Source organism: Streptomyces sp. AV19, assembly GCF_015999245.1.
GTDB lineage: Bacteria > Actinomycetota > Actinomycetes > Streptomycetales > Streptomycetaceae > Streptomyces.
Genome location: NZ_JAEAMR010000010.1, coordinates 656,836 through 697,812 on the forward strand (window position 1 = coordinate 656,836; position 40,977 = coordinate 697,812).

The following is a 40,977-nucleotide window of genomic DNA, read 5'->3' on the forward strand; positions in this document are numbered from 1 at the left end:
AGTGACCTCTTCCGTGTCAGGGAAGCGCTCTCCCGCTGAGCTAATCGCGCGGGCAAGATCCGTGTGGATCCCGAGTGGACGATACTGGGATTGAACCAGTGACCTCTTCCGTGTCAGGGAAGCGCTCTCCCGCTGAGCTAATCGTCCTTGGAGGTGGAGACGGGATTTGAACCCGTGTAGACGGCTTTGCAGGCCGTTGCCTCGCCTCTCGGCCACTCCACCAGGAGTGCGGGGGTCGGGAAGATCCCCCACTCGAGCGGACAACGAGACTCGAACTCGCGACATCCACCTTGGCAAGGTGGTGCTCTACCAACTGAGCTATGTCCGCATGCGCCCTCCGGACCGTGATCCGGAAGTTGCCCCGCCGTTTCGCTTCCGCGTCCCGGCGACGTGTTGAACTCTAGCGGATTCCGGCGCCAGCTCAAATTCCGTTTCCGCAGCGTGCTGCCCTGTTCCTCCCGGCTTCCTCCCCGCGGCCCGACTCCGGAGCACCCGCGACGACCTCGCCATAGACTCGTTGACGTGCATCACCTCCCCCCGATGGCCCGCTTCGGCGGCCTCCTCGCCACTGATCTTCGCGACGTCACCGGCGACCCCGCGGCGCTGGACTCCAAGGGCTGGTGGGCGGTGGTCGCGGACTTCGAGGGAGGCATCCGCTGCGCCCGCTTCGGCGACGTCCGGCCCGCCCCCGCCCCGGCACCCGCGCACTGGCACGGTCCCGCCCCCGGCGACTGGACGACATCCCTGGACCGGGCCGCCTACCTCGCGGGCGTCGCCCGCGTGCGCGAACACATCGCGGCCGGCACGGTCTACCAGGTCAACCTCTGCCGCGTGCTGGGCGCCCGGCTGCCCGACCCGGACGCCGCCGACGTCGACGCCCTCACCGCCCGCCTCGCCGAGGGCAACCCCGCGCCGTACGCCGGCACCGTCCGGCTGCCCGCCCACGGTGTCGAGGTGGCCACCGCCTCCCCCGAGCTCTTCCTGCGCCGCCGCGGCCGCACCGTGGAGTCCGGACCCATCAAGGGCACCGGCCGCACCACCGCCGACCTCACGGAGAAGGACCACGCCGAGAACGTGATGATCGTCGACCTGGTCCGCAACGACCTGGGACGCGTCTGCGCCACCGGCTCCGTGACCGTCCCCGGCCTCTGCGTCACCGAGGAGCACCCCGGCCTCGTCCACCTCGTCTCCACCGTCCGCGGCGAGCTCGCGCCCGACGCCGGCTGGCCCGAGCTGCTCGCCGCCACCTTCCCGCCCGGCTCCGTCACCGGCGCGCCCAAGGGCAGCGCCCTGGACATCATCGACGAGCTGGAACGGGCGCCGCGCGGACCGTACTGCGGCGGCATCGGCTGGGTGGACGCCGACCGCGGCACCGGAGAACTCGCCGTCGGCATCCGCACCTTCTGGATCGACCGGACGGCCCCCGGCGGCCCCGCCCTGAAGTTCGGCACCGGCGCCGGCATCACCTGGGGCTCCGACGCCGAGGACGAATGGGCCGAGACCGAACTCAAGGCCGCCCGCCTGCTCGCGATAGCGTCGGGAGACCGTTCGGGAACCCCACCGCCCGTCGGGAGGCAACGGTGACCATCTGGATCGACGGATCCCTGCGCGCGGGCCCGGACGCCCGCGTCTCGGCGCTCGACCACGGACTCACGGTCGGCGACGGCGTCTTCGAGACCCTCAAGGCGGTGGACGGCCGCCCCTTCGCCCTCACCCGCCACCTCGACCGGCTCGCCGCCTCCGCCCGCGGCCTGGGGCTGCCCGAGCCGGACCGCGACGAGGTCCGCCGCGCCTGCGCCGCCGTCCTCGCCGCCGCTCCCGCCCCGCTCGCCCTGCTGCGGATCACCTGTACCGGCGGCATCTCCCCGCTCGGCTCCGCACGCGGGGACGGCCGGCCCACCCTCGTCGTCGCCCTGGCCGAAACCCGGCGCCGGCCCGACACCACCGCCGCCGTCACCGTCCCCTGGACCCGCAACGAGCGCGGCGCCCTCACCGGCCTCAAGACCACCTCGTACGCCGAGAACGTCGTCGCCCTGGCCCGCGCCCGCCAACAGGGCGCCACCGAGGCCCTGTTCGCCAATACCGTCGGCGCGCTCTGCGAGGGCACCGGCTCCAACGTCTTCGTCGTCCTCGACGGCGAGACGCACACCCCACCCCTCGCCTCCGGCTGCCTCGCCGGCATCACACGCGCCCTCGTCCTGGAATGGACCGGCGCCCAGGAGACCGAGCTGCCCCTGGACGTCCTCGACCGGGCCGAGGAGATCTTCCTGACCTCCACCCTCCGCGACGTCCAGGCCCTCCACGCCCTCGACGGCCGGCCGCTCCCCGGCACCCCGGGCCCGGTCACCGCCAAGGCCATGCGGATCTTCGACGAGCGCTCGGCCGCGGACAACGACCCCTGAAGCGCGGGGCATGCCGGGGGAGGGGTGGGTAGAACACCACCGTGACCACCACCCTGCGGCCCACCGCGCCCGAGCGGCGCACCGGCGACGGCGCCCGGTCCCGGACCTACGACATCTGCGTCAACGGCCGGCCCGTCGGCGCGGTCCTCCTCACCACGGACCCGCACGTCAACGGCCTCGCCGGGCGCATAGACCGGCTGGAGGTCAACCCGCCGGACCGGTACCGCGGGCGCGGTACCGTCGCCGCGCTCGCCGCCGAGGAGGTGCTCCGCGGCTGGGGGTGCCGCTGGGTGGAGACCGCGATTCCGGCCGAGGCCCGCACCGCGCTCGGCCTGGCCGGTGCCCTCGGCTACACCGAGCACGCCCGCGTCCTGACCAAGCGCCTCACCCTCCCGCCCGCACTGCCGGCGGGCAGCACCGTACGGGCACTGGAGGAGACCGCCTTCCCCGCCTGGCTGGCGGCCGAGGAAGCCGCGTACGCCGAGACCTGGACCGCCCGCGGCCTCACCCCCGGCGAGGCCGCCGCCCTCAGCACCCGCGTCCACGCCACGGCCTTCCCCCAGGGCCACGCGACCCCCGGCCCCCTCGTGCGCGTCCTCGCCCACGAGGGCACCGACGTCGGCACCCTCTGGCTCGAACAGCGCGGCGAGTCGGGCTACGTCGTCGTCGTACGGGTCGCGCCCGAACACCGCGGCCACGGGCACGGCCGCACCCTGATGCGCACCGCCGAGCGCGAAACCCTGGCCATGGGCCTGAGCCGGCTCCGCCTCTCCGTGGCCGCGGGCAACACCCCGGCCCGGCGGCTGTACGCCTCGCTCGGCTACCGGCCCTTCGTCCTGAACCTCTCCAAACCGCTGCTCTAGACCCCCAGCAGCCGGTCGGCGATCTCCTCGATCCGCTCCCGCAGCCCCTCCTGGGACTCCCCGCCGTCCAGCCGCTCCCCGCCGATCACATACGTGGGCGTGCCCGTCACCCCGATCGCCTTGCCCTCGGCCTGGTCGGCGTCCACGACCAGCATGTGCCGCCCGTCGATCAGCGCGGTGTCCACCTCCTCGGCGTCCACCCCCAGCTCCTTCGCCACCGCGGTCAGCACCTCCTCGCCCCGCGCGCCCAGCTCCTCGGCCCTGGCCAGCACGGCCTCCGCGAAGGGCCAGCCCAGGCTCTGGACGGCGGCCTCCTCGGCGGCCTGCGCCGCCGCGTAGGCGTGCTGGTGCTTGGCCAGCGGGAAGTGCCGCAGCCGGATCTCCATCCGGTCGCCGTAGCGGGCGCGCAGCGCGCGCAGGTCCTCCAGGGCGGTGCGGCAGTCGGTGCACGCCAGGTCGCACCAGACGTCGAGGACCGCGGACGACGGGGTGGCAGGGCTGTTGGTCTCGCTCATGGGACCAGTCTCCCAGCCCCGCCCCGCGGAGGGGATCTCGGTCCTGGGGAGGAGGGGACACCCCGAGACGACCCGGAGTTCTCCCGGATCCGCCACCCGGTCGTGGCACCCGCGCACACGACCGGTGCAGGATGGACGCAGAACCCCCATCGTCAGGAGGACCGGATGCTGACCTCGACCGTATGCGCCGCGGTGTCCGCGGGCGGCCTGGGGATCGCCCTGCTGACGGCCTACCGCAAGCGCTTCCTCGCCGCCACCCGGATCGCCGCGTTCGCCCTGATCCCCGTCGGCCTGGTCATGACCGGGATCATCGACTGGGTCGAAGACCTGGTCTTCAAGCCCAGCGTCTGGGCGGGCTTCGGCGTCCTCGCGCTCTCCACCCTGCTCTTCCTGGCCGGCCGGGCCGCCGAGCGCCGCGGCGCGGGTCGCAGCCGCAAGGCCGCCACCGGCCCCGACGCCGTCGCCCCCGCGGCCTCCGCCCCATCCCTGGGCCCGGCCCGCACCCCGAAGCCCGCCGCACCGAAGGGGCGGAAGGATAGCGGCGAGGACTTCTCCGACATCGAGGCAATCCTCAAAAAGCACGGGATCTGACGAACACCTCCACACGAAAGGCCCGTTGAGCGAGCGCGCTGCGCCATGATCTGCCGGAGATGAACGACGAACAACCGGCCGACCTGACCGCAGACCTGTCCGACGAGCCGAGGGGCTGCCTCTTCGCGCTCTCCCAGCCGCCCCTGATGCTCTTCCTCGCCTTCGTGGCGACCCTGATACTCGGGACCGCGGTCCACGACCTCTACCGGTGGTGAACCGCGGTGCCCCGGCCCGCTACTCCCCGGCCCCGCGCCGACGCGCCCGGTACGCGGCCACATGCAGCCGGTTTCCGCACGTGCGGCCGTCGCAGTAACGCCGCGACCGGTTCCGGGACAGATCGACGAACGCCCGCCCGCAGTCCGGCGCGCCGCACCGCCGCAGCCGCTCCAGCTCACCCGCCACCAGCAGGAACGCCAGCGCCATGCCCCCGTCCGCCGCCAGGTGCTCGGCGAGCGAGGCCCCCGGCGCGAAGTAGTGCACATGCCAGTCGTACCCGTCGTGGTCCGTCAGCCGCGGCGTCGTGCCCGCCTCCGCCACCAGCGCGTTGAGCAGCTCCGCCGCCTCCGACGCGGCCTCCGCGTCGAAGACCCGGGCGAACCGCTCCCGCAGCGCCCGCACGGCCACCAGATCGCCCTGGCCCAGCTCGCCGACCCCGCTGATGGCGTGCCGCTCGACGAACGCCCCGAGCGCCGCCACGTCCATGAGGGCGTCACCGGCCGGCGCGGGGCCGCCGGAGGCGGTGTTGAGCAGATCGACGACGGAGCCGAGCGCGCACCGGGTGTCGTGGTTGATCAGCACGGTTCGTTCGCTCCCTGGCCCGGCCGGAAGGCGGCAATTGTTCGACTGCGGGCCCGACCTTACTGGCTCTGCGGGGCGCACGTACGACAGCGCCGCCACCGCGGTGGAATCCGCGAGGACGGCGCTGCCGGAACGCTCCGTGCGAGTTGTGCGAGAAGTGTGTCAGCGGGACGGGGTGCGCGCCGCCTCCCCGAGTGGGCGGCGCGCCGGGCCGGAACCTCGTGGCCTCAGCTCTCGGCCAGGATGTGGGAGAGCTCGGTATCCAGATCGAAGTGCCGGTGCTCGGTGCCGGGCGGAACGGCGGCGTCGGTCCGCTTGAGGAACGACTCCAGGGCTCGCGCCGGAGCCTCCAGGAGGGCCTCGCCCTCCGGGGAGCTGAGCGCGATGCACACGACGCCCTGACCGTGACTGCGGGACGGCCAGACGCGGACGTCGCCGGTGCCGGTGGGCCGGTGCAGGCCCTCGGCGAGCAGATCCCGGGCGAAGACCCACTCGACCGTCTCTTCGGCTCCGGTGTGGAAGGTGGCGTGTACGGCATACGGATCGGAAGTGTCGTACCGCAGACCTGCGGGTACAGGCAGTGACGATTCGCTCGACACAACGAGGCGCAGGTGCAGCTCACAGCTGACCGTGGTGTTCATAAGCGCCAGGGCCTTTCGCTCAGTGTGCGCTCGGGGATTCGCACGTCGGCGAAATCGACATGCCACCTACGGTGCCGTTGTAAACCCCTCTGACCGTTTTGAGGCTCTTCGGATACCTCGTACGGCCGACCCTTTCCCGCGTGAATACGGCCGTACCGGTGAGTTCCGTCAATTTGCCGACGCGCCGGCCCGTCACCACGGAGGGTGACGGACGGTCGCGGTGCGCACCCCGCCGCGATCTTGCCCGGCCACCTCGCGCGAGGCGGCCGGAAACGTGGTTCGGCGCACCCTCTGACATGCGGTAATGTTTGCGGTGCGCCCGGGCGATTAGCTCAGCGGGAGAGCGCTTCGTTCACACCGAAGAGGTCACTGGTTCGATCCCAGTATCGCCCACAACGGACCCGGGGTCCGCGAGGTAAAACCTTGCGGGCCCTGGGTCTTTTGCTGTCCGCTGGCCGCATGGCAGGCCGCTACCGTTACCGCTTCCACGAGCACTGGGACCTCGACGCGGCGCCCGACGCCGTCTACGCCGTCCTCGAAGCCGTGGACGACTATCCGTCCTGGTGGCCCCGGCTGTCCTTCACCCGCATCGACCCGCACAGCGGCACCGTGGGCGTCCGCTCGTTGCTGCCGTACGAGCTCCGCCTCACCGTTCGTGAGCGCCGCCGCGACCCCCGTGCCCGCGTTCTGGAGGCCGCCCTCGACGGCGACCTGGCCGGCCGGATCCGCTGGACCGTCCAGCCGCGCGGCGCCGGCACCCGCGCCCGCTTCGAACAGGACGTGGAGCTGCGCAATCCCCGGATGCGCCGCTGGGGCCCCGTCGCCCGGCCCGTCTTCCTCGCCTCTCACGGCTGGGTCATGCGCCGCGGCCGCCGCGGCCTGCGCCGGCGGCTGGAGCGCCCGCGGGCCGGAATTTGATGGGGGGCCGCCGCGGCCTGTATTGTTCAGTGCGTCGCCGGGGGAAATCCCGGGGAAATCCCGGGCGATTAGCTCAGCGGGAGAGCGCTTCGTTCACACCGAAGAGGTCACTGGTTCGATCCCAGTATCGCCCACATCGACAAGGCCGGTCCGTCAACAGACGGACCGGCCTTGTGTGTTGCCCCGGGACGCTCAGGCCGCCGACGTCAGTTCCGTGCGCAACGGCCACGCCGGGTCGCACACCTCCTCCGAACCGTTGCGCGCGAACCATGCCTGCAGGCCGCGGGCCTGCGCCGCGTGCCACACCGCCTGCCGCGCGTGCAGCTCCGCCGCGCTCAACCGCTCCAGACGCACCGCGAACCGCTGGCCTATCGCCCGCACCACCGCCATCGACGCCTCCGCGTCCGCCGCGGCGTCATGGGCGCCCGCCAGCTCCACCCCGTAGTGCGCGCACAGATCCGCCAGCGTCCGCCGGCCCTTGCGGTACCGGTCCAGGTGCTTGTCCAGCACCCACGGGTCCAGCACGCACAGCGACGACGTGCCCAGGTACGACGCGAGCGACGACGCCCGGTGCCGGCGCAACTCCCGGTCCAGCAGAGTCAGGTCGAACGGCGCGTTCATCACCACCAGCGGGACGCCCGCCGCGGACTGCTCCGCCAGCGCCCGGCCCACCTCCTCCAGCACGGGCGCGGGCCAGCGCCCGTACCGTTGGAGGTGAGTATCGGTCAGGCCGTGTATCGCCGTCGCCCCCTCAGGCACCGGCACCCCCGGATTGACCAGCCAACGGGTGGTCACCGGCGAGGCCCCCGCCTGTGACTGCACCACGAGGGCCGCGGATACGATCCGGTCGCGCTCGACATCGACCCCCGTGGTCTCCGTGTCGAACGCCGCGAGCGGCCCCTCGAACCAGCACGGCATGTCACAACTCCTCGCGCTTGCGCGGAAAATGGCGTGATTCCCCTCCCTCCGTCGAGTGATACCCCCTCCTCACACGGCCCGAACCGCCCTTGTTTGCGAAGGAGTTCAGGCGGAGACAACACCGATGTAGGGACCAACCGACGCGCCCCCGGAAGGTGTTTCGGACATGCCGTCGCTCGCGCAGCCCGAACCGGCCGCCCCGGTCGGCGAGCTGCCCGCAGGACCCCCGTCCCGACGCGGTGCCCTCGCCGTCACCGCCTGCATGGAGACCCTCCAGATCGGCTACCTCCACGCCGTCGCCGCGGCCGCCGGCTGCTCGCTGGCCCAGCCCTTCCCCGACCACGGCATCGACTGGCACGTCAGCCACAGCGCCCCCGGCCACACCGCCGACGACGAGGTCACCATCAAGGTGCAGCTCAAATGCACCTATCAACTCGGGCCCCGCCCCACCGGAACGACCTTCCCCTTCACCCTCGACAACGACCACCTGGCCAAACTCGCCCGCACCCCCGTCTCGGTGCACAAGATCCTCGTCGTGATGCTCGCTCCCCGGACCCGGGCCGACTGGCTGCGCGCCGGCCACGACCGGCTGGAGGTGCGGCACTGCTGCTACTGGGCCAACCTCGCCGGACACCCCGTGACCGGCCGGCGCAGAACCACCGTACGGATCCCCACCTCGCACGTCTTCGACGACCACGCCCTCTGCGAGATCATGACCCGCGTCGGGGCGGGAGGGAGACCCTGATGCGACCGCAGGCCGACACCCCCGACCCCGCGGTCCTCGGTGCGCTGCTCACCCGCCACGGCTGGCGGCGGCGCGGCGGGGCGACCGGCCGCTACGGCCGCTGGACACCCCCGGACGCCGCCGGCACCAGCCTCCTCGTACCCGAGAGCGCCGCCTTCCCCGACAGCGCCGACCTCCTCGCCGAGGCCCTCACCGCCCTCGAACGCAGCGCCGCCCCCTCCGCCCGCCACGTCCTCATCGCCCTGCGCACCCCCAGCGACGAGATCCACTGGCACCGGCGCATCCCCGAACCCGGCCCGCCCGCCGCCGTCTGGGCCGCCCAGGAACGGCTGCGCTCCGGCGCCCGCGCCCTGCTGCTCACCGGCGCCCTCGCCGCCCGCGCGACCGCCGGCTATCACGGCGCCCGGCACCGCCGCCCCGCCGAGGCCGCCCTCGCCGGACTCCTGGTCGGCCCCCAGCCCGGCGCCCGCGACCTGACCGTCTTCGCCCCCGTGGGCCCCGACGACCCGTACGGCCGCCCGGCCGTCGGCGCGCTGCTCAGGGCACTGCACGCGGCCCGGGACGCCACCGACCACGAACGCGCCACCGGCCGGCCCGAGGCGTTCGCCGCGGCCGTGGAGGCGGGCGTGTGCCGCGAGCTCACCGAGGCCCTCGTCGCCCTCGTCGGCGGCTCCGAGGGGATCCGCGTCCACGTGGAGTGGGCCCCGGCCGCCGGTCCGCCGCCCGGGTTCGGGGCACGGCCGGAACCCGTCGAGTTCTCCCCGGGCGACCTCCCCGTCCTGCGCGAGGCGGGCGCCCGCTACCTGCGCGACGAGCCGCCACTGCCCGTACGCCTCACCGGAACCGTTGTCCACCTGTGGCGCGACGCCCCCGGCGGCTCCGGAACGGTGCAGCTCAAGGTCGTCGACGGGGCGGACGTGACGGAAGTGCGCGCCGAGGTCGACGAGGACGACTACCGGATCGCCTGCCATGCCCACCTCATGGGCCTGCCCGTGCGGATCGGCGGACGGCTGGAGAGCAGGGGCGGCTTCCGCAGGCTCACCGGGGCTGGGGGCGTCCTGCCCGTGCGCGTGGACGAGTCCGAGCGCGAGCGGCTGCTCAAGTCCCTCGACGTCTTCGGCGACCGGGACGATCACGGATAACTGTTTCGCGACCAGGGTGCGCGGCTCGGTACGATTCAGACGCGCAGCGTCCGCTGCAGCGTCCCCTGAGTCAGGAGAGTCCGGTGTCAGACGTCCGTGTGATCATCCAACGCGATTCCGAGCGGGAAGAGCGCGTGGTGACGACGGGCACTACGGCGGCGGACCTCTTCGTCGGCGAGCGCACCATCGTCGCCGCGCGCGTCGCCGGCCAGCTGAAGGACCTCGCCTACGAGCTCGCCGACGGCGACGAGGTCGAGCCCGTCGAGGTCGCTTCCAAGGACGGCCTCGACATCCTGCGCCACTCCACCGCGCACGTCATGGCCCAGGCCGTGCAGGAGCTCTTCCCCGAGGCCAAGCTGGGCATCGGCCCGCCGGTCAAGGACGGCTTCTACTACGACTTCGACGTCGAGAAGCCGTTCACGCCCGAGGATCTCAAGCTCATCGAGAAGCGGATGCAGGAGATCATCAAGCGGGGTCAGCGCTTCTCCCGCCGCGCGGTCACCGACGAGGCGGCCCGCGAGGAGCTCGCCGACGAGCCGTACAAGCTGGAGCTGATCGGCCTCAAGGGCTCGGCGGCCCAGGAAGAGGGCGCGAGCGTCGAGGTGGGCGCCGGCGAGCTCACCATCTACGACAACATCGACGCCAAGACCGGCGAGCTGTGCTGGAAGGATCTCTGCCGGGGGCCGCACCTGCCGACGACCCGGGTGATCCCGGCGTTCAAGCTCATGCGCAACGCGGGCGCGTACTGGCGCGGCAGCGAGAAGAACCCGATGCTCCAGCGCATCTACGGCACCGCCTGGCCCACCAAGGACGAGCTCAAGGCGTACCTCGAGTTCCTGGCCGAGGCCGAGCGCCGCGACCACCGCAAGCTCGGCGCCGAGCTGGACCTCTTCTCCTTCCCGGACGAGCTGGGCCCGGGCCTCGCGGTCTTCCACCCCCGGGGCGGTGTGATCCGCAAGGAGATGGAGACCTACTCGCGTCGCAAGCACGAGCAGAGCGGCTATGAGTTCGTCAACACCCCGCACATCACGAAGGAACACCTCTTCGAGACGTCCGGGCACCTCCCGCACTACGGCGAGGCGATGTTCCCGCCCATCGAGTTCGACGGGCAGAACTACCGCCTGAAGGCCATGAACTGCCCGATGCACAACTTGATCTTCAAGTCGCGCGGGCGGTCGTACCGTGAACTGCCGCTGCGTTTGTTCGAGTTCGGCACGGTCTACCGCTACGAGAAGTCCGGCGTCGTCCACGGCCTGACCCGCTCCCGTGGCTTCACCCAGGACGACTCGCACATCTACTGCACCAAGGAGCAGATGCCGGAGGAGCTCGACACGCTCCTCACCTTCGTGCTCGACCTGCTGCGCGACTACGGCCTGACCGAGTTCGAGCTGGAGCTCTCGACCCGCGACCCCGAGTCCGACAAGTTCATCGGTTCGGACGAGGCGTGGGAGGAAGCCACCGAGGCGCTGCGCCAGGCGGCCGAGAAGCAGGGCCTTCCGCTGGTACCGGACCCGGGCGGCGCCGCGTTCTACGGCCCGAAGATCTCGGTGCAGGCGCGCGACGCGATCGGCCGGTCCTGGCAGATGTCGACCTTGCAGGTCGATTTCAACCAGCCCGCGCGTTTCGGTCTGGAGTACACGGCGGCGGACGGCTCGCGCCAGCAGCCGGTCATGATCCACCGGGCGCTGTTCGGCTCGATCGAGCGGTTCTTCGGCGTGCTGCTGGAGCACTACGCGGGTGCGTTCCCGGCGTGGCTGGCCCCGGTGCAGGCGGTCGGCATCCCGATCGGTGACGGGCATGTCGAGTACCTGGAGGAGTTCGCGGCCGAGGCTCGCGAGAAGGGCCTGCGCGTCGAGGTGGACTCGTCCTCGGACCGTATGCAGAAGAAAATCCGCAACCATCAGAAGGCCAAGGTCCCGTTCATGATCATCGTCGGTGACGACGACATGAACGCGGGCACGGTGTCGTTCCGCTACCGCGACGGTTCGCAGAAGAACGGAATCCCGCGTGACGAGGCCATTGCCGAGCTCGTTGACGCGGTAGAGCGTCGCATTCAGGTGTGACGTGGTCCCCGTAAGCGGGGGTGCGCCGAAGATGCTCCAACGCACCTACGGCACCGCATAATGGTCCCCGCACTGGCGGGGTCGAGGGGCGGCCCACCAGGGCCGCCCCTCGTCGCGTCCCCGCCACGGAATATGCTGCTCACCATGACGAGTGAGCCGGAGCAGCAGATCGGAGTAGGGTCCCCGGACGCCTTCCAGCGACTGTGGACGCCCCACCGGATGGCCTACATCCAGGGGGAGAACAAGCCCAGCGGCCCGGGTGTCGGTGACGGCTGCCCGTTCTGCTCCATTCCGGAGAAGTCGGACGAGGACGGGTTGATCATCGCCCGGGGCGAGAGCGTCTACGCCGTACTCAATCTGTACCCGTACAACGGTGGACACTGCATGATCGTCCCGTTCCGCCACGTCGCCGACTACACCCAGCTCGACGTCGCCGAGACCGCCGAGCTGGCCGACTTCACCAAGCGGGCCATGACCGCCCTCCGTGTCGCCTCCGGGGCGCACGGATTCAACGTGGGCATGAACCAAGGCGCGGAGGCCGGAGCGGGTATTGCCGCCCACCTGCACCAGCATGTCGTGCCCCGCTGGGGTGGCGACACGAACTTCATGCCCGTCATCGGCCACACCAAGGTTCTGCCCCAACTCCTCGCCGACACCCGGAAGATGCTCGCCGACGTCTGGCCCGAGGGCGCGTGACACGCGCACTGCGAAATTAGGGAAATCACCTCTAAATCGGATAAATCGGGTCTAATGGTGCGGTGACCTTCGTTCACCGCCGTACCGTGCTGCGCGCAGCCGCGAGCGGTGTCCTCGCCACAGTGGCGGGGGCACCGCTCGTCGGCTGTGATGACGAGCGGCCGTCCGCCTCGGCCGCGCCGTCCTCGGGGAAGCCGTCGGCGAGGGCGTCGGTCCGGCCCGTGCCCGTCGGGCGCGTTCCCGCACTGCCCCCGCTGCCCGCCGGGCTGCCGGCGCAGATCGAGTACGGGCCGCGGGTCCGCAAGGCGGTGGCGCTCACCTTCCACGGGCGCGGGGACGCCCGGACGGCGACCGGGTGTCTGGCGGAGGCGGAGCGGGCGGGGGCGCGGGTGACCGTGCTGGCGGTGGGGGACTGGCTGGACGCCCAGCCGCAGCTGGCGCGCCGGGTGCTGGACGGCGGGCACGAGCTGGGCAACCACACCATGCGGCACCTCAACATCTGCGCGATGGACGCGAAGGCCGCGTACGCGGAGATTACCCAGTGCGCGGACCGGCTGCGCAGGCTGACCGGCGGGGTGGGGCGCTGGTTCCGTCCGTCGAAGGCGCGGCTGGCCACGGAGCAGGTGGTGCGGCTGGCGCGCAGGGCGGGGTATCCGCATGTCCTGTCGTACGACGTGGACTCCCTCGACTTCACCGATCCGGGCGCGGCGGTGGTGCGGCGCACCGTGTTGAACGGGGTGCGGCCGGGTTCGGTGGTGAGTCTGCACTTCGGGCACGCGGGCACGGTGGCCGCGCTGCCCGCGATCCTCGACGGCCTGCACCGCCGCGGTCTGCGTGCGGTGACGACTTCGGAGCTGCTGACCTGATGACTCGGTTCCCGTACAGACGATTCCGCCGCATCGCGTTGCTGGCCGCCGGTTGTGTGCTGCTGGCGGTGTCCGGCTGCGGTGGCGGCGATGGTGACGAGGCGGCTGGGCCGCAGGCGCAGAAGCAGCGGCAGGGCGCGGCCCGCGGTGTGCCGCGGGGGCTGCCGGGGATGCCGCCGCTGCTGGATCCGAACGACGTGTACGCGGCCGACCGGCCGAACGTGCTGTCGCCGGTGGTGAAGGACTTTCCGTCGCGGGTGTACGTGCCGAACACGGAGTCCGACACGGTGAGCGTGATCGATCCGAAGACGTACAAGGTCATCGAGACGATCCCGGTGGGGTCGCAGCCGCAGCACGTGGTGCCGTCGTGGGACCTGAAGACGCTGTGGGTGAACAACGACCGGGGGCACACGCTGACGCCGATCGATCCGGCCACGGGGAAGGCGGGGAAGACGGTGCCGGTGCACGATCCGTACAACCTCTACTTCACCCCGGACGGCAAGTACGCGGTGGTGATGGCGTCGATGGACCGGGAGTTGGTCTTCCGGGACGCGCACACGATGGCGCGGAAGAAGACGGTGCCGGTGAGTTGTCTGGGGGTCAATCACGCGGACTTCTCGCCGGACGGGCGGTACTTCATCGTCTCCTGTGAGTTCTCGGGGGAGTTGCTCAAGGTGGACACGGCGCGGATGAAGGTGATCGGTCAGCAGAAGCTGCCGTTCGACGGGGCGATGCCGCAGGACGTGAAGATCGCGTCGGATGGGAAGACGTGGTACGTCGCGGACATGATGGCCGACGGGCTGTGGGTGCTGAACGGGGACAAGTTCACCGAGCCGTGGCTGATGCCGACGGGCAAGGGGGCGCACGGGCTGTACGTGAGCCGGGATTCGAAGTCGATGTACATCTCGAATCGGGGCGAGGGATCGATTTCGGTGCTGGATCTGGCGAGCCGGAAGCTGGTGCACAAGTGGGAGCTGCCGGAGGGCGGCAGTCCGGACATGGGGGGTGTGTCGGCGGACGGCAAGGTGCTGTGGCTGTCGGGGCGTTACAACAGCGAGGTGTACGCGATCGACACGACGGACGGGCATCAGATCGCGAAGATCCCCGTGGGTGCGGGGCCGCACGGGCTGGCCGTGTATCCGCAGCCGGGGCGGTACTCGCTCGGCCACACGGGGATCTTCCGGTAGGCGGGCCGGTCAGGCGTTGTAGACGTCGGCCTGGCGGGGGGCTGGGTCCTGGACGGCGCCGCTGAGGTTGCCGGCGCGGCTGGTGAAGCGCTCGGTGTTGACGTTCTTCTCGGCGAGGAAGCGCAGGGCGGCCTCGTGGACCACGCGGAGGACGGGGGTGGCGGCGCGCAGGGCGTCGTCGGCCATGAAGCGGTGGCGCCAGGGCTTGTCGGCCCAGGCGTGGCGGAGGCCGAAGGGCTCGGGGAGATTGAGCTTGCCGCCCCAGTACTCCAGGAGGGGCGGGTAGTAGGTCAGGGGGGCGCGGGCGGCGAGGCGGACGACCTCGCGGGCCTCGACGACGGGGAGTTGGCGCTCCCAGGTCTCCCAGAACTTGAGGCCCTTGCGGAAGGTCTTGGTGCGGTTCTTCGGCTTGCCGTTGAAGACCGGGTGGATGGGGCCCAGGGCGTGGCCGGTGATCTCGATGCGCAGGGTCTTGTGGAGGACGGTGACGTTGACCAGGAGGGTGATGACCAACTGGCCGTCCCACAGGACGAACTGGACGCCGAGGTAGTGGCGGTTGCCGCTGCCGAAGTGCTGTTCGTCGCAGATCTTCTGGAGGGCGGAGCCCCTTATCTGGAAGGTCTCCTCGCTGCCGGAGGGGCGGGAGACGGCGCCGGCGCCCTCGCCGACGGGGGAGACGACCCAGTGCTCGACGAAGGGGGCGGGCAGGCCGCCGGTGTTGATGGGGGTGCGTTCGAGCTGGAGCAGCTGGTCGTGGACGGCGCGCATGATGTCCCAGCTGCGGAAGGGGTCGATGTCCTTGTCGGGGTCGGCGGGGACGAGGTCCTCGGCGAGCTGCCAGCTGCCCCAGCGGGTGCCCATGCCGAGTATGCCCTTGGGGCCGGCGTAGAAGACGATGTTGCTCTTCTGCTCGGCGGAGAGGCGTTCCAGGTTCTGCCGGAGCTGTTCGGCGGCGCTCTCGCCGGGGTTCTTGGGGACGGCTTCGGGGATCTTGGCGCCGATGCCGCCGCCGTCGAGGAGGCCGGTCCAGCGGTTGCGGAGGTCCTTGGCGGTGCGTTCGCAGATGGTCTTGGCCCAGGCCCAGCCGATGACGGGGGCGACCAGCATGGCGCGCAGGTAGATGCCGAGGAGGCCGTTGAACGGCAGCTTGATCATGAAGATGACGGCGAAGACGCCGAGGGCCAGCAGGAGGGCGGTGCCGAGGGCTCCGGCGCGTTTGTTCTGGGCGCCGGCGATGGTGCGGCGGAGCTGGAAGACGCCGAGCCAGAGCAGGACGCCGGGGAGGAAGAGCAGGCCGAAGACGGCCATGATGACGGTGAGCCGGGCGTCGCGCTGTTTGCGGATGCGGCTGGCGGCGAGGCAGTGCTCGACGATGACCTGGGGCTCCATGCCGAAGGCCTGGATGAGGGGTTTGCGGCCGCCGCCGAGCATGCGCTGCTGGACGGCGCGGGAGAAGGCCTCGCCGAGGTTGGGCTCGAAGAGGGAGATGCGGGGTGGTTTGACGGAGGATGTGGCCCAGTCGGAGTTGGCCTTGAGGAGTTCGTCCACGGGGCCGTCGCGGTAGGCGGCGGAGGCGAGGGCCTGGGTCGCCGCGGTCTGGCCGGCGCCGCCCGAGATGGGGATCTGGGCGCCCGGGCTGAAGTCGAACCCGTCTGTCACTGCTGCCCCCCAGGCCGCGCGCTGCTGCGGCGGCCCGACTCCGGTGGACTGCCGGGGCAGTTGCCGGGGGCCGCACGCCCAGCGTATCGGTGTGGGCCGCAGTGTGGGGTGCGAGATCCGAAAGCCGCCCGTCCCAAGCGAGTTGGGACGGGCGGATTGTGAACTATGCCCCGTTCTCCGCCTGTTCGCGGAGGCGGTCGGCGAGCTGCTGGGGCATGGGCTCGTGCCGCGCGTACGAGCGGCTGAACCGCCCGGTGCCGTGCGACAGGGAGCGCAGGTCCACCGCGTACCGGCCGATCTCCAGCTCGGGCACCTCGGCGCGGACCAGCGTGCGTCCGCCCGGGGACTGCTCGGTGCCCACCACCCGGCCGCGGCGCCCGGACAGGTCGCTCATGACCGGGCCCACGTATTCGTCGGCCACCAGCACCCGGACCTCGGCGACCGGTTCGAGGAGGTGGATCCGGGCCTCCGCGGCGGCCTCGCGCAGAGCGAGGGCGCCGGCGGTCTGGAAGGCCGCGTCCGAGGAATCCACCGAGTGCGCCTTGCCGTCGAGGAGGGTCACCCGCACGTCGACCAGCGGGTGGCCGGCGGCGACGCCCTTGGCGGCCTGGGCGCGCACGCCCTTCTCCACGGAGGGGATGAACTGGCGCGGCACGGCGCCGCCGACGACCTTGTCCACGAACTCGATGCCGGAGCCCTCCGGGAGCGGCTCGACCTCGATCTCGCAGATGGCGAACTGGCCGTGCCCGCCGGACTGTTTGACGTGCCGTCCGCGCCCGGCCGCCCGGCCGCCGAACGTCTCGCGCAGGGAGACCTTGTGCGGGACGACGTCGACCTGGACGCCGTAGCGGGTGCGCAGCCGCTCCAGGGCCACGTCGCGGTGCGCCTCGCCGAGACACCAGAGGACGACCTGGTGGGTGTGCCGGCTGTGCTCCAGGCGCATGGTGGGGTCCTCGGCGACCAGCCGGGCGAGGCCCTGGGAGAGCTTGTCCTCGTCGGCCTTGCTGTGGGCCGCGATGGCGACCGGCAGCAGGGGGTCGGGCATGGACCAGGGGTCCATGCGCAGCGGATCGGCGGGGGAGGAGAGGGTGTCGCCGGTCTCGGCGCGGGAGAGCTTGGCGACGCTGACGATGTCCCCGGCGACGGCCTGGGGGACCTGGCGCTGCTGCTTGCCGAAGGGGGAGGAGAGGGCGCCGACCCGCTCGTCCGCCTCGTGGTCCTCGTGTCCGCGGTCGGCCAGGCCGTGGCCGGAGACGTGGACGGTCTCGTCCGGACGCAGGGTGCCGGAGAAGACGCGGACGAGGGAGATCCTGCCGACGTAGGGGTCGGAGGAGGTCTTGACGACCTCGGCCGCGAGCGGACCGGCCGGGTCGCAGGCCGGCGCGGGGCGCGGGGTTCCGTCGAGGGCCGTGACGGGGGGCGGGGTGCGTTCGGGAGGGGTGGGGAACCCGCCGGTGATCAGCTCCAGCAGCTCGACGGTGCCCAGGCCCTGGCGGGAGCCGTCGGGGGCCGGGGCGGCGGCGAGCACGGGGTGGAAGGAGCCGCGGGCCACGGCCCGTTCGAGGTCTTCGACGAGGGTCTTGACGTCGATGTCCTCGCCGGCGAGATAGCGGTCCATGAGGGTCTCGTCCTCGCTCTCGGCGATGATCCCCTCGATGAGCCGGTTGCGGGCCTGGTCGAGCAGCGGCTGCTGGTCGGGGTCCGGGGCGGTCTCGGTGCGTTCGCCGGAGGAGTAGTCGAGGAGGCGCTGGGAGAGCAGGCCGGCCAGGCCGGTGACGGGGCGGTGCCCGTCGGGCCCCTCGGGGCCGTGCAGGGGGAGGTAGAGCGGCAGCACGCTGTCGGGGGAGTCGCCGCCGAAGGCGGCGCGGCAGGTCTCCGTCATCATGTCGAAGTCCGCCCGGGCCGCCTCCAGGTGCGTCACCACGATCGCGCGCGGCATGCCCACGGCCGCGCACTCCTCCCACAGGGTGCGGGTGGCGCCGGTGACGCCCTCCGTGCCCTCCGCCGCGGAGACGACGAAGAGCGCGGCGTCCGCCGCCCGCAGTCCCGCCCGCAGCTCGCCGACGAAGTCCGCGTAGCCGGGGGTGTCGAGCAGGTTGATCTTGATGCCGGCCCAGTCCACGGGGACCACGGAGAGCTGGACCGAGCGCTGCTGGCGGTGTTCGATCTCGTCGTAGTCGGAGACCGCGCAGCCGTCCTCGACCCGGCCGGCGCGGGTCACCGCGCCGGTGGCCAGGGCCAGTGCCTCCACGAGGGTCGTCTTGCCGGAGCCGCTGTGGCCGACCAGTACCACGTTGCGTATGCTGCCGGGCCGGTCGGCCGCCACTGTTCTGCCGGCGGCTCCAGGGTGGGTCGTCGTCTTGTCGCCCATGTGTCCCGCCTTCCGGTTGACACCTGCGGTCCTTCGAGCTTTCCACTGCGGTCACGCTGCGTCCATACGTCGCACACGCAGGCGCAACCGTCCGCCCCGGCGCGCGGGGCCGCCGGGCGCCCCCGCAGGGCACGTCCGTCCGGGTGGCGCGGCGCCGGTGGCGGTGCCCGGCGACCGGCGCGCGGCCCGGTGCGACCGGTGACGGGGACGCGGTGTGCGGTGTGCGCGCGGACGGCCCCCGCGGCCTGGCTACGATGGGCCAGCCGGTGGCTGATCGACCCCCGGCCCGCATACGACCCTCCGGGAAGGCCATGCTGAACAAGTACGCGCGTGCGTTCTTCACGCGTGTTCTCACGCCGTTCGCCGCCCTGCTCATCCGACTGGGCGTGAGCCCCGACGCGGTGACCCTCATCGGCACCGGTGGTGTGGTGGCGGGCGCGCTGGTCTTCTACCCCCAGGGAGAGTTCTTCTGGGGCACCGTCACCATCACCCTGTTCGTCTTCTCGGACCTGGTCGACGGGAACATGGCGCGCCAGCTGGGGCGGTCCAGCCGCTGGGGGGCGTTCCTGGACTCCACGCTCGACCGGGTCGCCGACGCGGCGATCTTCGGCGGGCTGGCGCTGTGGTACGCCAGCTACGAGGGGCACAGCATCGCCCTGTGCGCGGTGGCGATCTTCTGCCTGGCCAGCGGGCAGGTGGTGTCGTACACCAAGGCGCGGGGTGAGAGCATCGGGCTCCCGGTGAAGGTCAACGGGCTGGTCGAACGGGCCGAGCGCCTGGTGATCTCGCTGGTGGCCTGCGGTTTCTCCGGGCTGCACAAGTTCGGCGTGCCCGGGATCCAGGTGTTGCTGCCCATCGCCCTGTGGATCGTGGCGGTCGGCAGCCTGATCACTCTGATCCAGCGCGTGGTCACCGTGCGCCGTGAGGCGGCGGAGGCGGACGCGGCGACGTTGGCGGGAGGGGGCGACGCCCGGTGAAGAACGAGCTGACCGACGCGCTGTACGGGCTGGGGTGGGGCGCGGTCAAGCGGCTTCCCGAACCGGCGGCGGCGCGGCTGGGGCGCGAGATCGCCGATGTCGCCTGGCGGCGGCGGGGCAAGGGCGTGCTGCGCCTGGAGGCCAATCTCGCCCGGGTCGTCCCCGACGCCTCCCCGCCCAGGCTCGCCCGGCTCTCGCGGCTGGGCATGCGCTCGTACATGCGCTACTGGATGGAGTCCTTCCGGCTGCCGTCCTGGAGCCGGGAGCGCATGCGCACTTGCTTCGAGCCCGAGGGCCTGCACCACTTGGAGGAGGCGCTGGCCGGCGGCCGCGGTGTCGTGCTGGCGCTGCCCCACATGGGCAACTACGACATGGCGGGCGCCTGGGTCACCTCCCGGCTCGAGGTGCCGTTCACGACCGTGGCCGAGCGGCTGAAGCCGGAATCGCTCTACGACCGGTTCGTGGCCTACCGCGAGGGCCTGGGCATGGAGGTGCTGCCGCACGCCGGGGGCTCGGCCTTCGGCACGCTCTCGCGGCGGCTGCGGGCCGGAGGCCTGGTCTGCCTGGTGGCGGACCGTGACCTGTCGGCGCACGGCATCCAGGTGAAGTTCTTCGGCGAGGCCGCCAAGATGCCCGGCGGCCCGGCCCGGCTGGCGGTGCAGACCGGAGCCCTGCTGCTGCCGGTGACCCTCTGGTACGACGACTCGCCGGTGATGCGGGGCCGGGTACATCCGCCGGTCGAGGTGCCGGAGACGGGCACCCGGCCGGAGAAGGCCGCCGTGATGACACAGGCCCTGGCGGACGCCTTCGCCTCGGGCATCGCCGAGCATCCACAGGACTGGCACATGCTCCAGCGGCTCTGGCTCGCCGACCTCCCCCGGCAGGGGCAGGGCCCGGACGGGCAGGCAGGGCGGGACGGTGAGGCCGGCCGGGGCAGGCGGACCGGGCAGGGCGGGCAGAGCGCCGGGACGGGGACGAAGCCGTGAAGATCGGGATCGTCTGTCCGTATTCCTGGGACGTGCCCGGCGGCGTCCAGTTCCACATCCGGGACCTGGCCGAGCACCTGATCCGGCTGGGGCACGAGGTGTCGGTGCTCGCCCCGGCGGACGACGAGACGCCGCTCCCGCCGTTCGTCGTCTCCGCGGGCCGGGCCGTGCCCGTGCCGTACAACGGCTCGGTGGCCCGGCTCAACTTCGGCTTCCTGTCGGCCGCGCGCGTCCGCCGCTGGCTGCACGAGGGCGACTTCGACGTCATCCACATCCACGAGCCCACCTCCCCGTCGCTGGGTCTGCTCACCTGCTGGGCCGCCCAGGGCCCCATCGTCGCCACCTTCCACACCTCCAATCCGCGCTCGCGGGCGATGATCGCGGCTTATCCGATCCTCCAGCCGGCGCTGGAGAAGATCAGCGCGCGGATCGCCGTGAGTGAATACGCCCGCAGGACCCTGGTCGAGCACCTGGGCGGTGACGCGGTGGTCATCCCCAACGGCGTCGACGTGGACTTCTTCGCCGGGGCGGAATCCCGGCCCGAGTGGACGGGCAACGGCCCCGCCGACGCCGGGCGCCCGGCGACCATCGGCTTCATCGGCCGGATCGACGAGCCCCGCAAGGGCCTGCCCGTCCTGATGCGCGCCCTCCCGAAGATCCTCGCCGAGCGTCCCGGGACCCGGCTGCTGGTGGCCGGCCGGGGCGACGAGGAAGAGGCGGTCGCCGCGCTGCCTCCCGAGGCCCGGGGCGCCGTCGAGTTCCTCGGCATGGTCAGCGACGAGGACAAGGCCCGTCTGCTGCGCAGCGTCGATGTCTATGTGGCGCCCAACACCGGCGGCGAGTCCTTCGGGATCATCCTGGTCGAGGCCATGTCGGCCGGGGCACCCGTCCTCGCCAGCGACCTGGACGCCTTCGCCCAGGTGCTCGACCGGGGCGCGGCCGGTGAGCTGTTCGCCAACGAGGACGCCGACGCGCTCGCCGCGGCGGCCCTGCGCCTGCTCGGCGACCCGGCCCGCCGGGCCGAGCTGAGCGAACGGGGCAGCACTCATGTGCGGCGCTTCGACTGGTCCACGGTCGGCGCGGACATCCTGGCCGTGTACGAGACGGTGACCGCGGGTGCCGCGTCCGTCGCCACGGATGAGCGGACGGGGCTGCGGGCGCGGTGGGGGCTGGCCCGGGATTGACGCCGGCCTGGGGGCTGTACCTGCCGTGCTTGGTGCGGTTCGGCTCGGCTTGTGCTGTGGTCGTGCCGGACGCCGGCTCCCATCTGGGGCTGCCTCTGCCCCGGACCGGAGTCGTCTCCCCGTCCTCGATTCCCCGTCCTCGATCGGCCTTCTGCTTCGGCCCGGAGCCGATTCCGTACTCGCGTTTGCACCCAAACTCGCGTTTGCACCCAGCTGGCCCGGCAGTTGTCGCTCCGGATCCGGAGCCATCCGTACCGGCGGTCTCACCGACTGACCACACCGGCCAGCCGCCTTGTCTCCCTCACCCCGCGCCCGCGCTGATGCCCGTCCGGCCCGGCCCCCGCGCGGTCGGAGACGGAGCAGCCACGGCCCCTCGGCCTCACGCCGGATTCGGCACCTTCCCTTTCCCCTTCACTGACGTCTTCCCGTTCCCTGACGTCTTCCCGGCGCCCCCTCGGCCGTCGCCGCCGTCAGGCCGAACAACGGCGCCCCGTGCCGCTCCCGGAAGCGTCGGCTGTGCCGGACGCCGGCTATCACCACCAGCCCCAGGATCCCCGGCGATTGGAACCTGCCGATCACCGGCACCACATCCACCGGCAGGGCGACGGCCTCCACCACGCTCAGCACCGCGTCGAGCAACTCCGCCGCGCCCCACAGCAGGGTCAGTGAGCGCAACGCCCGCCGGAACTCCGGCTCCTGACGCCAGCGCTGCTCGGCCAACTCCTCCGCCGGACCCGCGCGGAGCTGCCGGCCGAACTGGAAGGCGAACGGCCGGGCCGCGAGCAAGGTGCCGACGATCCACGTGCCCAGCACCGCCGGGAGCGCCGCGTCCTTGAGCAGCAGCACCCTCGGATCCCCACTGACCAGCGACGTAACGGCGGAGACCAGGAGCAGGACGACCACCAGGAGGTCGAAGAACCGGGCCCGCCGGTGGCGGACGGCCCCGGCGACGGCCTGTATGACAGGCGGAATGCTGCTCAGCATCAGCGCCTGCCACTGGGCGACGCCTTGCCGGCGCAGCACGTAGTAGAGCGCCAACGGCAGCGCGACGGCGGTGCCCAGCGTCGGGAACAGCACGGTGAACACGGTGCTCAACAAGGCGCGCCTGGCGCGCGACGCATCGGCTTGCACGGTCGGTTGCGCGGTACGGCTTCCTCTCGCCTCGCCGGTGGGCACGGGCCGTCTTCCCCCCTCGGGAACAGTCCTGTGACCTGCCACCCGTGACGCTACGGACGGGGTGGGTGGAGACGGATCGGAGCCAGGGTCGAATTCGCCGTCCGTCGTCCACCCGGCCCGTCCACCCGGCCTCCACCCGAGGGTGGACGGGCCGGGGAAGCGGGGCCGGTACTGTGGCCCGGCGTGACTGGTTCTCTGTGGATCTCCTTCTGGATCGTGGCCGCCCTCGTCCTCGTCGGCGTCTACCTCAGCTGGACCGCCGGCCGGCTGGACCGGCTGCACAGCCGCATCGACGCCGCGCGGGCCGCCCTCGACGCCCAGTTGCTGCGCCGCGCGTCGGTCGCCCAGGAACTCGCCACCGCCGGGGTCCTCGACCCGGCCGCCTCGATCGTGCTCTACCAGGCCGCGCACGCGGCCCGGCAGGCCGAGGAGGAGCAGCGGGAGGTCGCCGAGAGCGAGCTGAGCCAGGCGCTGCGCGCCGTGTTCGCGGACAGCGCACAGGCGACGGCCGTCCGGGAGGCGCCCGGCGGCGAGGAGTCGCTGGGCGAACTGGACCAGGCGGTGCGCCGGGTGCCCATGGCGCGACGGTTCCACAACGACGCGGTGCGCGCGGCGCGGGCGGTGCGCCGGCACCGGGTGGTGCGGTGGTTCCGGCTGGCCGGGCACGCGCCGTTCCCCATGGCTTTCGAGATGGACGACGAGCCCCCGACGGCCGTTGCCGACCGGCCGGGCCACTGACCGGCGGGGCCGCCGGACCGGACAGGCCACCGTCCCCGAATTGGCCCTTTTCCCTCACCGGCCGGGCGGCTTTGATGACGCTGCAGCGTCACCGCAGCTGCAGCACCACCGCCCTGGATAGTGAGGTCACATCGTGTCCACCCCCAGCACGCTCCCGAACCCCGAGACCGGCACCGCGCGCGTCAAGCGCGGCATGGCCGAGCAGCTCAAGGGCGGCGTGATCATGGATGTCGTCACGCCCGAGCAGGCCAAGATCGCCGAGGACGCCGGCGCGGTCGCGGTGATGGCCCTGGAGCGGGTGCCCGCCGACATCCGCAAGGACGGCGGCGTGGCCCGCATGTCCGACCCGGACATGATCGAGGGCATCATCGACGCCGTCTCCATCCCCGTGATGGCCAAGTCCCGCATCGGCCACTTCGTCGAGGCCCAGGTCCTGCAGTCGCTCGGCGTGGACTACATCGACGAGTCCGAGGTCCTCACGCCCGCCGACGAGGTCAACCACAGCGACAAGTGGGCGTTCACCACCCCCTTCGTCTGCGGTGCCACCAACCTCGGTGAGGCCCTGCGCCGCATCGCCGAGGGCGCGGCCATGATCCGTTCCAAGGGCGAGGCCGGCACCGGCAACGTCGTCGAGGCCGTCCGCCACCTGCGCCAGATCAAGAACGAGATCGCCAAGCTGCGCGGCTTCGACAACCACGAGCTCTATGCCGCCGCCAAGGAGCTGCGCGCCCCGTACGAGCTGGTCAAGGAGGTCGCCGAGCTCGGCAAGCTGCCGGTGGTGCTGTTCTCCGCCGGTGGCGTCGCCACCCCGGCCGACGCCGCGCTGATGCGCCAGCTCGGCGCCGAGGGCGTCTTCGTCGGCTCCGGCATCTTCAAGTCCGGCGACCCGGCCAAGCGCGCCGCCGCCATCGTGAAGGCCACCACCTTCTACGACGACCCGAAGATCATCGCGGACGCCTCCCGCAACCTGGGCGAGGCCATGGTCGGCATCAACTGCGACACCCTCCCCGAGACCGAGCGGTACGCCAACCGCGGCTGGTAGTCCGCGCACGGCTGGTAGCACGCACAACGCATCACCCGGTGGGCGGTCCGCGGCACTGACGTGGACCGCCCACCGGCTCGTACGACGAGAGGCAGGACTTCCGTGTCCACCCCCACCATCGGTGTTCTCGCCCTCCAGGGCGACGTCCGCGAGCACCTCGTGGCCCTCGCCGCCGCCGACGCGGTGGCCCGCCCCGTCCGCCGGCCCGAGGAACTCGCCGAGGTCGACGGCCTGGTGATCCCCGGCGGCGAGTCCACCACCATGTCCAAGCTCGCGGTGGCCTTCGGGATGCTGGAGCCGCTGCGCGAGCGGGTGCGCGCCGGGATGCCGGTCTACGGCACCTGCGCCGGCATGATCATGCTGGCCGACAAGATCCTCGACGGCCGCGAGGACCAGGAGACCCTGGGCGGCATCGACATGATCGTGCGCCGCAACGCCTTCGGCCGGCAGAACGAGTCCTTCGAGGCGGCGGTCGAGATGGCCGGGGTCGGGGGAGGCCCCGTGGAGGGCGTCTTCATCCGGGCGCCCTGGGTCGAGTCGGTCGGTGCCCGGGCCGAGGTGCTGGCGGTCCACGACGGCCACACGGTCGCCGTGCGCCAGGACAACGTGCTGGCCACGTCCTTCCATCCGGAGCTCACCGGGGACCACCGGGTGCACGGTCTGTTCGTGGAGATGGTGCGCGCCGTGCGTCCCTGAGATCCCGGTAGGATCTCAGTCGTTCGTTTCAAGATTGGGTTACGCGAAGGAGACAGGCGGATGTCCGGCCACTCTAAATGGGCTACGACGAAGCACAAGAAGGCCGTGATCGATGCCAAGCGCGGCAAGCTCTTCGCGAAGCTGATCAAGAACATCGAGGTCGCGGCCCGCATGGGCGGCGTCGACATCGAGGGCAACCCGACGCTCTACGACGCCATCCAGAAGGCGAAGAAGCAGTCGGTTCCGAACAAGAACATCGACTCCGCGGTCAAGCGTGGCGGCGGTCTCGAGGCCGGCGGCGCCGACTACGAGACGATCATGTACGAGGGCTACGGCCCCAACGGCGTCGCGGTGCTCATCGAGTGCCTCACCGACAACCGCAACCGCGCCGCCGGTGACGTCCGCGTGGCCATGACCCGCAACGGCGGCTCGATGGCCGACCCGGGCTCGGTGTCCTACCTGTTCAACCGCAAGGGCGTCGTGATCGTCCCCAAGGGCGGGCTGACCGAGGACGACGTGCTGGGCGCGGTCCTGGACGCCGGTGCCGAGGAGGTCAACGACCTCGGCGAGAGCTTCGAGGTCCTCAGCGAGGCCACCGACCTGGTCGCGGTCCGCACCGCCCTCCAGGAGGCCGGCATCGACTACGACTCGGCCGAGGCCAACTTCGTCCCCACCATGCAGGTGGAGCTGGACGAGGAGGGCGCCCGCAAGATCTTCAAGCTGATCGACGCGCTGGAGGACAGCGACGACGTGCAGAACGTCTTCGCCAACTTCGACGTCTCCGACGAGGTCATGGCCAAGGTCGACGCCTGAGCCGACCGGCGGGGACCGGCGGCGGCCGGTGACGACGACGGGCCGACGGGACGCTTCCCGTCGGCCCGTCGCGCTGTCGCTCCCGGGCGTTGTCAGTGCCTGCCGATAGCCTGCCGGAACAGTTGACCGAAGGGAGGGGCGCGGTGCGCGTGCTGGGGGTGGACCCGGGGCTGACGCGGTGCGGCGTCGGCGTGGTCGAGGGGACGGCGGGGCGGCCGCTGCGGATGGTCGGGGCCGGGGTCGTACGCACCCCGGCGGAGGCCGACATCGCGGAGCGGCTGGTCCTCATAGAGCGCGGCATCGAGCAGTGGCTCGACGAGCACCGGCCCGAGTACGTCGCCGTCGAGCGCGTCTTCAGCCAGCACAACGTCCGCACGGTCATGGGCACCGCCCAGGCCAGCGCGGTCGCCATGCTGTGCGCCGCCCGCCGCGGGCTGCCCGTCGCCCTGCACACCCCCAGCGAGGTCAAGGCCGCCGTCACCGGCTCCGGCCGGGCCGACAAGGCCCAGGTGGGCTCCATGGTCACCCGGATCCTCCGGCTGGACGCGCCCCCCAAACCGGCGGACGCGGCCGACGCGCTCGCCCTGGCCATCTGCCACATCTGGCGCGCCCCGGCCACCGGCCGCCTCCAGCAGGCCGTCGCCGCCCACCGCCGCGCCACCGCTCCCGTACGCCTCCCGAAGGGCATCCGATGATCGCCTTTGTCTCCGGTCCCGTCGCGGCCCTCGCGCCCGACACCGCCGTCGTCGAGGTCGGCGGCGTCGGCATGGCCGTCCAGTGCACCCCCAACACCCTCTCGGGGCTCAGGGTCGGCGAGCCGGCCCGGCTCGCCACCTCCCTCGTCGTCCGCGAGGACTCGCTGACCCTCTACGGCTTCGCCGACGACGACGAGCGGCAGACCTTCGAGCTGCTCCAGACCGCCAGCGGCGTCGGCCCCCGCCTCGCCCAGGCGATGCTCGCCGTCCACGCGCCGGACGCGCTGCGCCGGGCCTTCGCCACCGGTGACGAGAAGGCGCTCACCGCCGTCCCGGGCATCGGCAAGAAGGGCGCCCAGAAGCTGCTGCTGGAGCTCAAGGACCGGCTCGGCGCGCCCACCGGCTCCGCCGTGCGGGCCGCGGCGGCCGCCCCGGCCATGGCCGCCGGCTGGCGGGATCAGCTGCACGCTGCCCTCGTCGGCCTGGGGTACGCGCCCCGCGAGGCGGACGGCGCGGTCGAGGCCGTGGCCCCGCAGGCCGAGGCCGTGGTCGCCGACGGCGGTACGCCGCAGGTGGGAGCCCTGCTCCGGGCCGCGCTGCAGACGTTGAACAGGGCCCGCTGAGCCGGGCCGCAGCCCCCGCACTCCGCCCGGCGACCCACAGCACCGCAACCAACCGTGAGGTTCCCCCGTGAACTGGGACGATGAATCCATGACCGGCGACCGCGTCGTCAGCGGCACCGCCGACGGCGACGACCGCGCCGTCGAAGCCGCCCTCCGGCCGAAGGACCTCGGCGAGTTCGTCGGCCAGGAGCGCGTCCGCGAGCAGCTCGACCTGGTGCTGCGCGCCGCCCGCGCCCGCGGTGCCACCGCCGATCACGTCCTGCTCTCCGGCGCCCCCGGGCTCGGCAAGACCACCCTCTCGATGATCATCGCCGCGGAGATGGGCGCCCCCATCCGCATCACCTCCGGCCCCGCGATCCAGCACGCCGGTGACCTCGCCGCGATCCTGTCCTCCCTCACCGAGGGCGAGGTGCTCTTCCTCGACGAGATCCACCGCATGTCCCGCCCCGCCGAGGAAATGCTCTACATGGCGATGGAGGACTTCCGGGTCGACGTCGTCGTCGGCAAGGGTCCCGGCGCCACGGCCATCCCCCTGGAGCTGCCGCCCTTCACCCTGGTCGGCGCCACCACCCGGGCCGGCCTGCTGCCGCCGCCGCTGCGCGACCGCTTCGGATTCACCGGCCACATGGAGTTCTACGCCCCCGTCGAGCTCCAGCGCGTCATCCACCGCTCGGCCGGCCTGCTCGACGTGGCCATAGAGGAGGAGGGCGCGGCCGAGATCGCCGGCCGCTCCCGCGGCACGCCCCGTATCGCCAACCGCCTCCTGCGTCGCGTGCGCGACTACGCCCAGGTGAAGGCCGACGGGCGGATCACCCGCGAGATCGCCGCCCAGGCCCTCCGGGTCTACGAGGTGGATGGCCGCGGGCTCGACCGGCTGGACCGGGCCGTGCTCACCGCGCTGCTCAAGCTCTTCGGCGGCGGCCCCGTCGGGCTGTCCACGCTGGCCGTGGCCGTCGGGGAGGAGCGCGAGACCGTCGAGGAGGTCGCCGAGCCCTTCCTGGTGCGCGAGGGGCTGCTGGCCCGCACGCCCAGGGGCCGGATCGCGACGCCGGCGGCCTGGGAGCACCTGGGGATGGTGCCGCCGCAGCAGGTCACCGGGGGCGCGGGCCGGGCCGGGGGCGCCGCCGCGGGCCAGGGCGGCCTGTTCGGGGAGTGACGGCGCGGGGGCTGGTCGGGTCAGGAACCCGGGTGCCATGCTGGGCGTTGTTCCATAGGCGCGGACTCGCTTAGACTCCGCCGATGCCGCCCCTACCGGCGGCATACCACCCCCGTAGACCAGGCCGCTCCCCCAAAGCGGTCGTGTGAAGGAAACCCCGTCCCGTGAATCTCGTGACTCTTCTGCCGTTCATCGTGCTCATCGGGGCCATGTTCCTGATGACCCGGTCGGCCAAGAACAAGCAGCGCCAGGCAGCCCAGATGCGCGACCAGATGCAGCCGGGCACCGGTGTGCGGACGATCGGCGGCATGTACGCCACCGTCAAGGAGGTCAGCGAGGACTCGGTCCTCCTCGAGGTGGCCCCCGGCGTCCACGCGATCTACGCGAAGAACGCCATCGGTGCCGTCCTCGAGGACGAGGAGTACAACCGCATCCTCCACGGCATCGAGAGCGCCGGCGAAGAGGCCCCGGCCGTCCCGGACGACATCTCCTCGCTCACCGAGGCCGCTGAGGCCGGCAAGGCCGCCGAGGCCGGCGAGAAGAAGATCGACCTCGGCAAGGAGACCGCTCCCGAGGAGGCTCCGGCCAAGGACGCCAAGGCCGAGAAGCCGGCGGACGCGGGCGAGGCAGAGCCGAAGGACGGCAAGAAGGACGGCGGCTCCGACGCGAAGTAGCCCCAATCGGCGGACCGTGACGCACCACCGCTCGGTGCGTCACGGTCCGCTGACGGTCTAGGCTCCGGCGGGGGGCACGTCCCCACAAACTTCGTGGCCGCCCGGCGAACACCTGACGCCCGGCGGTTGGACAGGGAGAAACGACAAGGTGGCAGCACCGAAGAAGGGCCGCAGGTCCCCGGGCGGCCAGGGCAGGCCGGGCAGAGTCCTGGCCTTCATCCTGATCGCCATGGTGGGGCTCGTCGGGGGGATGTTCGCCTCCGGGCAGACCACGCCGCGGCTGGGCATCGACCTGGCGGGCGGTACGAGCTTCACGCTCCAGGCGAAGAACCAGCCGGGCAAGCCCAATGCGATCACGACGACCAACATGAACACGGCCGTCGGCATCATCGAGCGCCGCGTCAACGGCCTCGGCGTGACCGAGTCCGAGGTCCAGACGCAGGGCAAGAACCACATCATCGTGAACATCCCCAAGGGGACGGACGCGAAGCAGGCCCGTGAGCAGGTCGGCACCACCGCCCAGCTCGCCTTCCGGCCGGTGCTCCTGGCCGCGCCCAGCGGCAAGACCCCCGAGCCCACGCCGAGTGCCTCGTCCGGCGACAAGAGCAAGGACAAGGGCGACAAGGGCAAGGCCGACAAGGACAACAAGGGCAAGCCGTCCGGCACGCCCACCGCGTCCTCCGGCTCTTCGGCCACCCCGTCCGGCAAGCAGACGCAGGGCCGTGCCGTCACCGAGGCCCTCAAGGCCCCGCAGGCGCCCAAGCCGACCCCGACTCCGACCCCGTCGCAGGGTGCGGCCGCCGGTGATCTGCAGAAGCAGTTCGCCGCGCTCGACTGCACCACCGAGCAGGGGCGTTCCCTCGCCGCCAAGAAGGCCGACGCCGCCAAGGCGACCGAGGACGTCGTCGTCTGCGACAAGGACGGCGAGGAGAAGCTGCTGCTCGCCCCGGTGTCGGTCGAGGGCGTGGACGTCACCGAGGCCAAGGCGTCCCTGGACACCCAGCGCGCCACCGGCTGGCAGGTCGACCTGAAGTTCAACAGCAGCGGCGCGAAGAAGTTCGCCGACGTCACCGGCAAGCTCGCGGCCAAGCCCGAGGGCCAGAACCGCTTCGCGATCGTGATGGACGGCCAGTCCGTCTCCGCCCCCCGGGTCACCTCGGCGATCCCCGGCGGCACCGCCATGATCAGCGGTAACTTCACCCAGTCCAGCGCCGAGGACCTGGCCAACATCCTGTCCTACGGTGCCCTGCCGCTCTCGTTCGACATCGTCACCGAGACGACGGTCAGCGCCGCCCTCGGTGGCGAGCAGCTGCGCGCCGGTCTGATCGCCGGTGCCATCGGCCTCGCGCTCGTGATCATCTACCTGGTGGCCTACTACCGCGGCCTCGCGCTCGTCGCCCTCGCCAGCCTCGCGTGCTCGGCGGTCCTGACGTACACGATCATGGTGCTCCTCGGCAAGGCCATCGGCTTCGCCCTGAACCTGCCGGCCGTCTGCGGTGCCATCGTCGCGATCGGCATCACCGCCGACTCGTTCATCGTCTACTTCGAGCGCATCCGTGACGAGATCCGCGAGGGCCGCACCCTGCGCCCGTCCGTGGAGCGCGCCTGGCCGCGTGCCCGCCGGACGATCCTCGTCTCCGACTTCGTCTCCTTCCTGGCCGCCGCGGTGCTCTTCATCGTCACCGTCGGCAAGGTCCAGGGCTTCGCGTTCACCCTCGGTCTGACCACGCTGCTCGACGTCGTCGTGGTCTTCCTCTTCACCAAGCCGCTGATGACGCTCCTCGCCCGCCGCCCGTTCTTCGCCAACGGCCATCCCTGGTCCGGGCTGGACCCCAAGCGGCTCGGCGCCAGGCCGCCGCTGCGGGCCTCCCGCCGCCGCCCCTCCGCCAGCGCCGACTCGAAGGAGGCCTGAGATGTCCCGACTCGGCACGCTCGGCGCCCGGCTCTACCGAGGCGAGGTCGGCTACGACTTCGTCGCCAAACGGAAGATCTGGTACGGCATCTCGATCCTCATCACCATCACGGCCATCGTCGGCCTGGCGGTGCGCGGCCTCAACATGGGCATCGAGTTCTCCGGCGGCGCGGCCTTCAACACGCCCGCGACCTCGGTCTCCGCGGACGCCGCCAAGGAGACGGCGGAGTCCAGCTCGGGCCACACCGCGGTGGTCCAGAAGATGGGCGACAAGACCCTGCGCATCCAGGTCAGCGAGCTCACTCCCGAGCAGTCGCGCAAGACCCAGGACGCGCTGGCGAAGAAGCTCGGCGTCCCCACCCAGAAGATCAACACCGATATCGTCGGCCCCAGCTGGGGTGACGAGATCGCCAACAAGGCCTGGCAGGGGCTGGCGATCTTCATGATCCTCGTGGTGATCTACCTCGCCATCGCCTTCGAATGGCGCATGGCGCTGGCCGCCCTGATCGCGCTGATCCACGACCTCACCATCACCGTCGGCGTCTACGCCCTGGTCGGCTTCGAGGTCACCCCGGGCACCGTGATCGGTCTGCTGACGATCCTCGGTTACTCGCTCTACGACACCGTCGTCGTCTTCGACGGCCTGAAGGAGAGCGCGAAGGACATCACCAAGCAGACGCGCTTCACCTACAGCGAGATCGCCAACCGCAGCCTCAACGGCACCCTGGTGCGCTCCATCAACACCACGGTCGTCGCCCTGCTGCCGGTCGCCGGCCTGCTGTTCATCGGCGGCGGCTTCCTCGGCGCGGGCATGCTCAACGACATCTCGCTCGCCCTGTTCGTCGGCCTCGCGGCCGGTGCCTACTCCTCGATCTTCATCGCCACCCCGCTGGTCGCCGACCTCAAGGAGCGCGACCCGCAGATGAAGGCCCTGACCCAGCGGGTCAAGGCCAAGCGGGCCGCCCAGTCCGCCAAGGCGGACTCGGCCCAGGACGATCAGGAGACGACCGAGGACGAGCCGCAGGACGCGTCCCCGGCGGGCGTCGTGGGCCAGCGCCGTCAGACCGAGGGACGCAAGGGGAAGCGCCGATGACCGTCCAGCGCACCGAAGGCGCCGACGAGGCCTTGCGCGAGCTGCTGCTCAGCCGCATCCACGACGTCCCCGACTACCCGAAGCCGGGCGTGGTGTTCAAGGACATCACCCCGCTGCTCGCCGACGCCGAGGCGTTCACCGCGCTCACCGACGCGTTCGCGGCCCTGTGCGAGCGCCACCGCGTGGACAAGATCGTCGGTCTGGAGGCGCGGGGATTCATCCTCGCGGCCCCCGTGGCCGTCCGCGCCGGCATCGGCTTCGTCCCCGTCCGCAAGGCCGGCAAGCTGCCCGGCGCCACGCTGCGCCAGGGGTACGAGCTGGAGTACGGCACGGCCGAGATAGAGATCCACGCCGAGGCCCTGGGCCGCGGCGAGCGGGTCCTCGTCATCGACGACGTCCTGGCCACCGGCGGCACCGCCGAGGCGTCCCTCCAGCTGATCCGCCGCGCCGGCGCCGAGGTGGCGGGCGTCGCGGTCCTCATGGAGCTGGGCTTCCTCGACGGCCGGGCACGTCTGGCGGACGCCCTGGGCGGCGCTCCGCTGGAGGCGCTGATCCGCGTCTGACACGGCACCGAAGCACACGGAGCGGGCCCCGGGAGAACCCCGGGGCCCGCTCCGTGCGTCCTTGACGCCGCCGGGCGGGAGGCACCTCCCCGGCCCGGATCGATACCATGGCAGTCCGGACCTGATCGGGGGGCCGGACCCCGCATGAGGAGTGCTCTTGCCAGACAAGGCCCAGCCGCTCGCCGCCGCACAGCCCGACAAACCCGCACCCGAGGCCGCGGCGGCCACGGGCACGCCCGGCCCCAAGACGCCCGCGACGGCCACCCCCGGGAACGACGCGGTCCGGGAAGCGCCCGCCGCCCCCCGCCCCACGCCCCCGCCGAGCGCCCCCGCGCGCTCCGCCTCCTCCAGCCGGGTCCGGGCCCGCCTCGCCCGGCTGGGCGTCCAGCGACAGAGCCCGTACAACCCCGTCCTCGAGCCGCTGCTGCGCATCGTCCGCGGGAACGATCCGAAGGCCGACGCGGGCACACTGCGCCAGATCGAGCGCGCCTACCAGGTCGCCGAGCGCTGGCACCGCGGCCAGAAGCGCAAGAGCGGCGACCCGTACATCACCCACCCGCTCGCCGTCACCACCATCCTCGCCGAGCTCGGCATGGACCCCGCGACCCTGATGGCCGGGCTGCTGCACGACACCGTCGAGGACACCGAGTACGGGCTCGACACCCTGCGCCGCGACTTCGGCGACCAGGTCGCGCTGCTGGTGGACGGCGTCACCAAGCTGGACAAGGTCAAGTTCGGCGAGGCGGCCCAGGCCGAGACCGTCCGCAAGATGGTCGTCGCCATGGCCAAGGACCCGCGCGTCCTGGTCATCAAGCTCGCCGACCGCCTGCACAACATGCGCACCATGCGCTACCTCAAGCGGGAGAAGCAGGAGAAGAAGGCCCGCGAGACGCTGGAGATCTACGCCCCGCTGGCGCACCGGCTGGGCATGAACACCATCAAGTGGGAGCTGGAGGACCTCGCGTTCGCGATCCTCTACCCCAAGATGTACGACGAAATCGTCCGCCTCGTCGCCGAGCGCGCGCCCAAGCGCGACGAATACCTGGCGATCGTCACCGACGAGGTCCAGGCCGACCTGCGCGCCGCCCGCATCAAGGCGACCGTCACCGGCCGCCCGAAGCACTACTACAGCGTCTACCAGAAGATGATCGTCCGCGGCCGGGACTTCGCGGAGATCTACGACCTGGTGGGCATCCGCGTCCTCGTCGACACCGTCCGCGACTGCTACGCCGCCCTCGGCACGGTGCACGCGCGGTGGAATCCGGTCCCCGGCCGGTTCAAGGACTACATCGCGATGCCCAAGTTCAACATGTACCAGTCGTTGCACACGACGGTCATAGGGCCCAGCGGCAAGCCCGTCGAGCTGCAGATCCGCACCTTCGACATGCATCGCCGCGCCGAGTACGGCATCGCCGCGCACTGGAAGTACAAGCAGGAGGCCGTCGCGGGCGCCTCCAAGATCCGTACGGACGTGCCGAAGAACGCCGGCAAGAACCAGGACACCGTCAACGACATGGCCTGGCTGCGGCAGTTGCTCGACTGGCAGAAGGAGACGGAGGACCCGGGCGAGTTCCTGGAGTCCCTGCGCTTCGACCTGTCGCGCAACGAGGTCTTCGTCTTCACGCCGAAGGGCGACGTCATAGCGCTCCCGGCCGGCGCGACCCCGGTCGACTTCGCCTACGCCGTGCACACCGAGGTCGGCCACCGCACGATAGGGGCCCGGGTCAACGGACGGCTGGTGCCGCTCGAATCCACCCTGGACAACGGCGACTTGGTCGAGGTCTTCACCTCCAAGGCGCCCGGCGCCGGCCCCTCCCGGGACTGGCTGGGCTTCGTCAAGTCCCCCCGCGCGCGCAACAAGATCCGGGCCTGGTTCTCCAAGGAGCGCCGGGACGAGGCGATCGAGCAGGGCAAGGACGCCATCGCCCGCGCGATGCGCAAGCAGAACCTGCCCATCCAGCGCATCCTGACCGGCGATTCGCTGGTCACCCTCGCGCACGAGATGCGCTACCCCGACATCTCCTCGCTCTACGCGGCCATCGGCGAGGGCCACGTGGCGGCCCAGGGCGTGGTGCAGAAGCTCGTCCAGGCCCTCGGCGGGGAGGACGCGGCCACCGAGGACATCGAGGAGGCCGCGCCGATCCGCACCCGCTCCAAGCGGCGCTCCTCGGCGGACCCGGGCGTGGTCGTCAAGGGCGTGGACGACGTGTGGGTCAAGCTGGCCCGCTGCTGCACCCCGGTCCCGGGCGACCCGATCATCGGCTTCGTCACCCGCGGCAACGGCATCTCCGTCCACCGGGCCGACTGCGTCAACGTCGATTCCCTCTCCCAGCAGCCGGAGCGGATCATCGACGTCGAGTGGGCGCCCACCCAGTCGTCGGTCTTCCTCGTCGCCATCCAGGTCGAGGCGCTCGACCGCTCGCGGCTCCTCTCGGACGTCACCCGGGTCCTGTCGGACCAGCACGTCAACATCCTCTCGGCGGCCGTGCAGACCTCCCGAGACCGGGTCGCGACCTCGCGGTTCACCTTCGAGATGGGCGACCCCAAGCACCTGGGCCACGTGCTGAAGGCCGTACGGGGCGTGGAGGGCGTGTACGACGTCTACCGCGTGACGTCGGCCCGACGGCCGTAGCAAGAGGAACGGCCCCCGGCGGATCGCCGGGGGCCGTTCCCATGTCGCCGGTACGTCAGCCGCCGAACTCCTCCAGGCCCTTCAGCGCCTGGTCCAGCAGCGCCTTGCGGCCCTCGAGCTCCTTGGCGAGCTTGTCGGCCTTGGCGTCATTGCCCGCGGCACGCGCCTTGGCGATCTGGTCCTGGAGCTTGTCCACCGCGTCCTGGAGCTGCCCGGTCAGGCCGGCCGCACGGGCCCGCGCCTCCGGGTTCGTCCGCCGCCACTCGGCCTCCTCGGCCTCCTGGATGGCGCGCTCGACCGCGTGCATCCGGCCCTCGATCTTCGGCCGGGCGTCCCGCGGCACATGGCCGATGGCCTCCCAGCGCTCGTTGACCGAACGGAACGCCGCCCGGGCCGCCTTGAGGTCGGTGACCGGAAGCAGCTTCTCCGCCTCGGTGACCAGCTCCTCCTTGAGCGTCAGGTTGCCCTGCTGCTCGGCGTCGCGCTCCGCGAACACCTCGCTGCGCGCCTGGAAGAAGACGTCCTGCGCGCCGCGGAAGCGGGCCCACAGCTCGTCCTCCGCCTCGCGCTGTGCGCGGCCCGCGGCCTTCCACTCGGTCATCAGATCCCGGTACCGCGCGGCGGTCGCGCCCCAGTCTGTGGACCCGGACAGCGCCTCCGCCTCGGCGACCAGCTTCTCCTTGACCTTGCGGGCGTCCTCGCGCTGCGCGTCCAGCGACGCGAAGTGCGCCTTGCGCCGCTTGGAGAACGCCGAGCGGGCGTGCGAGAAGCGGTGCCACAGCTCGTCGTCCGTCTTGCGGTCGAGCCGGGGCAGGCCCTTCCAGATGTCGACCAGGGCCCGCAGACGCTCGCCGGCCGACCGCCACTGCTCGCTGGCCGCCAGCTCCTCGGCCTCGGCGACGAGCGCCTCCTTGGCCGTACGGGCCTCCTCGGACTGCTTCGCCTTGGCCGCCTTGCGCTCCTCGCGGCGCGACTCGACCGTGGCGACCAGCTTGTCCAGCCGCTCCCGGAGCGCCGCCAGGTCACCGACGGCGTGGTGCTCGTCCACCTGCGTCCGCAGATGGTCGACGGCGGCCATCGCGTCCTTGGCCGACAGATCCGTGGTCCTGACCCGGCGTTCGAGGAGGCCGATCTCCACGACCAGGCCCTCGTACTTGCGCTCGAAGTAGGCAAGGGCCTCCTCGGGGCTCCCCGCCTGCCACGAGCCGACGACCTTCTCGCCGTCGGCGGTACGCACGTACACCGTCCCCGTCTCATCGACGCGGCCCCACGGGTCGCTGCTCACAGCGCCTCCTCCACATGATGCCGGGGCCGGCTCGCGGCCCGCGCGCATCGTCCACAGTTGTCCCGGCAGGGCCGCGCCCCGCCCGGTCCGGCGGCTTGATCCATTGACTGCCGATTGGTGCTGTTCGGGTGCCCCGCAGCCGCCGGGAGCAGGCACCCTGCACAACGCCAACATAGGCGAACGGCGGCCCGGCTGTCCGTATCCCGCGAGCGAAATTTCGCCGTCCGGCCACGGGTTGCGGAGCGCGCGGGCACCGGCTCAGGACTTGGTGACCGTCGCCTTGTCGATCACGGCCGTCGCGTTGGGCGGACCGTCGGTGCCGCCGCCCTGCACACCGGCGTCCGCGATCTTCTTGAGGGTCTTCATGCCCTCGGCGCCGATCGTGCCGAGCGGCGTGTAGTCCGGCGCCAGCGGGCTGTCCTTGTAGACGAGGAAGAACTGGCTGCCGGTCGAGTGCGGGGCCTGGGTCTTGGCCATCGCGACGGTGCCGGCCGGGTAGATCTTCATCCCCGCCTTCTTCATCTCCGCGTCCGAAGGATCCTTGAGGACCGGGTCCTTGAGGTTCTCCTCGGCCAGCGTGTAGCCCGGGCCGCCCTGGCCGTTGCCCTGCGGGTCGCCGCACTGCAGGACGAAGATGCCGCCGCTGGTGAGCCGGTGGCACTTGGTGTGGTCCAGATACCCCTGGGCCGCGAGGAAGTTGAAGGAGTTGACCGTGTGCGGGGCCTTCGCCGCGTCCATCTTCAGGTCGATGGTGCCGCACGTGGTCTTGAGGTTCATCGCGTAGCCGGCCGACTTGTCGATGGTCATCTCCGGCTCCTTCTTCCACGTCTTCGTGGCGGGGGAGCCGGGGGCCGGCTTGGCGCAGGGGTCCGGGCCCTTGGTGGGGGTGGGAAGGTCGCTCGGCGTGGAGCCGGCCGAGGTCTTCTTCCCGTCGTCCCCACCGCCCAGGGCGCCGGCCGCGTACGCGGTGGCGCCCGCGGCGACCACCACGGCGAGGCCGGCCGCGATCACCGCGTTCCGGCGCCGGGCCTTGCGGCGCTCCGCCTCGCGGCGCTGCTGCTGCCGCTCGAACTTCTCCCGGGCGAGCTGCCGCCGCCGCTGCTCGTTACTGACCACCGGGTCGTCTCCTCGTGCTTCTCGTCCGTCGCTCGTCCGTGGTGAGCCGCGTGTTGCGAGTGTGCCCGTACCGTATACGGGTTCGCGGCCCCGTACCCGCCGCCGGTAGGCTCTGAACCGGCCGAGGTACCGAAAGGGCACGCCCACCGGGCCTCCGCCGCGTCGATGCAGGCCGACATTTAAGGACGAACGTGCTGATTGCCGGGTTCCCCGCCGGGGCCTGGGGGACCAATTGTTATCTGGTCGCCCCCGCCGCGGGCGAGGAGTGCGTGATCATCGACCCGGGCCACCAGGCCGCCCAGGGAGTCGAGGAGACGCTCAGGAAGCATCGGCTCAAGCCCGTCGCCGTCGTCCTCACCCACGGCCACATCGACCACGTCGCGTCGGTGGTGCCGGTGTGCGGCGCCCACGACGTCCCCGCCTGGATCCACCCCGCCGACCGGTACATGATGAGCGACCCCGAAAAGGCGCTCGGCCGGTCCATCGGGGCGCAGCTCCTGGGGGAGCTGACGGTGGGGGAGCCGGACGACCTCAAGGAGCTCTCCGATGGCAGCACGCTGGAGCTGGCGGGGCTGGAGTTCTCCGTCGCGCACGCGCCCGGCCATACCAAGGGGTCGGTGACCTTCCGGATGCCCGAGACCGCCGAGATCCCCTCGGTCTTCTTCTCGGGTGACCTGTTGTTCGCCGGCTCCATCGGACGCACCGACCTGCCGGGCGGTGACCACGCCGAGATGCTGCGGTCGCTGGCACGCGTGTGCCTGCCGCTCGACGACTCGACCGTGGTCCTCTCCGGCCACGGCCCCCAGACGACCATCGGCCAGGAGCGCGCCGCCAACCCGTATCTCCGCGAGGTGGCCGCCGGCCAGGGAGCCGGATCCCCGGCTCCGCGACGAGGAATGTGACGAAAGCTTCCGTGAGCACCTTCAAGGCCCCCAAGGGCACCTACGACCTCCTGCCCCCCGACTCGGCGACCTACCTCGCCGTGCGCGAGGCGATCTCCGCGCCGCTGCGCCGCGCCGGCTACGGCTACGTCGAGACCCCCGGTTTCGAGCAGGTCGAGCTGTTCTCCCGCGGCGTCGGCGAGTCCACCGACATCGTGACCAAGGAGATGTACACCCTCACCACGCGCGGCGGCGACGAGCTGGCACTGCGCCCCGAGGGCACCGCCTCCGTGCTGCGCGCCGCGCTGGAGGCCAGCCTCCACAAGGCCGGCAACCTGCCCGTCAAGCTCTGGTACTCCGGCTCGTACTACCGCTACGAGCGCCCGCAGGCCGGCCGTTACCGGCACTTCTCCCAGGTCGGCGCCGAGGCCATCGGCGCCGAGGACCCGGCGCTGGACGCCGAGCTGATCATCCTGGCCGTCGACGCGTACCGGTCGCTGGGCCTTACGAACTTCCGCCTGCTGCTCAACTCGCTGGGCGACAAGGAGTGCCGTCCCGCCTACCGGGCCGCGCTCCAGGAGTTCCTGCGCGGGCTCGACCTGGACGAGGACACCCGCCGCCGCATCGACATCAACCCGCTGCGGGTCCTCGACGACAAGCGCGAGTCCGTCCAGAAGCAGCTGGTCGGCGCCCCCATGCTCCGCGACCACCTCTGCGAGGCGTGCAAGGAGTACCACGAGCGGGTGCGCGAGCTGCTGACCGCGGCGGGCGTCGCCTTCGAGGACGACGAGAAGCTGGTCCGCGGCCTCGACTACTACACGCGCACCACCTTCGAGTTCGTCCACGACGGCCTGGGCTCGCAGTCCGCGGTGGGCGGCGGCGGCCGTTACGACGGGCTGTCCGAGATGATCGGCGGCCCGGCGCTGCCGTCCGTCGGCTGGGCGCTCGGCGTGGACCGCACGGTGCTGGCGCTCAAGGCCGAGGGCATCGAGCTCGCGCTGCCCGCGCCGACCCAGGTGTACGCGGTGCCGCTGGGCGAGGAGGCCCGCGGGACCCTCTTCGGTCTGGTCACCGAGCTGCGCCGGGCCGGCGTCGCCACGGACTTCGCCTTCGGCGGCAAGGGCCTGAAGAACGCCATGAAGTCGGCCAACCGCTCGGGCGCCCGCTACGCGCTGGTCGCCGGCGAACGGGACCTGGCCGAGGGCGTGGTGCAGCTGAAGGACCTGGAGAGCGGCGAGCAGACCGCGATCGCGCTCGACACCGTCGTGAGTGAACTCCTGGCCAAGCAGGGCTGATTGCGCACGCCCTGGTGCACAATGGGCGACACCGCGACCGACTGATGGGAACTACGGCACTATGACGACCTCGGCCCTTGACCGTTCCGACACCGACGGAGTGGAGCGGGGCGGTCCCGCTCCGGGTGCGGTGGGCGGCAGCCGTGCGTTCGCGCTGCTGCTGGTCGTCACGGGGGCGCTGGGGCTGCTGGCCGCCTGGGTCATCATGCTCGACAAGAACAAGATCCTTGAGGCCAAGGCGGTCGGCAAGACCTTCACCCCCGGGTGCAGCCTCAACCCGATCGTCTCCTGCGGCAACATCATGGAGAGCGACCAGGCACAGGCCTTCGGGTTCCCCAACCCGATGCTCGGCCTGGTCGCCTACGGCGTGATCATCGCCATCGGCCTGGCGCTGCTCGGCGGGGCCCGCTTCCCGCGCTGGTACTGGCTGGGCATGGAGGCGGGCACGCTCTTCGGCGTCGGGTTCTGCAGCTGGCTGCAGTACGAGTCGCTGTACGTCATCGGCTCGCTGTGCCTGTGGTGCTGCCTGGCCTGGGTCGCGACCATCGTCATGTTCTGCTACGTGACCGTGCAGAACATCCGGCACCGCTTCATCCCGCTGCCGGACGGGGCGCGGCGTGCGGTGCTGGAGTTCCACTGGGTGGTGCCGGTGCTGTGGACCGGCATCATCGGGCTGCTGATCCTCACCAACTGGTGGTCGTTCTGGACGGGCCAGTCCTGATCCGTTCCCTGCCCGGGTCCGCTGTCAGTGGGGTGGCTTAGGGTTTCGGTGTGGAGCCCGACCTGTTCACCGCAGCCGCAGAGGACCGCCAGGAGAAGGATCCGGCGAGCAGTCCGCTGGCCGTCCGCATGCGCCCCCGCACCCTCGACGAGGTCGTGGGGCAGCAGCACCTGCTCAAGCCGGGCTCGCCGCTGCGCAGGCTGGTGGGGGAGGGCAGCGGCGGCCCCGCCCGGGCCGCCGCGGGGGTGCGCTGGGGGCCCCCCCGCCGCGGCCACACCCCCCCCGCGGGAGTCGTCAGCCACGCCCCCAACAAACCCGTAGTAGAGCAAAACCCGATAAACGCC

General features: G+C 71.7%; 39 protein-coding genes, 5 tRNA genes and 1 pseudogene. 33 read left to right on the forward strand and 12 right to left on the reverse strand.

What is annotated here, in order from left to right; genetic code table 11:
• Positions 1-75: 75 nt before the first annotated feature.
• From I5Q34_RS21450 to I5Q34_RS21460, 3 genes are all read right to left on the reverse strand, one after another.
• Positions 76-147 (reverse strand) — tRNA-Val (locus tag I5Q34_RS21450).
• 1 nt (position 148) lies between these two features.
• Positions 149-222 (reverse strand) — tRNA-Cys (locus I5Q34_RS21455).
• A 33-nt stretch (positions 223-255) separates the two neighbouring features.
• Positions 256-328: transfer RNA gene (locus I5Q34_RS21460), tRNA-Gly, on the reverse strand.
• Between the two features lie 194 nt (positions 329-522).
• Here I5Q34_RS21460 and I5Q34_RS21465 point away from each other — a divergent pair.
• From I5Q34_RS21465 to I5Q34_RS21475, 3 genes are read left to right on the forward strand one after another with little or no spacing between them, the layout of a single operon-like run.
• Positions 523-1,584, forward strand: coding sequence for a chorismate-binding protein (locus tag I5Q34_RS21465; protein WP_199893926.1), 1,062 nt, complete (start codon positions 523-525; stop codon positions 1,582-1,584).
• Positions 1,581-2,402, forward strand: a complete 822-nt coding sequence (locus I5Q34_RS21470) for an aminotransferase class IV (RefSeq protein ID WP_199893927.1) — start codon at positions 1,581-1,583, stop codon at positions 2,400-2,402. Before I5Q34_RS21465 ends, I5Q34_RS21470 begins: the two co-directional genes overlap by 4 nt.
• A gap of 41 nt (positions 2,403-2,443) precedes the next feature.
• Entirely contained in the window at positions 2,444-3,265 is an 822-nt protein-coding gene (locus I5Q34_RS21475; RefSeq protein WP_199893928.1) for a GNAT family N-acetyltransferase, read from the forward strand.
• Here the strand turns inward: I5Q34_RS21475 and I5Q34_RS21480 are convergent.
• On the reverse strand, positions 3,262-3,780 hold the full coding sequence (locus I5Q34_RS21480) for a DsbA family protein (protein WP_199893929.1): 519 nt from the start codon (positions 3,778-3,780) through the stop codon (positions 3,262-3,264). The genes I5Q34_RS21475 and I5Q34_RS21480 overlap by 4 nt on opposite strands.
• Positions 3,781-3,945: 165 nt before the next feature.
• Between I5Q34_RS21480 and I5Q34_RS21485 the strand changes: the two genes are divergently transcribed.
• Both I5Q34_RS21485 and I5Q34_RS21490 read left to right on the forward strand, forming a co-directional pair.
• A complete protein-coding gene (locus tag I5Q34_RS21485) occupies positions 3,946-4,371 on the forward strand; it encodes a hypothetical protein (RefSeq protein ID WP_199893930.1) in 426 nt (141 codons plus the stop codon).
• Positions 4,372-4,430: 59 nt separating this feature from the next.
• Positions 4,431-4,586: a hypothetical protein gene (locus I5Q34_RS21490; RefSeq protein ID WP_199893931.1), complete on the forward strand. Its 156-nt coding sequence runs from the start codon at positions 4,431-4,433 to the stop codon at positions 4,584-4,586.
• 19 nt (positions 4,587-4,605) lie between these two features.
• On the opposite strand, the gene I5Q34_RS21495 is transcribed toward I5Q34_RS21490, so the two are convergent.
• Both I5Q34_RS21495 and I5Q34_RS21500 read right to left on the reverse strand, forming a co-directional pair.
• On the reverse strand, positions 4,606-5,169 hold the full coding sequence (locus I5Q34_RS21495; protein ID WP_199893932.1) for a CGNR zinc finger domain-containing protein: 564 nt from the start codon (positions 5,167-5,169) through the stop codon (positions 4,606-4,608).
• Between the two features lie 227 nt (positions 5,170-5,396).
• Positions 5,397-5,810: an SsgA family sporulation/cell division regulator gene (locus I5Q34_RS21500; protein ID WP_004942301.1), complete on the reverse strand. Its 414-nt coding sequence runs from the start codon at positions 5,808-5,810 to the stop codon at positions 5,397-5,399.
• A gap of 321 nt (positions 5,811-6,131) precedes the next feature.
• Between I5Q34_RS21500 and I5Q34_RS21505 the strand changes: the two genes are divergently transcribed.
• The 3 genes from I5Q34_RS21505 (at position 6,132) to I5Q34_RS21515 (ending at position 6,862) form a co-directional block, all read left to right on the forward strand.
• Positions 6,132-6,203, forward strand: a tRNA-Val gene (locus tag I5Q34_RS21505).
• A 66-nt stretch (positions 6,204-6,269) separates the two neighbouring features.
• Positions 6,270-6,728: an SRPBCC family protein gene (locus I5Q34_RS21510; protein WP_199893933.1), complete on the forward strand. Its 459-nt coding sequence runs from the start codon at positions 6,270-6,272 to the stop codon at positions 6,726-6,728.
• A 62-nt stretch (positions 6,729-6,790) separates the two neighbouring features.
• Positions 6,791-6,862: transfer RNA gene (locus I5Q34_RS21515), tRNA-Val, on the forward strand.
• 58 nt (positions 6,863-6,920) lie between these two features.
• Here I5Q34_RS21515 and I5Q34_RS21520 read toward each other — a convergent pair.
• Complete coding sequence (locus I5Q34_RS21520) at positions 6,921-7,646, reverse strand: 3'-5' exonuclease (RefSeq protein ID WP_199893934.1); 726 nt, start codon at positions 7,644-7,646, stop codon at positions 6,921-6,923.
• Between the two features lie 166 nt (positions 7,647-7,812).
• Here I5Q34_RS21520 and I5Q34_RS21525 point away from each other — a divergent pair, with 166 nt between their 5' ends.
• From I5Q34_RS21525 to I5Q34_RS21550, 6 genes are all read left to right on the forward strand, one after another.
• A complete protein-coding gene (locus tag I5Q34_RS21525; protein ID WP_199893935.1) occupies positions 7,813-8,391 on the forward strand; it encodes a DUF4365 domain-containing protein in 579 nt (192 codons plus the stop codon).
• Positions 8,391-9,533: a hypothetical protein gene (locus I5Q34_RS21530; RefSeq protein WP_199893936.1), complete on the forward strand. Its 1,143-nt coding sequence runs from the start codon at positions 8,391-8,393 to the stop codon at positions 9,531-9,533. Before I5Q34_RS21525 ends, I5Q34_RS21530 begins: the two co-directional genes overlap by 1 nt.
• Before the next feature lie 83 nt (positions 9,534-9,616).
• Positions 9,617-11,596 carry a threonine--tRNA ligase gene (thrS, locus tag I5Q34_RS21535; RefSeq protein WP_199893937.1) on the forward strand — a complete coding sequence of 660 codons (1,980 nt, stop codon included), beginning with the start codon at positions 9,617-9,619 and terminating at the stop codon, positions 11,594-11,596.
• Between the two features lie 132 nt (positions 11,597-11,728).
• Positions 11,729-12,292 (forward strand): HIT domain-containing protein, encoded by a 564-nt coding sequence (locus tag I5Q34_RS21540; RefSeq protein ID WP_199893938.1) that lies wholly within the window; start codon positions 11,729-11,731, stop codon positions 12,290-12,292.
• A gap of 62 nt (positions 12,293-12,354) precedes the next feature.
• The gene (locus tag I5Q34_RS21545) at positions 12,355-13,158 is read left to right on the forward strand and encodes a polysaccharide deacetylase family protein (RefSeq protein ID WP_277965385.1); all 804 of its coding nucleotides are present in this window, start codon (positions 12,355-12,357) and stop codon (positions 13,156-13,158) included.
• The gene (locus I5Q34_RS21550) at positions 13,158-14,345 is read left to right on the forward strand and encodes a YncE family protein (protein ID WP_199893939.1); all 1,188 of its coding nucleotides are present in this window, start codon (positions 13,158-13,160) and stop codon (positions 14,343-14,345) included. Before I5Q34_RS21545 ends, I5Q34_RS21550 begins: the two co-directional genes overlap by 1 nt.
• Before the next feature lie 9 nt (positions 14,346-14,354).
• Here the strand turns inward: I5Q34_RS21550 and I5Q34_RS21555 are convergent, their stop codons facing one another.
• Positions 14,355-16,004 carry a hypothetical protein gene (locus I5Q34_RS21555; protein WP_199893940.1) on the reverse strand — a complete coding sequence of 550 codons (1,650 nt, stop codon included), beginning with the start codon at positions 16,002-16,004 and terminating at the stop codon, positions 14,355-14,357.
• A gap of 163 nt (positions 16,005-16,167) precedes the next feature.
• Positions 16,168-18,375, reverse strand: a complete 2,208-nt coding sequence (locus I5Q34_RS21560; RefSeq protein WP_199893941.1) for an elongation factor G-like protein EF-G2 — start codon at positions 18,373-18,375, stop codon at positions 16,168-16,170.
• Positions 18,376-18,629: 254 nt separating this feature from the next.
• Between I5Q34_RS21560 and pgsA the strand changes: the two genes are divergently transcribed.
• The 3 genes from pgsA to I5Q34_RS21575 are packed head-to-tail and all read left to right on the forward strand — an operon-like array spanning position 18,630 to position 21,522.
• Entirely contained in the window at positions 18,630-19,352 is a 723-nt protein-coding gene (gene pgsA / locus I5Q34_RS21565; protein WP_374193045.1) for a phosphatidylinositol phosphate synthase, read from the forward strand.
• The gene (locus I5Q34_RS21570) at positions 19,349-20,338 is read left to right on the forward strand and encodes a phosphatidylinositol mannoside acyltransferase (protein WP_199893942.1); all 990 of its coding nucleotides are present in this window, start codon (positions 19,349-19,351) and stop codon (positions 20,336-20,338) included. The genes pgsA and I5Q34_RS21570 overlap by 4 nt, the downstream gene beginning before the upstream one ends.
• Positions 20,335-21,522, forward strand: coding sequence for a glycosyltransferase family 4 protein (locus I5Q34_RS21575; RefSeq protein ID WP_199893943.1), 1,188 nt, complete (start codon positions 20,335-20,337; stop codon positions 21,520-21,522). The genes I5Q34_RS21570 and I5Q34_RS21575 overlap by 4 nt, the downstream gene beginning before the upstream one ends.
• A 411-nt stretch (positions 21,523-21,933) precedes the next feature.
• Here the strand turns inward: I5Q34_RS21575 and I5Q34_RS21580 are convergent, their stop codons facing one another.
• Positions 21,934-22,608 carry a VC0807 family protein gene (locus tag I5Q34_RS21580; RefSeq protein ID WP_277965509.1) on the reverse strand — a complete coding sequence of 225 codons (675 nt, stop codon included), beginning with the start codon at positions 22,606-22,608 and terminating at the stop codon, positions 21,934-21,936.
• 273 nt (positions 22,609-22,881) lie between these two features.
• On the opposite strand from I5Q34_RS21580, the gene I5Q34_RS21585 reads away from it, so the two are divergent.
• From I5Q34_RS21585 to I5Q34_RS21640, 12 genes are all read left to right on the forward strand, one after another.
• On the forward strand, positions 22,882-23,436 hold the full coding sequence (locus I5Q34_RS21585; protein ID WP_199893945.1) for a hypothetical protein: 555 nt from the start codon (positions 22,882-22,884) through the stop codon (positions 23,434-23,436).
• Between the two features lie 130 nt (positions 23,437-23,566).
• A complete protein-coding gene (pdxS, locus tag I5Q34_RS21590) occupies positions 23,567-24,478 on the forward strand; it encodes a pyridoxal 5'-phosphate synthase lyase subunit PdxS (RefSeq protein WP_199894308.1) in 912 nt (303 codons plus the stop codon).
• A 102-nt stretch (positions 24,479-24,580) separates the two neighbouring features.
• Entirely contained in the window at positions 24,581-25,174 is a 594-nt protein-coding gene (gene pdxT / locus I5Q34_RS21595) for a pyridoxal 5'-phosphate synthase glutaminase subunit PdxT (RefSeq protein WP_199893946.1), read from the forward strand.
• 60 nt (positions 25,175-25,234) lie between these two features.
• Entirely contained in the window at positions 25,235-25,987 is a 753-nt protein-coding gene (locus I5Q34_RS21600; RefSeq protein ID WP_199893947.1) for a YebC/PmpR family DNA-binding transcriptional regulator, read from the forward strand.
• A 143-nt stretch (positions 25,988-26,130) separates the two neighbouring features.
• A complete protein-coding gene (gene ruvC, locus I5Q34_RS21605) occupies positions 26,131-26,682 on the forward strand; it encodes a crossover junction endodeoxyribonuclease RuvC (RefSeq protein WP_199894309.1) in 552 nt (183 codons plus the stop codon).
• Positions 26,679-27,305 (forward strand): Holliday junction branch migration protein RuvA, encoded by a 627-nt coding sequence (gene ruvA, locus I5Q34_RS21610; protein ID WP_199893948.1) that lies wholly within the window; start codon positions 26,679-26,681, stop codon positions 27,303-27,305. Before ruvC ends, ruvA begins: the two co-directional genes overlap by 4 nt.
• Positions 27,306-27,393: 88 nt before the next feature.
• Positions 27,394-28,461, forward strand: coding sequence for a Holliday junction branch migration DNA helicase RuvB (gene ruvB, locus I5Q34_RS21615; protein WP_199893949.1), 1,068 nt, complete (start codon positions 27,394-27,396; stop codon positions 28,459-28,461).
• 164 nt (positions 28,462-28,625) lie between these two features.
• Entirely contained in the window at positions 28,626-29,135 is a 510-nt protein-coding gene (gene yajC, locus I5Q34_RS21620; protein ID WP_199893950.1) for a preprotein translocase subunit YajC, read from the forward strand.
• Positions 29,136-29,283: 148 nt separating this feature from the next.
• Complete coding sequence (gene secD, locus I5Q34_RS21625; RefSeq protein ID WP_199893951.1) at positions 29,284-31,047, forward strand: protein translocase subunit SecD; 1,764 nt, start codon at positions 29,284-29,286, stop codon at positions 31,045-31,047.
• Between the two features lies 1 nt (position 31,048).
• On the forward strand, positions 31,049-32,140 hold the full coding sequence (gene secF, locus I5Q34_RS21630) for a protein translocase subunit SecF (RefSeq protein WP_199893952.1): 1,092 nt from the start codon (positions 31,049-31,051) through the stop codon (positions 32,138-32,140).
• Positions 32,137-32,703, forward strand: coding sequence for an adenine phosphoribosyltransferase (locus I5Q34_RS21635; protein ID WP_199893953.1), 567 nt, complete (start codon positions 32,137-32,139; stop codon positions 32,701-32,703). The genes secF and I5Q34_RS21635 overlap by 4 nt, the downstream gene beginning before the upstream one ends.
• Before the next feature lie 157 nt (positions 32,704-32,860).
• Positions 32,861-35,335, forward strand: coding sequence for a bifunctional (p)ppGpp synthetase/guanosine-3',5'-bis(diphosphate) 3'-pyrophosphohydrolase (locus I5Q34_RS21640; RefSeq protein WP_199893954.1), 2,475 nt, complete (start codon positions 32,861-32,863; stop codon positions 35,333-35,335).
• A 55-nt stretch (positions 35,336-35,390) separates the two neighbouring features.
• Here I5Q34_RS21640 and I5Q34_RS21645 read toward each other — a convergent pair whose 3' ends face one another.
• Complete coding sequence (locus I5Q34_RS21645) at positions 35,391-36,620, reverse strand: DUF349 domain-containing protein (protein ID WP_199893955.1); 1,230 nt, start codon at positions 36,618-36,620, stop codon at positions 35,391-35,393.
• Between the two features lie 258 nt (positions 36,621-36,878).
• Positions 36,879-37,736 carry a peptidylprolyl isomerase gene (locus I5Q34_RS21650; RefSeq protein ID WP_199893956.1) on the reverse strand — a complete coding sequence of 286 codons (858 nt, stop codon included), beginning with the start codon at positions 37,734-37,736 and terminating at the stop codon, positions 36,879-36,881.
• 191 nt (positions 37,737-37,927) lie between these two features.
• On the opposite strand from I5Q34_RS21650, the gene I5Q34_RS21655 reads away from it, so the two are divergent.
• The 4 genes and pseudogenes from I5Q34_RS21655 to I5Q34_RS21670 all read left to right on the forward strand — a co-directional run.
• On the forward strand, positions 37,928-38,638 hold the full coding sequence (locus I5Q34_RS21655) for an MBL fold metallo-hydrolase (protein ID WP_199893957.1): 711 nt from the start codon (positions 37,928-37,930) through the stop codon (positions 38,636-38,638).
• 11 nt (positions 38,639-38,649) lie between these two features.
• The gene (hisS, locus tag I5Q34_RS21660; RefSeq protein ID WP_199893958.1) at positions 38,650-39,912 is read left to right on the forward strand and encodes a histidine--tRNA ligase; all 1,263 of its coding nucleotides are present in this window, start codon (positions 38,650-38,652) and stop codon (positions 39,910-39,912) included.
• Positions 39,913-39,973: 61 nt separating this feature from the next.
• Complete coding sequence (locus tag I5Q34_RS21665) at positions 39,974-40,633, forward strand: vitamin K epoxide reductase family protein (RefSeq protein WP_199893959.1); 660 nt, start codon at positions 39,974-39,976, stop codon at positions 40,631-40,633.
• A gap of 50 nt (positions 40,634-40,683) precedes the next feature.
• Positions 40,684-40,977 (forward strand): annotated as a pseudogene (locus I5Q34_RS21670) (replication-associated recombination protein A); the annotation flags it as partial.

What these genes read in the sequence shown, in the direction of transcription:
- secF (WP_199893952.1), top strand. Translation starts at nt 31,049, where the DNA reads ATGTCCCGACTCGGCACGCTCGGCGCCCGGCTCTACCGAGGCGAGGTC.
- I5Q34_RS21600 (WP_199893947.1), top strand. Translation starts at nt 25,235, where the DNA reads ATGTCCGGCCACTCTAAATGGGCTACGACGAAGCACAAGAAGGCCGTG.
- I5Q34_RS21490 (WP_199893931.1), top strand. Translation starts at nt 4,431, where the DNA reads ATGAACGACGAACAACCGGCCGACCTGACCGCAGACCTGTCCGACGAG.
- I5Q34_RS21550 (WP_199893939.1), top strand. Translation starts at nt 13,158, where the DNA reads ATGACTCGGTTCCCGTACAGACGATTCCGCCGCATCGCGTTGCTGGCC.
- I5Q34_RS21510 (WP_199893933.1), top strand. Translation starts at nt 6,270, where the DNA reads ATGGCAGGCCGCTACCGTTACCGCTTCCACGAGCACTGGGACCTCGAC.
- ruvA (WP_199893948.1), top strand. Translation starts at nt 26,679, where the DNA reads ATGATCGCCTTTGTCTCCGGTCCCGTCGCGGCCCTCGCGCCCGACACC.
- I5Q34_RS21635 (WP_199893953.1), top strand. Translation starts at nt 32,137, where the DNA reads ATGACCGTCCAGCGCACCGAAGGCGCCGACGAGGCCTTGCGCGAGCTG.
- I5Q34_RS21560 (WP_199893941.1), bottom strand. Translation starts at nt 18,375, where the DNA reads ATGGGCGACAAGACGACGACCCACCCTGGAGCCGCCGGCAGAACAGTG.
- ruvB (WP_199893949.1), top strand. Translation starts at nt 27,394, where the DNA reads ATGACCGGCGACCGCGTCGTCAGCGGCACCGCCGACGGCGACGACCGC.
- pgsA (WP_374193045.1), top strand. Translation starts at nt 18,630, where the DNA reads ATGGGCCAGCCGGTGGCTGATCGACCCCCGGCCCGCATACGACCCTCC.
- I5Q34_RS21665 (WP_199893959.1), top strand. Translation starts at nt 39,974, where the DNA reads ATGACGACCTCGGCCCTTGACCGTTCCGACACCGACGGAGTGGAGCGG.
- I5Q34_RS21485 (WP_199893930.1), top strand. Translation starts at nt 3,946, where the DNA reads ATGCTGACCTCGACCGTATGCGCCGCGGTGTCCGCGGGCGGCCTGGGG.
- I5Q34_RS21480 (WP_199893929.1), bottom strand. Translation starts at nt 3,780, where the DNA reads ATGAGCGAGACCAACAGCCCTGCCACCCCGTCGTCCGCGGTCCTCGAC.
- I5Q34_RS21540 (WP_199893938.1), top strand. Translation starts at nt 11,729, where the DNA reads ATGCTGCTCACCATGACGAGTGAGCCGGAGCAGCAGATCGGAGTAGGG.
- I5Q34_RS21500 (WP_004942301.1), bottom strand. Translation starts at nt 5,810, where the DNA reads ATGAACACCACGGTCAGCTGTGAGCTGCACCTGCGCCTCGTTGTGTCG.
- I5Q34_RS21530 (WP_199893936.1), top strand. Translation starts at nt 8,391, where the DNA reads ATGCGACCGCAGGCCGACACCCCCGACCCCGCGGTCCTCGGTGCGCTG.
- I5Q34_RS21520 (WP_199893934.1), bottom strand. Translation starts at nt 7,646, where the DNA reads ATGCCGTGCTGGTTCGAGGGGCCGCTCGCGGCGTTCGACACGGAGACC.
- I5Q34_RS21525 (WP_199893935.1), top strand. Translation starts at nt 7,813, where the DNA reads ATGCCGTCGCTCGCGCAGCCCGAACCGGCCGCCCCGGTCGGCGAGCTG.